Origin of the sequence: Alcaligenes sp. SDU_A2 (genome assembly GCF_038237375.1) — a bacterium.
GTDB lineage: Bacteria > Pseudomonadota > Gammaproteobacteria > Burkholderiales > Burkholderiaceae_B > Alcaligenes.
Window position 1 is genome coordinate 1080729 of record NZ_CP151273.1, and the last position, 57671, is coordinate 1138399.

A 57671-nucleotide genomic window follows, 5' to 3' on the forward strand; every position below is an offset into this window, starting at 1 on the left:
CGGGTCTGTTCGTTCTTGGCGGCGGCGGCGGTAAAGCTGGCAACCCGGCGCGCCTGCATTTGCACGCCATAGACAAAGTTGCGCTGACCTTCGGCCTCAATGCACAACTGAGCCTGATCATCCTGACTTGTGTCCAGCGAGACGTTCAGATTGCGCTTGCCCAGTTCCTCAGCCACGGCTTGCAAGGCCGGTGTGGCCACTTCATCCAGAAAGCGCTTGGCATCGCGACGGGTCGGACTGTGCAAAATAGTGGACAGGCGGCGTCGCCAGGAGACTTCCGTTCCTGGTGCCGGTCCAGTGGCAGGGCCGCTGGTGCGGCGTAGACGCGACATATCGGCTTTCATGCCTTTGAACAGCCCCAGAATCAACAGGAACATGATCAGGGCAAAAGGCAGGGCGCTGACCAGGGTAACGGTTTGCAGCGCCGTCAGCCCGCCGGCCAGCAATAGCAGGGCGGCGGCGGTGCCTTCCAGCGCGCACCAGTAAATGCGCTGCCAGACCGGCGCATCTTCCACGCCGCCGGCGGCCAGCGTGTCGATGACCAGCGAACCCGAGTCGGCCGAAGTCACAAAGAAGATGGACACCAGCAGCACGGCCAGGGCGGAGGTCAGACCCGACCAGGGCAGGTACTCCAGGAACTCGAACAAAGCCACCGACGCATTGGCGGCGGCGTCTCGGGCCAGTTGGCCACCGGCGACAGTCATGTCCAGGAAAATAGCGGTGTTGCCGAACACCGTCATCCAGAAGAAGGTAAAGACCGTGGGCACTAAGAGCACGCCCAGAACAAATTCGCGCACGGTGCGTCCGCGCGAGATGCGGGCGATGAACATGCCGACGAAGGGGGACCACGCAATCCACCACGCCCAGTAGAACAAGGTCCAGGCTTTCATCCAGTCCTGTTCGCGAAAGGCTTGGGTGCTAAAGGAGCGGGCAAAGAAATTATCCAGATAACCGCCGATGTTCTGCACGAAGGCATTCATCAAGAAAGAGGTCGGGCCCACAAAAAGCACGAACAGCATCAGGGATACGGCCACCAGCAGGTTCAGCTCGGATAGCCGCCGTATGCCCACATCCAGTCCGCTGACCACAGACAGGGTGGCCAGCGAAGTGACCACGACGATCAGCGCGATCTGTACCCAGGTTTCCTGCGGCCAGCCGAACAGGTGTTCCAGCCCGGCATTGATCTGCAGCACGCCCAGGCCCATAGAGGTGGCGATGCCGAACAAGGTGCCGCAGACAGCGAAAATATCCACGCTGTCGCCGATCCAGCCCTCGATGCGTTTGCCGAACAGGGGATACAGGCCCGAACGTATGGTCAGCGGCAGGTTGTAGCGAAAGCAGAAGTAGGCCAGGGACAGACCCACCACGGCATAGACGGCCCAGGCGTGTACGCCCCAGTGAAACAAGGTGATGACTTGGGACTGGCGCGCTGCCTCGACTGTGCCGGCTACCCCCGAAGGCGGCGCGGAAAAGTGTTGCAGCGGTTCGGCCACGGCAAAGAACATCAGACCGATACCCATGCCTGCGGCGAACAGCATGGCCATCCAGGTCAGGTAGGGGTAGTCGGGTTCCGAGTCATCGGGCCCCAGCTTGAGGTTGCCGTAGCGGCTCAGTGCCAGGTAGACGATGGCAAAGAAAAACAAGGCCACGGCCAAGATGTAGAACCATCCAAAACTGCGGATGACCCAGTCCTGGAGTTGTTCAAAGATAAGGGCGGCGTCCTGCGGAAAGATGATGCCAATCAGCAGGAAAACCATGACGATCAGTGTAGATCCCCAGAAAACCCTCGGATGTAGGGTGCTTTTGAAAGGCAGGCCCATTGCATGCTCCGGTTGTTGCTTGGTGGAGCAAGCTTAACGAGAATGAATCCGAAGTTAAAGGGTCGATAGTTCAAGAACTGTATATTTCAGGGTCGGAATGGATCATTGGGCAGCAGCAACTCCTGGCTGTCCGCCTGGCGGGTCAGCTCCAACTGGTGCAGGACACTGGCGCTGGCCGTATGGCTGGCCGAATGCAGATCGGTGCCGTGCAGCAGCCGGGCCAGCAGCGTGGCGGCGAATAGGTCGCCTGTTCCTTTGGCGGCGCAATCCACGCGAGGATGGTTCAGCAGGACGGCCGAATGCGGATTGCGACGCACCTGCAGCAGACCGATCTGACCGGCGTGCCAGGACAGGGGGGCGGCGCTGGTGGCAATCAGCCATTGCGCGCGTCCTTTCAGCAGCGAACGTGCGGCGTGGGCGGCTTCTTCCTGGGTGTTTGTGGGCAGACCCGTCAGCAAGGATAATTCGTACCCATTGGGTGTTAAGCCTGTCGCCAGCGGCAGCAGCGTCTGGGGATAGGCCCGCACCAAGTCCGGGTCGACATAAGTGCCTACATCAAGATCGCCGATGACCGGGTCTACGATCACCAGAATATCGGGATGTTGTTGCAGCAGCCGGCGCAGCCAGCGCGCAATGACAAAAGCCTGTCCGGCGTTGCCCAGATAGCCGATGAGCACGGCGCGGATCGCCTTCAGGGCACCGCGCCTGTCCAGGTCGGCCAGAAAGCCGTCCAGCCAATCGGCGGGCAAAGCGCCGCCGTGTACCGTCGGGTACTGCGGGTTGTTGCTGAGCAGGACGGTGGGCACGGCGGCCACGGTCAGGCCGTGTTGGCGCAGGGTGGGAACGGCAACATTGTTCCCGACCCGGCCATAGATGACTTGAGACTGGATGGAAACTACATCCACCTGACATGGATGTAGTTCCCGGGCTTGCGCCAAGGCGGCAGGGTTCATGCTGGGCAAGCGACAGCAGCAGGCTGCTTGACTTGACTGAGCCAGTTCTCCAGCACGCGGCGCGATGCAGCGTGCAACTGTTTGCCGATCAGGGCGGCATCGGCGCGCAGGGCGGCCGGATCGATATCGGCCTGGCCCAGTTCGTTGGCGTGGCCGACCAGCCAGCGCTCCAGCTTGCTGGTGTCGGCTTCCAGGTGAAACTGCAGGCCCAGTACCTGAGTACCGAAGGAAAACGCCTGATTGGCACCCACATTGGTTGCAGCCAGGTGAACTGCGCCGTCCGGAATATCGAACTGATCGCCGTGCCAGTGCAGGACCGGAATGCCCTCAATGGCAGCCAGGGCGGAATCGGCACCGAAATTGGTCAGCGTCAGCGGCGCAAAGCCGATTTCCTTTGTGCCCAGCGGGTAGACATTGGCACCCAAGGCGCGTGCAATCAGTTGCGCGCCCAGGCAGATGCCCAGCAGGGGCTTGCCGGCCAGCAGCCACTTCTGGATCAGCGCCAGTTCGTCGGCAAGGAAAGGGTAGATCTTGTCGTCGTAAGCCCCGATGGGGCCGCCCAGCACGACGAGCAGGTCTGCATCGCGTTCGCTTAGGTGATCCAGCGGTTGGACGGACGGGTCCACATACTGGATCTGGTAACCCTGTTCGAGCAGAACGGGTTCCAGCGTGCCCAGGTCTTCGAAGTGGATGTGGCGCAGTGCAAGGACTTTTTTCATGGCGGTCTCTGTAAATCCAGTAAAGAGGACGTTAGCTGGTGGTGCCGATGTCCACATTGAGGGTTCCGGACAAGGGGAAGGTGCAGCAGGCCAAGGCGTGACCTTGGGCCTTGTCTTGGTCGCTCAGGCAGAAATCGGGCTCGAAGCGGCAATCGCCATCGCTATTGGCGATGCTGACCCGGCAAGCCCCGCAGATGCCGGCCCGGCATTGACTGCGTATGGGTACCTGACCGGCTTCCAGCATCTCCAGCAAGCTGCTGCCGGGCTCGGGGGACAGGGTCAACCCCGAGGCGGGAACATGAATCTGCAGCGGCGCACTGCCGGGAACAGGTTCGATATCCACCGCAGGGGCCGCCGGTGGGGAAAAGGCTTCGATCAGCATGCGCGAAACAGGGTGGGCCTGGACGGTGTATTCGCGCAGCGCCTGGGCAAAGCTGTAGCTGCCGCAAATAACCACCGCTTCCGGGTCCTGCAGGTGTTGCAGCGTTTCGGATGAAGGACGTCCGACTTTGAACTGGGCACTGCTGCGGATATTGTCCCGCGTCACGAAAACGCTCAGCGAAAACCAGGAGGCGGATAGATCCAGCGCCAGCAGTTCGTGCAGAAAAGGGATGTCCGAGACGTGTGGAATGCTGAGTAGCAATTGCACGTAAGGGACAGCTTGGCCTTTGTTCGCCCGGTGTGCCAGTTCGCGCAGCAGGGCGATGGGAAGGGTAATGCCGATGCCGCCTGCGATCATGGCGATGCGCTGGTAACCCAGGATGGAATCCACCGAAATATCGCCGGCCACATATTGCAGCGGCACGGTCATGCCTTCGCGTAACGTAGCGTGCAGATGGTCGGATACGCTGTTGCGTCCCGACCCTTTGACGGCGATCTCGAACAGATCGTCGTCGGGTTTACGGGTAATGGAGTACAGGCGCTGCTGGACGATGCCGCCGGTATCCGGATAGCTGAGCGCGACGTGCTTGCCGGCCTGCAACGATTGCAGAAAGTCGAAATGTCCACCCTGCACGCGCAGGGTGAATACCTTGACATTGCCTGCTTCGGGCCGGACGGTTTCGCAGCGTGCTTGAATGAGTGGGGTCATTGCAAGGCCTCTTGATGTTCGGATTCGGCTTGTTGGGCCGCGCCGGATTTGCCATTCAGGCCGATACGGCCGATCAGGCTTTCGACCGAATCGGTATAGACGCCGATTTCGTTGCTGTCGCCGATGTCGTGCAGGATGTCGCGGGCATTAGGGAACTTCAGCATGGAAAAGACTTTTTCCCACGCGCCCAATTCGTTGTTGGCGAACATTTCCACCGTGCGCAAGATGACAGCGCGCATGTGTTCGCGCTCTTTCTGGCTCAACCCCTGCACGATGTCCGACGCCACGAAACTGAACACGCTGGAGTGGCTCCATTCGTCCATGGCATGCGTGCGGGTGACTTCGTGGCAGATAGACTGGATGCCCTTGTCTTCGGCCATGGTCTTCAGGTAGTCGGTGATCAGGGTTTCGGAAGCGCAGGCGATGGCAAAGCGCGTCAGGCGTCGCTCCGACTCGGAGCCGCATTGACTGAGCAGATTGTTGCGCCAATGAACCAGGTTGAAGTCCGAGAAGTCCAGAGGCTGCAGCTTGCGCTTATCGTAGATATAGTTGCAAGCCATGATGGACATGCGGGTATGCAGTGCTTCGTCCAACAGGGCCTGGGACATGACATCTTGCAGCAGGCCGCGGTTGGCGCTGGGCGGTGGAGTCTTGATGATGTCTTCGCAGGTCGGAGTGACGACATTGCATTCGATGTAGATAGTCTTGAGGTTGTAAATCCCCCAGGCGTAGGACAGGCACTGCGATTTCAGATCTTGCGGGGCTTCCAGCCAAGCTTGATGATTGCGAAATGGCAACAGGCTTTCGCTGAAGTCATCTTTGTCCGGATCAAAAGCCAGACTCCAGTAGTCGGGAAGTTCCTGGTTCACGGCAGCCCGATTCTTCCAGAGTACGGACAGTTTGTGCAGCATATTGCGTACGGCGTCATCGGTTTCGTAGTTTTTGATCGTCATTTCAAATTTCCTTGCTGTTGATTGCGATCTTGTCGAAACGCAGAGATCGCGTCCAATGGCTTCCGTCCGTATTCCGGTTTCGGAATTCGCCGGTTGCCTGTAATTGATTTATTCGCCATTTTTAATAATGGTGTAATAAATTCGTATCAGGTTCTGCTGGTGTCTGCGTATTAATGCTGCGTTGCCAGTTCCTGCTGTTTCTTTGGCTCTCCTTTAATCTTTCCTATATGAAAAGATGTCGGATTTGCAGTAAAGAGGGCATAATCAAAACCGTGCATCGCATGTGCTGTGCTGTTTCAAGAGCCAGCAGGCTGAATTCTAATGACGGTCTGACAGTAAATGACAGACCGTTTTTTTTGTATTTAACAGACCACTTGATCATAAATATTTTGTGCGCTGCAAAAATGGCAGTCGTGATCCGTTAAATTCCTGTGAAATCAGCGTGTTCTCTTTATTTTTTAATTCTTTCTATTTTTCTGTGATCTAAGAATATGACAAAAAAAGTGGTCTGGTCATTTATTTTTAAATGGACTGCTTTTAATGTCGTCATAGCGCATAGCATATTTATTTTTGGGCATTTCCGGTTTGTTCAAGGGTGGACATACGCTCTTGCCAGCGTTGGGCTTTCAGGTACGGATCGGGAAAGCTGCCCTTATCGACACAGGAATGCGCATGAAGAGTCTCGCCGGTGGCGAAGCCCACCAACTGCCTCTGGTAGGTTCGCAACCCCTGCAGCAGATCGACCGCAGCCTTTGGGACATTCTCGAGGCCGAGCGTCGTCGTCAGCAGCACACGGTCGAACTGATTGCCTCCGAAAATTACGCCAGCCGCGCGGTATTGGATGCGCAGGGCTCCTTGCTCAGCAACAAGCAGGCGCAGGGCTATCCTGGACAGCGTATTTACGGCGGATGCGATCAGGCCGATCAGGCTGAAGAACTGGCTATTGAACGGGCCAGGCAATTGTTCGACTGCCGGCATGCCAATGTTCAGGCGCATTCGGGCAGCCAGGCCAATCTGGCGGTGTATCTGGCGTTGTTATCGCCCGGTGATACGATTCTGGCCTTGGACCAGCGCGCAGGCGGCCATGTCAGTCACGGCTCTGTCGTCAATGTATCCGGGCGTTGGTTTCAGACCCGGGCTTATGGCGTGGATCGAAGCACGCAATGGGTGGACATGGACGAAGTGCGCCGTCAGGCGCGCAGTGAACGTCCGCGCCTGATCATTGCCGGTGGTTCGGCTTATTCGCGTACGCCCGATTTTGTCGGTTTTCGCGCAATCGCTGACGAGGTCGGAGCGTATTTCATGGCGGATATGGCGCACAGCGCCGGTCTGGTGGCGGCGGGGGCCATAGAATCTCCGGTGTCTCAAGCGCATGTCACGACCTTGTCCACGCATGGAACCTTGCGCGGGCCGCGTGGCGGCATGATTCTTTGTAACGATGCCAGGCTGGCCGGCAAGTTCGATGTCGCCGTCTATCCGGGGCTTCAGGGCGGGCCGCTGGTCAATATGCTGGCCGCCAAGGCCGTGGCCTTTGGCGAAGCGCTGCGGCCCTCGTTCGCCGTGTATGCTCAGGCCGTCATGGACAATGCGCGTGTCCTGTGTCGTCGCTTGGCCGAGGGGGGGCTCACTGTCGTTTCGGGTGGAACCGACTGCCATTTCGGCGTGGTGGACTTGCGTCCGTGGGGGCTGGACGGCCCCTTGGTGGAACAGGCATTGATGCAGGTTGGCATCAGCCTGAGCAAACACGCCGTGCCTTACGACGATGGCGATGGCTCCTATTCGGGCATACGCGTGGGCAGCGCCGCATGTACGTCCCGGGGCTTGAGCGAGGACGACTTCAAGGAAATCGGCGATATGATTCTGGCCTTGTTGGGGGGCGTGCGCAGCGGCACCCGCAGTGCGCGTACTGAAACTGCTATCCGCGAAGGCGTGGCCGGCCTTAACCGGCGCTTTCCTTTGCCTTACTGAACGCCGCGTCGTGTCAGCCCTTGCCTTGGCGCAAGGCATTGGACAGGCGCAGCATGGCCGATTCGATTTCGTAGGCTGTCAAAGACGCATAGCCCAGCATCCACCCTTGTTGCTTGTTCTCGCCCAGATATAGCTTGCTTAAGCCGGGCAGCAGGACACCGGCGCTCAGACCGCGCCGCAAGGTGTATTCCTCCGACCAGCCTGGTTCCAGAAAACAGGGGATTTGCAGACCGCCTTCTGGGCGTGTGGCATGCGCAATGCCTTGCAAGTGTTCGCCTATGGCTTCAAACATGATTTCGCGTCGGCCAGCATACAGTTTGCGCATGGCACGAACGTGCGAGTTGTAGTGCCCGTCCTCCATGAAGCGGGCCAGTGTCAGTTGCAATATTTGCGGCGTGTGCCCATCCATGATGCTGCGTGCCTGTGTAAATGGCTTGACCAGCTCCGGAGGCAAGGCCATGTATCCCATGCGCAGGCCCGGGTACAGCGTTTTGCTGAACGTGCCCAGATAAATGGTGCGCTGGTATTTGTCCAGACCTTGCACGCACGCCGTCGGCAGACCGTCGTAGTGAAATTCGCTGTCGTAATCGTCCTCCAGAATCCACTTGCCGTTCTCGGCCGCCCAGCGTATCAGTTCCAGACGACGTTCCAGCGACAAGGTGGCACCTGTGGGGTACTGGTGCGAGGGCGTTACGTAAATGCAGTTGGCCCCGCTGCGCTCTTCGTGCAGCAAGTCAGTGCGCAAACCTTGATCGTCCACCGCAATCGGTACGATTCGCGCTTCGGCCGCCTCGAAGGCTTTGCGTGCGCCGAAGTAGCCGGGGTCTTCCATCAGAATGGGCTTGCCGGCATCGACCAGAAGCTGGGCGCACAGAAACAAAGCTTGCCGCGTGCTGCTCAGGATCAGTATCTGGTCAGCCGATACTTTGGCCCCGCGTTCCAGGTTCAGGTAGACGGAAATGGCCTTGCGCAAAGGCTCGGTGCCCTGGGGGTCGCCATGCAGCAGAATGTTGCCGCGATAGTCTTTCATGGCCTGGCGTTGTAGCCGTTCCCAGACATCGGTGGGGAAGTTGCGGGTCTCGGGCAGGCCGGTTGCAAAGGCTTTGATGGTTTGCTGGTCCGATATGCCGCCGCTCTCGAAAATGGCTCGGCCACGGCGGCTGAGTCCGGCACCGGGCTCCGTAATGCCGCGTTTGAGATCTTGCGCCTTGATGCGTCTGTAGGCACTGCCGCGCAGCTCGGTGCCCACGGATTCGGAGACATAGCTGCCCGATCCTTCCCGACGCACGATAAAGCCGTCGCGATGCAGTTGCACATAGGCGTTCTCCACGGTGTCCCGCGCCATGCCCAAGGACTTGGCCAGCGAACGTGTGGCCGGCAGTTTGACACCTGGGCCCAAGGCGCCGTCCAGTATCAGGGCCCGCAGGGCCCGTTGGATGCGCTGGTGCAGGTCCAGGCATTGCAGGTCTACGTCGTTCAGACGCATTTTTAAAGTGTCGAGTTCAAAAGAGCGGGTCATGCGGTCTGCTCCAGATAATGTCAATGGTCTGCCGAGTCAGACCATTGTGCTCGTAGACTGTCAGCTTGTCCTTGGAGCTCCGATTTTGCATCTGGACTCCGGTTTTCAGGCTTGTACAGGGTCTTGTCACGTATGTTCCGGTCTTTGAATTTCAGTGCGGGTCCCAGCGCACTGCCTATGGATGTTCTGCTGCAGATCCGCGACGAATTCTTTGATTTTGCCGGCACAGGCATGTCTGTGCTGGAGGTCAGCCATCGGTCCAGGCCTTTCATGGACTTTGCCCAACGAACCGAGCAGGGTCTGCGCCATGCTTTGGGCATTCCGCCCGCCTATCAGGTCTTGTTGCTGCAAGGCGGTTCGTATATGCAGTTTTCTCAAGTTCCCTTGAATTTGCTGCAGCAAAAAAAAACGGCGGATTATATTCATACGGGATTGTGGTCGGGTCAAGCGGCTCAAGCGGCGCGTCAGTACGGGGAAGTCAGAATCATCGCCAGTTCAAAAGAAACCGGATTTGATCGAGTTCCTTATTTTGACGAAACTTATATTAATCCGGAAGCGGCTTACTTGCATTACACGGAAAACGAAACAGCGCATGGTGTGCAGTTTTCTGTTGCGCCGCCCACTCGTGTGCCTTTGGTGTGCGATGCCTGTTCCAGTCTGCTCTCCAAGCCTTTGGATATTGGCGCGCATGGCTTGATATATGCCTCTGCGCAGAAAAACATGGGAGCCGCCGGCGTGACCGTGGTGGTGTTCGATCCCGACCTTCTGGCGCAACCCTTGCCGGGTACGCCGGATCTTCTTGATTATGCCGTGCAAGCAAGAAAAAACTCTTTGCTCAATACGCCAGCTACGTTTTCATGGTATGTGCTGGGCTTGACGGTCGATTGGTTAAATAAGTCTGGCGGTGTATCGGTAATCTACGAAATCAATAAAAAAAAGGCTGTATTGCTCTATGAAATTATTGATGAAAGTAAAGGTTTTTATATAAATCGTGTTTTACCTGATTATCGATCTATAAATAATATTCCTTTCACTCTGGCCGACCCTGAGCTGGAATCTTTGTTTTTGGAGCAGGCCGAAAATAATGGCCTGCATGGCTTAAAGGGACACAGTGCTACCGGGGGATTGCGGATCAGCCTTTATAACGCTGTTTCTTTGGCTGCTGTTCAGACGCTGGGGGAGTTCATGCGCCAATTCCAGCGTACACACGGCTAGATGCAGCGCTGCGGAGCGGCCGGGCCGCCCGCCGTTGTTTTTTACTTTACCCAAGGACTTTTCATGTACGACACCTCTTTGACATTGACTGAATTCGACAGCGAACTGGCCCTTGCCATGCAGGGCGAGGAGCGTCGCCAGGAAGATCATGTCGAGCTTATTGCTTCCGAGAACTATGCCAGCCCCTTGGTCATGGCTGTGCAGAATTCGGTTTTTACCAATAAATACGCCGAAGGATATCCGGGCAAGCGATATTACGCGGGTTGCGAGTTTGTGGACGTGGCCGAGCGTCTGGCGATCGAGCGTCTTCAGGCCTTGTTCGATTGCGATTACGCCAATGTGCAGCCGCATGCAGGGGCACAGGCCAATACGGCGGTTTTTCTGGCCTTGGTCAAACCGGGCGATACCGTCATGGGCATGAATCTGGCCCAGGGCGGGCACCTGACGCATGGCAATCCGGTCAATTTTTCCGGGCGGCTCTATAACATTGTGCCTTACGGTCTGGACCCGGAAACCGGGCTGATCGATTACGATGAAATGGAACGCATCGCCTTAAAGACACGGCCCAAGATGCTGATCGGCGGCTTTTCCGCCTATTCCCGTGTCAAGGATTGGGCCCGCATGCGCGCCATTGCCGACAAGGTCGGTGCCTGGTTCTGGGTGGACATGGCGCACGTGGCTGGTCTGGTGGCGGCAGGCGAATATCCCAACCCCTTGCCGCACGCCCATGTGGTCACCAGCACGACGCATAAGACGTTGCGTGGACCGCGCGGGGGCATCATTCTGGCTAAAGGGCAAAGCGAAGACCTCTGCAAGCGCTTGAATACGGCCGTGTTTCCTGGTGTGCAGGGCGGGCCATTGATGCACTTGATCGCCGCCAAGGCTGTGGCATTCAAGGAAGCGTTGCAGCCCGAGTTCCGCAAGTATCAGCAGGAAGTGGTGCGCAATGCGCGTGCCATGGCGGCTGTGTTGCAGCAGCGCGGGCAAACCATTGTGTCGGGGGGGACGGACAATCACATGATGTTGATCAACCTGGCAGCCAAGCCGTACACAGGGCAAGAGGCCAGCGCAGCGCTGGCGGGTGCGTATATTACGGCCAACAAAAATTCGGTGCCCAACGATCCGCGCTCTCCGATGGTGACATCAGGCGTGCGCATCGGTACGCCTGCCGTCACTACGCGTGGCTTTGGCGTGGCCGAGTGTGAGCAACTGGCTCATTGGCTGTGTGACGTGCTCGATGCTCTGGAAAACGGGTCCCTGGAACAGATCAGTGCTCAGATACGCGAAAAGGTCGTGGCTTTGTGCCGCCGCTATCCGGTGTACCAGAAATACGGCCAAACGGTCTGATGCTATCCGCAGGATAGGGCCTGTGTATGCGGGCCGCCGCGTTGCCAAAATACATCGCCCGGACTCTGAAAAAGTCCGGGCGATTGTGTGTGGGCTGGATTATTTACGGCCGCTCAAGGGGCAGGAGCTCATACCCAACAGGCTATACAGTGGGCATGTTCCGAATAGCCCTGTAGCCAGAGGGATGATGCCTAGCCAGCCCCACCAGCCAACGGTGCCTGTGGCCGCCAGGCCTATCAGCACCAAGCCAATCAGAATGCGCAGTATGCGATCGATACCACCAACATTGCTTTTCATTTCTCTTCCTTCGGGCGTGGATGACGCGTGCCGGGTAGGCCGGCAACAGGACGCTGAATGGCTCAGCGGGGTGATTGTTTAGTTAGGTAACCAAACAATAATATATTTTTTTATAATATATCAAAAAGTATTATAAAGACAATAAAAATGCGCCCAGGGATATGCCCCCTGACATCAGCGGGAAGATGAAAACGGGTGGGTAACAGGGTAGCTGGCAGGGTGCCGGCAAGACCGCAATCAGTCCTGTGGCGATAGCCAGCGTTGATGACCCGAAGCCCGCAGTTGGCAGGCGGGGCACTGCCCGCAACCATAGCCCCAGTCGTGCAGCGTGTCGCGCTGGTTCAGATAACAGGTATGGGTATCGTTGCGGATCAGCTCGACCAAGGTGTCGCCGCCCAGTTGATGGGCCAGCTCCCAGGTGTCGGCCTTGTCCAGCCACATCAAGGGCGTTTCCAGTGTTAATGGCCGGTCTATGCCCAAGCCAAGAGCTACTTGCAAGGCTTTCAGGGTATTGTCCCGGCAGTCCGGATAGCCGGAATAATCGGTTTGCGACATGCCGCCTACCAGCACATCCAGATTGCGCCGATAAGCCAGTGCGGCGGCCAGTGTAAAAAACAACAGATTACGGCCGGGCACAAAGGTATTGGGCAAGCCGTCGGCCTGCAGGGCAATGGCCCGGTCCTCGGTCATGGCGGTCGCCCCTAGCTGTTTAAGCACTCCGGCATCGAGCATGTGGTCCTGTCCCAGGCGTGTCGCCCAAAGCGGACTATACGAGGCTAGCTTGCGGCGTATGATTTGGCGGCAATCCAGCTCTACTCTATGCCGTTGTCCATAGTCAAAGCCCAGGGTTTCGACATGTCCGTAGCGTTGCAGGGCCCAGGCCAGGCAGGTAGCCGAATCCTGGCCGCCCGAGAACAGAACCAGGGCGCGTCGTTGTGTTTGTGCTGTCATGACCTACGCCTTGGCGGCGACAGGCTGGCCGCGTTTCATGGTGGCGATGATGGCATTCAGTGCCACCCCGTACATGGGGACAAATAAGAGCAGGCTGACGGCCAGCTTGATGACGTAGTCCACCAGCGCGATCTCACCCCAATGTTCGGCCATGAAGGGATTGCTGCTGCGCCAGAAGGCAATGCCGAAAAAGGCGATGGTATCGAGGGCTTGGCCAAAGACGGAAGCGGCAGCTGGTGCAACCCACCATTGCGTGTAGCCGCGGCGCATGCGGTCAAACACCTGCACATCCAGCAGTTGGCCCAAGACGTAGGCAGCAAAGCTGGCCAGCGCGATGCGAAAGACAAAGCTATTGAATTCGCCCAGGGCTTGCAAGCCGTTGAAATGCCCTTCATGAAACAGGACCGACACCACATAAGAGGCGATCAGGGCCGGGAACATGGCGCGGGTGATGACTTGTCGCGCTTGGGCTTTGCCGATCAAGCGTACGGTCAGATCGGTGGCTAGAAAGACAAAGGGAAAACTGAAGGCTCCCCAGGTGCTGTGAAAGCCGAACAGCTCGATGGGTAATTGCACCAGATAGTTGCTGGCGATCACGATGAAGATGTGAAAAGCGACCAGCAGGGCAAGGTAGAACGGCACCCGCGATGGCGGGACGGAAGGCATCGTCATGAATAGACCTTTTTGGTGGATGGGGTGAGGGAACCCATGAATACGGAACTGCAACCGCCTATTGTACGTGTGCTTGCGCGCAGAGGGAATACCGGCGGCCAGTGTATCGGTTTCTGGTCGGCGCGCAGATCACCGCAGATGAATGTTCCTTATCAGGCGTCGTGCTGCCAGCGCAGATACGCCGATCGCGTTACCTCGGAGACCGATTCCAGCACTTTTTGCTGCGTGACCTTGTGCCGCACTTGCAGGCGTGCATCGGCCACCGTGCGCGACTTGCAGAACCAATGGCAGCTATGCTGCAGCAAATACAGTTCGGCCGACAGGTGATAGGCCCGGCTGCGTGGGTCCAGTCCCTCGTTATTGTCCACCACATGGCGCAGACCTGCTGCGTGAATCTGCAGCAAGGTCCGGAAATCCCGCGTTGCCGAAGGAAGAATGCGTTCAATGTAAGGCAGGCAAAAAGGCAGCATGCTGACACGGGTCGCCTCAGGCGCTTCATTTTGTAGCTGGTCGGCCAGGGACTGGGTCTGTGCCGCTACGGCGCGTTCGGTCTGCGCAAACATGTCCAGGACCTGTAACTGGCGTGACGGCTCTTGCTCCCGGATGGCACGAGTATAGCCTTCGGTCAGCGTCTCCATATGGCGCTCCAGCTGGAAACTGCCCAGATGACGTCCCAGCAGCGCTATGCGCCCGCGCTGGTAACGCACGCGCAGCACGTTCCAGACCAGAGCGGCCATTAGCAAAACAACGACGATGTCCATATTCAGAACTCTTCCAGAAAGCGCATGCGAAAACGGCGGCCCTTGATGCTGCTGTTGGAGATGCGCTCGAACGCGTGCTTGGCGATGCGACGGTCCAGGGCGACGTAAGCACTGGAGTCGGTAATGTGGATCTTGCCGACTTGCTCGAAGGTCAGGCCGCCGTCGCCGGTCAGGGCACCCAGCAGGTCGCCGGGGCGCAGCTTGTCCTTTTTACCGCCTTGAATGCACAAGGTGACCATAGGTGCTGTCAGGGCGCGTTCGGACTTGCGGCGCAGCGTTTTCAGATTGCCCCAGGTCAGTGGGCTGCCCTGGTATTGCTCGATCAGGTTGGCCCAGCGCATCTCGTCGCGCGACACCAGGTTCAGGGCCAGTCCTTTCTGGTCGCCCCGGCCGCTGCGGCCTACTCGGTGCACATGCACTTCGGTGTCTTTGGTGACATCTACGTTGATCACCGCTTCTAGGTTCTGGATATCCAGACCGCGCGAAGCCACGTCGGTGGCGACCAGCACGGCGCAGCTTTGATTGGCGAACTGGATCAGGATTTCGTCGCGATCACGTTGTTCCAGATCGCCGTTCAGGGCTTGCGCGCGTATGCCTTCCGATCGCAGGTGCTCGATCAGCTCCTGTCCGCGTATTTTTGTATTGCAGAAAACCAGGGTAGAGGCCGGGCGAAAGTGTTCCAGCAGTGTGACCACCGCATCCAGGCGCCTGTCGGGGTGGACTTCGTAGAAAATCTGTTCGATACGGCTGGCATCGTGTTGCGTTTCCACCTTGACTTCGGCCGGATTGCGCAGGAAACGCGCGCTGAGCTTGCGGATGTTCTCTGGGTACGTGGCCGAGAACAGCAAGGTTTGGCGTTTAGGCGGGCAGTGCGATGCGATGGCCACGATGTCGTCATGAAAACCCATGTCCACCATACGATCCGCTTCGTCCAATACCAGCGTCTTCAAGTTGGACAGATCCAGGTTGCCGCGTTCCAGATGATCCTGGATGCGTCCTGGCGTCCCCACCACCACATGTGCGCCACGGCGCAGCGATTCAGTCTGTGGGCGCGAAGGCACACCGCCGCATAGCGTCAGCATGCGTACATTGGGAATCTGCCGGGCCAGGCGGCGCAGCTCGTTGGCGACCTGATCGGCCAGTTCGCGGGTAGGGCAGATCACCAGCGCCTGCGGCGACAGACGGCTGGGATTCAAGGTTTGAAGCAGCCCCAGGCCGAAGGCGGCCGTCTTGCCGCTGCCGGTCTTGGCCTGTGCAATCAGGTCGCGGCCTTGCAAAATCAAAGGCAGGCTTTGTTCCTGAATAGAGGTCATCTGCTCAAAGCCCAGGCTTTGCACCGTTTCGAGCAGGGCAGGCAGCAGGGGCAGGGTGGAGAAGGAAGTATTGGGCACAGTAAGGGAGTCGTAAAAACGGCGAAAGAGAGAGTAGTTCGACAGTGTAAGCGCTGCGGGGGATTCTGGTGTCAGCCACGGCTTCAGATCACAGCGGATAGCATGGTGCCGGTCAAAAAAATCGTCCAAGGGGACAACTACCAATCATGACCAGGACGGGCTCGATGTGTGATTGAAAGCGTGATCGGGCCAGCGATCGCCAGCTCGCTGTCTTATCGCTTTGTTCGCGTGTTGCTCGTATCACGCTGCCCCAGCCAGATACTGCCGATAACGAGCACCATGCCGATCATCTGGTACGGAGTCAGCGATTGTTGCAGGAACCACCATCCGAGCAGCACGGCAACTAAAGGGCTGAGAAACCCCAGCGATGCCACCACCGCTGAATCTAGCCTGGCGACGCCGCGAAACCAAAGAATATAGGTCAACGCTGCTCCGATGAGCCCTAACCATGCCAGCCCTATTATGTTCTTCAGGGTTGGCACAGGAATGGTCGGTTCGACAAATAATGCCAGCGGCACAAGCAGCAACCCACCGGCTGTCAATTGCCAAGCGGTAAATGTGAGCAATGAGACCGGTGGTTGCCATTTTCGGGACAAGACTGTGCCACAAGCCATCGAAACCGCTCCGGCGAAGGCGGCTGCGATACCAATGGGATCGAGCATCGCATCCGGCGTCAAAACCAGAGTCGCCACGCCGCCAAGACCGATGACGGAGGCAAGAATCGACAGCAGACGGATCTTGTTGCCAAGCCAGAAATGCGCAAGAAAGATAACAATCAAGGGTTGGATCGCCCCGATTGTAGCGGCCACTCCACCAGGCAACCGGTAAGCTGATACGAACAGCAGACTCCAGAAGATCGTGAAGTTGAGCGCTCCAAGCGCGAACGCCCGTCTCCACCATATGCCGGTCGGCAGTTTTTGCACGATCAGGAGCAGTAACAGGCCAGCCGGCAAGGCACGCAGCATAGCGACCGTTATCGGAGAAAAGTCCGGCAGAAATTGCGTTGTGACGATATAGGTACTGCCCCAGACGGCGGGTGCAATCGCTGTCAGGAGTAAATCGGAATTGCGTCCACCCATTGTGTTATGTCCCTTTGTGCCCAGCCCGAAAACCGTGAGTTTTTACCTGCCAGGCCAGCATCAGGAGGACAAAGACTTGCGGCTGCAAAGCCGATGGCAACCATCCCGATCTGGCGTAGTATCCCCGTTGGACGCTACGCCTTGTCCTGTTTTCGGAGGGATTCAACGAATCATCCGTCAAACGAGGAAGGAAGCAGCGATGTCCTTATCGCCATGACCTGCTTGGGCCGCACGCTTGAAACGCGCAAGACCGGCTTCTGCCAGCTCCGCGTGGAGACCGACCTCGTTCAGGGCGTCCACAACCAGGAGCGCATCCTTCACTCCGTTATCGACCGAGAAGCTGGTGGAGAAATCTCCTTTAAGCATCGCTGCGCCTTTACCTTGGAAATAGCCGTTGTCGAGCGGGCTGCCAGTCACCGCCTCAATCACCAGTTCGGGGTTGACGCCCAGTGCGCGGGCGATGGTGAGAGTTTCTGCCGTGCCGTGGGTCAGCGCGAAAACATAAGCGTTGAGGGCCAGTTTCAGGCGACTGCTCGTGCCAGCCGTATCGGACACCCAAAGGGTACGTTGACCAATGGCGTCAAATACGGCCTGGGCAGTCTCTTGCTTGTCCTTTGGGCCGGAAGCAAGAATGACCAGTTTACCTTGCTCGGCCGGTTGGCGAGTTCCTTGAACGGGCGCATCATAGAAGACGAGACCGTGTTTGGCGGCCAGGCTGGCCAGTTGGTCAATTGCTTTGATGCCGACCGTGCTCAGTTGAAGCCATACGACGTCTTTGGAAAGGCCGGGTAGCGCCGAGGCGACCGCGTCGGTTACGGCCGGGCCGTCCTTTAGCGCGGTCACGACGATAGCAGCGCCGCGCACCGCGTCGGCGGGATGATCGAACGGCGTAACGCCATTGGCTGCAAGAGCATGCGCTTTTGCGGCCGAGCGATTCCAGGCATGGACCAGGTATCCTTTGCGTGCCAGGTTGCGGGCGACAGCCGCGCCGATGATACCTGTGCCTAGAACGGCTATCGGGAGAGCAGAGTTACTCATTGGCATAGAGACTTCCTTTCATCGATGACAAAGTAAATTTTTTAATGATCATTCCATAATTTTCCAAAAAAATTGCTCAAATCAAGGCGGTCAATGTTTGGTCGATGATGGCGATCAAGTTGTCGCGATCTTTTTCCGAAGCTACGGATGTCAGTACACGCAACCCTTGCACTGTGTTCAGAACATACAATGCAAGCACTTTGGCGTCAGTGCAGGATCGGATTTGCCCGGCATTCTGTCCGCGTCGAATCGTCTCTTCGATGCCGCGCGTTAAGATGCTGAGGTTTTGGCGCACAAGATCAACCACGCGGGGATCGCGATTAGCCATCTCGATAGCGCTGTTGGTGACGAGACACCCGCGTCTATCCGATGAGACCAATGCCGCATCGACAATGGTCTGCATAAGTTCGCGTAGCCGCTCGATGGCGGACCCTGGTTGACGGAGTTGTTCTACATGCTGTTGGGCCTGTTTTTGATACCGCACAAGGGCATGTTCAAACAGATTGCCCTTGCTGGAATAGGCGGCATACAAGCTACCTCGGCCTAGGCCGGTGGCATCGACCAGATCCTGAGCTGATGTACCCTCAAACCCGTTACGCCAAAAGGCATCCATGACAGCATCGAGCACGCGATCCTCGTCAAATTCTCTTGGACGAGCCATGTAATTCCAACACAATTATTTAATAACCGTACCATAATTGTAGTATCCCCGTTTTGTCAATCTCAACATTCCCCAGAATATCCCGAATGTCGTCTAGAAGGTTCCTGCTCTAAGGCAGTCCCTAGCGTGTCGCTTTCGGCATAGTGGGACTAGGCCCGTCCCGGAGAGAGGCAGAGAAGTGTTTATAACTGTCCGGCGAAAAACGGATGGCGAATAAGATCATCGCTAGCGAACCTATGGCCATGACAAGCCAGACCGGAGTGAGGTTTGCCATTACATCACGCACTGCGCCGGCGAATAGGGGGACAAAGCTGGCGAAGATGTAACCGCCCCCTTGGACAAACGAAGTAAAGTTTCCCGCCATGGTCGCGTCATCAATATGGTCAATGGCCACGATGATCGATAAGGGGAACAGTATTCCAATGCCTACCCCGAGAAGCGCCATTGCCGGCCAAGCGAGCGTCACCGGCCAGAGGTATAACGTGATGAAGCCCAATGCCGTAGTCAGTAGCGAAAAGACGAGTGGGCCCCGCCGGTCAGGGAAACGACCAATGAAAGCAGCAACGCCCAGGGCTGTAACTCCCTCGACAAGAGTGAGTGCGGAAAGCAATAGGCCTGCCGTGTCACGTGCTACACCGAGTTCGAGATAGAAAGGGGGAATCCATGCCATCACCAACATGAATGCGCCTGTGCCGACACCGAAAAAGATCATCAGTGTCCACGAACGGACACTGCGCCAGAACTCCGGAGCAATATGGCCAGGTGCTGCAATGGGCGCATGCCTTTCACTTGTTGCGGTGCGGGATGCAAGCGACCAGAGCAGTAAGGCCGCGACGGCCGGCATACTCCAGGCACCAAGCGTGGCTTTCCAACCAAGGGTATCGCTGACCCATGCGGCCGTACCGGCGGCAATGCATGCTCCTGCCACAATTCCTGTGGAGTACACACCAATCACCCTTCCGGTTGCGCCAGCAAAGTTGCGCTTGGCAAATCCAGGCATCAATGACTGAACGATGGCGATCCCGATGCCGGCCAGTATCGCCGTTGTGAGCAATCCAACGCCATCGGAGAACCAAAGACGCACTACGCAAGACAGTGCGATGATAGAAACACCGACTGCGATTCCACCTTTCTCGCCGAGCATGCTGCGCAGTTGTCGAACATACATCGCCCCAATACCCATAAGGAATACGGGGATCATGGTCAGCAATCCGACCACAGTCGAATTGATTCTGGTGTCGCCGATGATTTGGGACACGAGCGGTCCGATGGCGGCTACGGCAGGGCGAAGATTGATCGAGACCAAAAAAATAGCAAGCAGCAACAGTGTCGGGGACGTTTTTTGAGTTTGTTCAGACATGGGCGGAATCCTCATTTTGCACAGCGAGGTCGCTGTATGAGCGTTGCCAGGTTGGCGCATAGCGGTGGATAGCTTGGATGAGTTCACCAACGCCATTCTGTTTCAGAAGCTCGTAGTGGTCTGGAGCGAGGCCGACGATTCTTGCTGGTTGTATGAGTGTCGTGGTTGCTGCTTCGAGGAACGACAGGTTATCGCCACGAGCTTTGAGCAGGAGCGTCGGCGCGGCAATGCGCCGTTCTTCCATTTGCAGGCCGTATCCAGGGGCATAGGTCTGCGCGACGAGTCGGCTTATCCGGGCTATGACGCCAACATCTAGTTCGGGCTTTTCAGCGCAGACGTAACTAACAAAGCTTTGCTCGTCTTTCACAGATTTGATTAATGACACCACCCGTTCAGCTGCGATCGTCTGGGCAAAAACGGAATAGAGGATGGTAAGAAAAGATGGATCGCGGAACAATATATCAGCCTGCGCACGTATCGGATCGCCTCCAGGTAGCAGTGGTGAGCCGGGGGCGATAAGGATGAGCTCGTCGACTACTTCGCCGACCTGTTCGAGTTGCCATGCAGTTTCATAGGCGACCCGTGCCCCGAAGGAATAGCCCCAAAGTGTGTAGGGGCCTTCCGGCTGCACTTCGCGTATCAAGTGAACGTCACGTAGTGCCATGTCCTGGATAGATGTGCAGAAGTCCTCGCCGGCGTTCACTCCCAAAGCTTGCACGCCGGTGAATGGGCGTGGATTATCAAGAGCCATTGCTAGTGATCGCAGGCTCATCGGATAACCACCAAGTCCAGGCCAGCAGAAAATTGGCCTACCAGTGCCTTTCTTGAGCGGCACCGCGCGCGAGAGGGTATGCGCAGCGTTATCGATACGACGAGCTAGGTTGGCAATACTTGGATCTTCGAATAAAACTTGCAGCGGGAGATTGAGCCCGAGTGTTTTGTTCATGCTTAGAACCAGTTGTACGGCTTTCAGCGAGTCGCCGCCGATTTCGAAGAAATCATCGTGGACCGAAAGGTCTTGAATAACGAGTTTTTTCTGCCAGATGTCCAGCAAGCCTGATTCGGTGGGGGTGCGGGGCGGGATGATCTCTCGCTCCGCGTTGGTAATTTCAAATTCCGGAAGCGCTTTTAGTGCATTGATATCCACTTTTCCAGATGCGCTGTATGGCATTCGGGAGATCAGCGCCAATTTGCTGGGGATCATGTAGTCAGGCAGACGGGTCTTGAGATCTTTGCGGATCAGTTCTGCGGGCCCCTCCATATGAACAGTATCTTCATTCATCCCCTCGTGAACGAGTTGTGATTCGCTGATTTTGCCAAAAAGAGCACAATAGGATGCGTTGGCTACGACACTATGTTCGGATAAGACTTCACGCAATCGTAGGGCGGCGGCTAGATCGTTGCCGGACTTTGAGCTGTATCCCGACGACATGGTGCCAATGCATAAGCTATTGTGTTGTAGCCTTTGCAAGGTTCGTCCGAGATCGATGTAGGCGTGCCAGCTTTCCGGCTTACGACTGACCATAGAAATGATGCCGCTGGAACGCTGGTACACACGCTGATTGATCGCGATGACGTGACGCTGCTCGAGGATATGCCGCGAGAAAGAATCGAGAGTTCCGTTGCGATGGACGTATTGGCCTTGTGAGAGGCCCGCGACCCGGTCGCCATGCGCCTGTATATATAAATCCACCGAGAGATCAGTTTTGCGTGCCGCATGTTGTGTGACGTCGAAGGATGCTAGGTAGGCATGTCCATCGCTGCAAGCCAAATTTTCGATTTCTGAAGGGTCAAAATATCCGTGCCCGATTCCCAGGCCGAAGGCGGGCAGGACATGATCGAGAAGCCCGAGAATATGGCCGGTTTCCAATTCAAGCACTTCACGTATGTTGTTCTTATATACGGGTTCTATCGCAGAATACTTGCCCACGAAGTGCAATCGCAGGCGCGGCGACTCTGATGTTTTCTTTGCGCTGGTGAGCACAAGATGGTGACGGCTTGGGTGGTAGTAGTAGAACCCTGCCTGGATGTCGGCGACACCGGACAATTCAAGATAGATCTGTGTTGCGTAGAGGGCGCCTGGGGAGGCGTAGGCGAACTTAGACAGTAGGCGCTCATTGCTGGTGAACGGTCCGAGGTTGCGCAAGAGAAAGCCGAGTGTTTCAAGCGTTAGGTCCGTGAGTCCATTTGTTTGCGTGGCTTCTTGTTCGGGTTGCGCAAGTAAGGTGAGCAATTCAGCGACTGTCACCGTACCGCCTTCGAAGAATCGGTAGCTCTTTCGGGCAAAAGCCATGGCGCGTTGGGCGAAAGAACCGTCGGCCCCAGGCAGGGAAATGGATATACGAGAGTTAAGATCAGCGTCGGTCCGCAACCCTGCATTTGCAAGCTGCGCGCGGACCTGAAGGCGACTGTTTTTGCTCTGGTGGTGGGCTTGGGAGGTGCCTTGATCCATCAGTTGAGCTTCCCGAGAATTGAGTTCGATGCCGGCGGCTAAAATGGGTTGACCGGTGCGTGGATGTTCCTTCACGAAGACGCCAGCGGACTTTACCCAATCGTGGTTTTCGATGGCGACTCTGATTTCGTCGAGCTCGATCCTGTAGCCACGGAATTTCACTTGGTTGTCGGTGCGTCCCTGAAAGTGCAGCGTGCCATCCGAGTCGCGGCGTACGAGATCCCCCGTTTTGTAAACCCGATGACAGACTCCGGAAGTCCTATCGATCCAATTGACGAAACACTGAGTGGTAGGCCCTTTGCGGTTGTAGTATCCATCGGCCAGTTGTGTGCCTGCGATGTGTAGTTCGCCGGTCGCACCATCTTCCACGGGGTTCATCTGCTCGTCGAGAACGTAGCAGGTCGTGTTGGCTACTGGCCGACCAATTGGAATTACCTCTGGACAATGGTCGAGGATGCTTGGGGCGACGGTGTAGGATGTTGTATTAATAGTACATTCGGTCGGACCATACAGGTTGACCAGTCGGCAGCCTGGCTTGGCCTCCAAGATGCGCGCAGCAAGTTTTTTGGTCAATGCCTCTCCACCGCTGAACACGCTGGTGAGAGTGCTGCATTGTTCAAACTCTGGATGGTCGACGAGAGCTTGAAGAAGCGTCGGGACGCCTTGCAACATGGTCACTCTATGCTGACGTATCTGCTCGATCATTGCAGGAGGGTCACGGTAAACGCCAGGCCGCCCCATCACGACGTGGACACCGCAGCAAACGGCGAGCAGTTCCCATTGGGCGGCATCGAAGCTTGCGGGAGTTTTTTGGAGGATGACCTCGCCGATGTGCACCTTCTGTTCTGATTGCAGCCATGCAAGCTGGTTCACGATCGCCGCATGAGAGATGCAGACGCCTTTGGGCGCACCCGTTGTGCCCGAGGTGTAGATCATGTAGGCGAGACTTGAGCCAAGTAGAGTCGGGGCTTCGAAGTCGTATATGTCTTCTTCGTCCAGGGTGTCTGATAGCGTATCGAGAGCAATGATCTGAATGCCGGGAATAATGATCTCTGCAAGGCGCGAACTGAGGCTCTTCTGCGTGATTATTACCTTTATTCCGGCATCCCGGATCATGTAGGTGAGGCGTTCGATGGGATAGTCGGCACCCAGCGGCAAATAGGCTCCGCCAGAAAACAGAATGCCCCAGAGACCCACCATCATGTCGATCGAGGGTTCGACAAATAAACCGACTCGCGCGTCGGGGCCGACACCCGCCTGTTTTAATCGTGAGGCTAGGCGGGCGGCGCGATCAGCCAGAGCGCTGTAGCGAAGGGTGCCAGAGTCATCGCTCACAGCGATTTCGTCTGCGTGATAGCGCACCAGGAGGAGCAACATGTCAACGAGCGAAGTGCGGGCAAATGTTGTATGTACGAGGGCACGTAGTGCTTTGGGATGAGGAAGCGTAAGTTCGGCGGGATGCGCCTGTACGTCTTGTGAAACGAACATAAAACACTCCAGATTTTTATGGAACGATGATTACATAAATGGTTATGACTTCACGCGCTTGGTCTAGTGGAGCAAGCAGTCGTGCTTAGTTATGGGTTTATCTGAAGCCTTGGAGGGCGGATAAAGGTCTATCAGTCGAGCCTTAGCAGGTCTCGTAAAGTATTCCCCGGTTAGTAATAGGATCGGTCACGCCGCAAGTACGGAGTGCGTGCCAATACAGAACTGCGTTATTGGATAAGACCGGTTTTCCGATCCAGGTTTCAGCCATCTGTGCGAATGCGGCCATCGGTACGTTGGTGCCAACCTGAACAATAGCTTGGGCGTCTGGATGGTTTACGTTAAGAACGGCTTCTTTCAGATGGGCAGGGGTCACGGCTGATATATTTGAAGGAGTACGCCCGCCAAGACCGTACGTTGCGACGACATCAATACCTGTATCGGTGAAGAAGCGCGAGACCGGTTCATCGCCGAGCTGGAGATAAGGCGAGATCAGTCCGATGCGTTTTAATCCGCCGAGTGTATCGAGTGCAGATCTGATAGCGTCTGTGCTAAAGATGATTTTTGCACCGCTGGCAGCAATCGTGAGTTGGCGGGATAGCTCTTCATGCGCTTTGTGCCCTTGCCAGTAACCGTCAGGAGAGACCGCAGCGATAATTGCGCCCAAGTTGCAATGACACAGCGATCTAATGGCGTCAGGTGTGGAGCGGCGAATATTCTCGATGACTTGGCTAAAGCCGGACATATGAGTCAACGAATCGTCGTCAATAATAATCCGGGCGATATGATTGGTTACACCGAACGGGCGCATATCGTCCATTTCGGGTTGTGCAGACGTATTTGTCGAAGGAATCGCAATACCAATCCGTAAACGGCTTCCCAAAAAGTTGCTCATTCGTGCCTCTTGCAAACTTCAATGCTGATATCGTTGTATTGCTGCACCTGAAGCTCCGTGGAGGCCATGTACGCCCACGTTTATCCGCCGTGGTAGCGTGCCATGATGTTCTGTCGCTGGAATAACCTGAAACTATTTATCTAAGCAATTATGGAATGACTGTTAAAGAACAATCAAGAGAGTGCTATTATTTTTTTACAAAAAGTAACTAAATTTTTTGAGTTAAATGAAATTAAATCGTTGCTACAGGCTATGCATCCTTGCTTCACGGCGTGGTGCACGTGCTTAGGATTGAGTTTTGGATTGATTGCCTAGTAACGTGCGTGTGCTCGATCGCGTAGCTCTGAGGCTTCACGATGGCCCGCTTTTGGGGACGTTGTGTTTGTGTGTTTGCCCAGCAGTAGCCGGATGTGCTAAATGTGGCCGTCTTGAATAGGATATTGCTCACACCCAGCACCAGTATGGAATTATGCATTTACCCATATTGATTTGATGGGTTAAGCAGTCGTGGAGATAGGTGGATTCCAGTGGGTGTCGCTAAAATGAAAAAAGGGCCTTTCGGCCCTATTTTTCAAAGATTTACAGACGTCTGAAAGAAGTCTGTAGATCATAATTTGGAGCGGGAGACGAGTCTCGAACTCGCGACCTCAACCTTGGCAAGGTTGCGCTCTACCAACTGAGCTACTCCCGCGTTTTTACTGCTATGCCGACTTGTGTAACCAGAATTACTGGAGGCGCAAGCCGGAATCGAACCGACCTAGACGGATTTGCAATCCGCTGCATAACCACTCTGCCATTGCGCCGTGGTCGATTAAAAAGGGAAGCCTAGGCTTCCCTTAGGAATCTGGAGCGGGAGACGAGTCTCGAACTCGCGACCTCAACCTTGGCAAGGTTGCGCTCTACCAACTGAGCTACTCCCGCATCTCTGTTTTCACAGAAAACTCGCTTGCATTTGCTTGCGATGCTTACTTAAATTGTATTTTAAGTAAAGAAAGCTATTTTAAGTTTACCGATTTTGTTTGTCAAGCATTTTATGTTTTGCTTGAAAACTAAACCGCTGATTGCTTAAAACTGCTTTTTAATCACTGGCGCTGCAGCAAGAACGTAACTATAAGATGGCCGTTGTGTTGCTGTCAATACATCTTGCATATTATTTTGCGATTCCCGGTCGGGCCGCGCTATGCTTTATGGTTTCAGCTATCGCTAGGTGCAGGCCGTGAACAGGCAGTGTGATGTGGATCTGACGTCTTTCAACACTTTTGGGCTGTGCAGTCGCGCCCGGGATCTGGTGGTTTTTGACGACGTGGCCCAGTTGCCTGCTTTGCAGGCTGTCGTCCAACAGGCTGGCGAGGTGTTTGTGTTGGGGGGCGGCAGCAATGTGGTGCTGGCCGCTCAGGTCGAGCCTTTGGTTGTCAAAGTGCAAAGTCGTGGCATACACCTGCTGGAATCCCGGCCTGACGCCTATATTGTGCAAGCCCAGGCAGGCGAGGCCTGGCACGACTTTGTGCAGCATTGCCTGGAGCAAGGTTGGTCGGGACTGGAAAATCTGGCGCTGATACCCGGTACGGTCGGTGCGGCTCCTGTGCAAAATATTGGCGCGTACGGCGTGGAGCTGGAGCAGCGCGTGCATAGCGTGCTGGCCTGGAATTTTAAGCAAGCCCGCCTGATGGAGTTGCCGGCGGCTCAGTGCGGCTTTTCTTACAGAGACAGCCGTTTCAAGCATGATCCGGCCGGTACCTGGTTGATCGTGGCCGTGCGCTTTGCCTTGCCGCGTCCTTGGGCACCTGTGCTTGATTACCCCGATCTGCGTCAGCATAGTGTCTTGGGCGGTGCTGTGGATGCGCAAGCGGTGTTCGACGCCGTTTGCCAGATCCGGCGTCAGAAACTGCCCGACCCGGCTGTCTTGGGTAATGCAGGCAGTTTCTTCAAGAATCCGGTGGTCCCTCAAGCGCAGCGCGATGCTTTACGCGCACAGTGGCCGGGTCTGGTGTCCTACGATGTGGGGCAAGGACTGTATAAGCTGGCCGCCGGCTGGCTGATCGATCAGTGTGGTTGGAAAGGGCGGCGCGACGGCGCAGTCGGTGTACACGAGCGCCAAGCGTTGGTATTGGTCAATCATGGGGGCGGCACGGCACAGGACATCGAGCGCCTGGCGCAGGCAATTCGCGCCGATGTGCGCCGGCATTTCGGCGTGGAGTTGGAGCAGGAGCCGGTTCAGGTTCCTTGAATTGCAGTGTAGGCTTGGGGCCTTGCTGGGTAGCGGCGCGGTTGACCGGATACAGGCATGCTTTGGTCGATTGCTTGGCGATTGCCCGCATAGATGGATGAAAGAGGGGATAAAACAGCCCCTGAAAAAACAAAAAGCCGGCGCAGAGGCCGGCTTTGATGGGCGAGAATAGGGCTTAAATAATGCCCAGCACGTCCTGCATGGAGTACAGGCCGCTGGTTTTGTCGCCCAGAAAAAGGGCGGCCCGCATGCTGCCTTTGGCATAGCCGGCTCGGCTGGTGGAGCGATGCGAGATTTCGATGCGTTCGCCTTCGCCGCAGAAAAAGACGGTGTGGTCGCCAACGATATCGCCGCCGCGCAGTACCGAAAAGCCGATACGTCCGTCCTGGCGCGCGCCGGTGTGGCCGTGGCGGGCCCAATCGGCAATGTCGGGCAGGGATTGGCCCCAGGTTTTAGCGATGGCCTCGCCCATAGCCAGGGCCGTGCCCGAAGGGGCATCCACTTTGTTGCGGTGGTGGGCCTCGAACACTTCTGCGTCATAGCCTTGGTTCAATAAGGCAGCGGCCAGTTCGATGAGCTTGAGCGTGGCGTTGACGCCCACGCTCATGTTAGGGGCGAACACAATGGCGATTTCTTGGGCAGCGGTCTGGATCTGCTGCTTTTCTTCGTCGGAAAAGCCGGTCGTGCCGATGACCAGGCGAGTGCCGTGTTCGCGACATGCTTGCAGGTGGGCCAGCGTGCCCTCGGGGCGGGTGAAGTCGATCAGGCAGTCGGCTTGGGCCAAGGCCGCCAGATTATCGGTGATGGCGACGCCGGTGGTCTTGCCCAGAAAAGCACCGGCATCCTGACCGATGGAGGCGGCACCAGGGCGATCCAGCGCGACGGCGAGCGTCAGACCTTCTTGATTCAAAACGGCTTCGATCAGCATGCGGCCCATACGGCCGTCTGCGCCGGCAATGGCGATGCGCATATTTCCTGTCCTTTGCTTACTTACTGTGCGGGCTGGGCGGCGGGCGGAGCGGCTGTGTCGTTGCCGGCCGGGCTGGAGGAATGGCCGCCGATGGGGCGCACAAATTGCTGGGTGCCTTCCTTGGCGTCGGTCGGGCCTTCGCTGCGTTGTTTGCCGGTATCGGCGCGCTCAAAAGGCTGGCGGTCTGGCTGTTCGTCGCCTTGCCAACGCACCAGAGTATCGCCTTCAAACCAGACCGTGAACGTGCGTTGTTCGGCCTTGCCATAACCAGGCTGGTTCAGGTAGGGATAATCCCAGCGGTCGGAGTGGAAAATGTCCTGCAGCGTTGGCGAGCCGAGCAGGTAGCGCACCTGATCGCGGGTCATTCCGGCCTGCAGGCGGGACACTTGCTCGGCAGTGATCCAGTTCCCCTGTTGGACGTCGGCGCGATAGGGAAAGCCCCACTTGGAGGAGCCGCAGGCGGTCAAAGCCGCAGCCGCCAGGCTTGCCGCCAGTACGGCGCGGATGACAGGAGTGAATGAATTTGCCTTCTTCTGCACGAAATGCCCCTGTTAGAATAAAATCGTTATCATATAAGGGTTTAGGAAAAAGCGCATGAATTGCGCCATAAACCGCCTCGGGACGGCTTTGCCAAGCAGTTGGCACGGACCCGGGTCTATCCCCATCAAGATGCGATAATTTTAGCCATGAACGATCAAAATGAACTGAAAAACATGGGGCTGAAGGCGACTTTTCCGCGCCTGAAGATTCTGGACATCTTTCGCCGCTCTGACCAAGAGGGGCAACGTCACCTAAGCGCCGAGGACGTCTATCGTCTGCTGATCGCCGACGAAGTCGATATCGGTCTGGCTACGGTCTACCGAGTGCTGACCCAATTCGAGCAGGCCGGTATCCTGGTGCGCAGCCAGTTTGATGGCGGCAAGGCCGTGTTCGAGCTGAACGACGGCGATCATCACGACCATCTGATCTGCACTAATTGCGGCGTGGTTGAGGAATTTACCGACAGTCAGATCGAGGCGCGTCAGCACGAAATTGCCAAGGAACATGGTTTTGTGCTGGAAAGCCATACCATGCTGTTGTATGGCATTTGCCCTAAGTGCTCTCAGGCCGGCAAGCAGGCCAAGCCTGCTTTGCGCTCTTGATCCCGGTGCGTGTCTGATACGGCCCCGGGGGAGGTTCGGTATGGGGCGTTTGCTCCGGTGCAGAACCTAAGAGGGTCAGGCAGATACGCAGCAGGGAAGTCGTTAAAAAACCCCGCCGACATCGATGTCGGCGGGGTTTTTACTGTGTGGAGCCAGGCCGCAAGCCAATAGTACGGCTAGTGCTCGGTGACCGGGCTAGTGTTGTCGCTCCAGCATTTCGCGTGCATGTTCGCGGGTTGTGCTGGTGATTTTCAGCCCGCCCAGCATGCGTGCGATCTCGTCTATGCGTTCGGCCTGGTCCAGCGGGCGAATAGACGAAAATGTCTGGCCTTTGACGGATTTTTTTTCCACTTTCAGGTGGTGATTGCCGCAAGCGGCTACTTGGGGCAGGTGGGTGACGCACAATACTTGGTGGCGTGCTCCCAGCTCTTGCAGCAGACGGCCCACCACTTCAGCCACAGCCCCGCCTACACCCGTATCGACTTCGTCGAAAATCAGCGTAGGGACGCGCGCTGCCTGGCTGGCAATGACCGACAAGGCCAGCGATATGCGCGCCAGTTCGCCGCCTGAAGCCACTTTGCTCAGGGGGCGGGGCGTTACGCCTTGGTGGCCAGCCACCAAAAACTCCACCTGTTCCAGGCCGTGCGCATGCGGCGGACACGGCGTCAGTGCGGCCTCGAAACGGCCACCTTGCATGGCCAGCGATTGCATGGCCTGGGTGACTTGCTTGCTCAGTTGGGCGCTGGTCTTGCGCCGCGCCGCGCTAAGTTGTTCGGCCAGGGTTTCGTACTGCTGCTTGGCCTGGCTGGATTTTTCTTGCAGGGCCTGCAAATCGAAAGAGTGCTGCACGTGCTGCAGCTTTTCCTGCCATTGCGCCAGCAGCGCAGGCAGTTCTTCGGGTTCGGTCTTGAACTTGCGCGCTGTGGAGAAGATGGCCGAAACACGTTCTTCCGCCTGAGCCAGGCGTTCCGGGTCCAGTTCTGTGTCGCTTAAATAACTATTCAGATCGGAGACCGCTTCGGTAACGGCGATGCGCGCCGACTCCAGCGTGTCCACAATGCTTTGCAGCCCGGGGTCATGGCGCAGCAGAGCTGCCATTTCGTGCGCGGCGCTGCCCAGCAAGCGTTGCACGGAGGTGTCTTCGCCATCGAGTGCCTGCAAGGTCTGGGCGCTGCCGTCGATCAAGGCTTGGGCGTGAGACAGGCGAGTGTGTTCCTGTTGCAGCAACTCCCATTCGCCATCTTGCAGGTTCAGGGAAGAGAGTTCCCCGATCTGCCATTCGAGCTGTTCTTGTTCGCGCAGGCGTTGTTCGGCGTTTTGGCTGGCTTGCTCGACAGCTTTACGAGCTTGTCCCCAGGCCTGCCAGGCTTGCGCCACTTGACGGGCCAGAGACAGATGGCCTCCTTGGCTGTCGAGCAGTTCGTATTGACTGTGTGCCTGCATCAGGCTTTGATGGGCGTGCTGGCCGTGGATATCCACCAGCAGCTCGCCCAGTTCGCGCAGTTGAGTCAGGGTGGCAGCGCTACCGTTGATATAGCTGCGGTTGCGGCCCTGCTGGTCGAGCAGGCGGCGCAGCACCAGTTCGTCCGAAACATCGAAGTCGCGTTCGGTCAGCCAGTCGTGGATGCCGGGCGGGCAATCGAACTGGGCGCTGATCTCGGTGCGGGGACAGCCTTCGCGTATGGCTTTGGCGTCGCCGCGCGCGCCCAGAGCCAGAGAAAGGGCGTCGATCAGGATGGATTTGCCGGCACCGGTTTCGCCGGAAAAGACGGTAAAGCCGGTCTCGAAGTCGATAGTGGCTTGATCCACGATCACAAAGTCTCGAACGTGCAGGGTACGAAGCATAGGAGCGTTATTCGTTTTCTTCGGTAGGCAGGGGCATGCGGTTCCAATCCAGCTTGTGGCGCAAGGTGGAAAAAAAGCTGTAGCCCTTGGGGTGAATGAAGCGAATGGTGTTGCGTGCGCGGCGCACATCGATGCGGTCGCCCTGCTGGCAGTCCGACCAGGCTTGCATGTCAAAGTGTACGCTGCCGCCTGATTCTACGCGGCCCAGCGCAGTGATGGTCAGGTTCAGTGTGCCGCTGTCGGGCAGAACGATAGGCCGGTGCGACAAGGTTTGCGGTGCCACCGGTACCAGCAGGAATGCGTTGAGCGACGGATGCAGGATGGGGCCGTTGGCTGCCAGAGAATAGGCGGTCGAGCCGGTGGGCGTGGAGATGATCAGGCCGTCGGCGCGCTGGCGGTACATGAATACGCCGTCCAGCTCTACGCGCAGCTCTATCATGCCGCCGCGTCCGGCGCGGTTGATGACGACATCGTTCAGGGCCACACCCGAATACAGCACTTGTCCGTCGCGCACGACACGGCCTTCCAGCATGGACCGCTCTTCGATGTCGTACTGGCCTTGAAGCACGCTGAGCAGCGCATCGTTGGCATCGTTCAGCGCAACATCGGTAATAAAGCCCAGTCGGCCATGATTGATGCCGATCAGGGGGATCTGGCTGTGCGCCAGCTCGCGGGCAGCGCCTATCATGGTGCCGTCGCCGCCCATGACCACGGCCAGGTCTGCGCGCGCGCCGATTTCTGCGTAATCGCAAGTGGGAAACTCGGTGACGCCGGTGTTGTGCGCGGTGGCGGCCTCCACCAGCACCGCGCAGCCTGCATCAACCAGGGTCCGGGCCAGGGAGCGGACGGGTGCATCCAGGCCGCTGTCCTGATATCTGCCCACAATGGCGACCGTTTTGAAATGCATGGGGCGAAAACCTTATTGATTAATGAAATAATTGCGATAAATTGATTATAGAGTTGCCGCTATGGGCTTGGCTGCAAGAATCTCCTGCTTGTCCTGTCGGGCACACAGGTTTTTGTACTGCCGGGCCTGTGCAACACCGAACCGCCCACGGTCGCCAGCGGCCTTTGCCGGTCGTGGATCGGAAGGCGGCGTGGGCTTTATTTATGTGACATATGCGATATGGATGACAGAGCGAATGCATTGTTGAAAGTGCTGATCGAGCGTTATATCGCCGATGGCCAGCCGGTCGGGTCGCGTACCCTGTCTACGGTATTTGACTTCTCGCCGGCCACTATACGCAACGTAATGGCCGAATTGGAAGCCTTGGGCCTGATACACAGCCCGCATACCTCGGCAGGGCGGGTTCCGACGCCCAAGGGTTATCGTTTGTTTGTGGACCGGCTGCTGGCCTCGCAGCGCTTTGAGCGTCCCGATGCGCAAAACCTGAGCCAGTTCTTACCGTTTGACGAGCCCAACCGCGCAGTCAGCTCGGCCGCTTCTTTATTGTCCAACCTGTCTCAGTTCGCCGGCGTGGTGCTGGCCCCGAAAAAAGCCCAGACCTTCAGGCAGATCGAGTTCATCCGTCTGTCGGATAAGCGTGTTCTGCTCATTATCGTCACCCCCGACGGGGATGTGCAGAATCGTATTTTGTTTGTGCCGCGCGACTATCTGGAGCACGAGCTGATCGAGGCCAGCCATTTTTTCAACCAGCATTTTTCGGGGTTGTCATTTGAGCTGGTCAAGCAAACTCTGTCTCAGGAGCTCAGCTCCTTGCAGGTGGATATTTCGCGGCTGATGCAACAGGCCGTAGATGCCGGCAGCCATCAGCCCGACAACGAAGAAGCCGTGGTCATCGCCGGCGAAAGCAAATTGCTTAATGTCTCGGACATGGTGGCTGATATGGACAGGTTGCGGCGTCTGTTTTCTTTGTTCGAGAAGAAAACGGACTTGTTGCATTTGCTGGATGTCTCCAGTCAGGCCGAGGGCGTGCAGATCTATATTGGCGGCGATTCGCAACTGGTGCCATTGGATGATGTATCCGTCATTACCGCGCCGTATGGCGTGGATGGCAAAGTTGTGGGCACGCTGGGCGTTATCGGTCCCTCGCGCATGGCCTACGATAGAGTCATCCCCATCGTGGACATTACTGCCCGGCTGTTGTCAAATGCCCTGAGCCATCATTCGGCCGCTTAGTCGGTCTGTCGGTCGGCGCGCACTTTGCCTGCGCCGGCTGCCTTATGTTTACACATCATGCCCATGTTGTTTGCCTCTCCTTATCTGTCCGAACCGACCGATGCCGATATATTCAATGACGATGCGCCGGTGCGCCCGGTCGGGCCTATCGGCATTTTGTTGATCAATCTGGGTACGCCGGATCAGCCCGAGCCCAAGGCCATACGCCGCTATTTGGGCCAATTCCTGTCCGACCCGCGCGTCATCGAAATACCTCAGCCGTTGTGGCAGCTTATTTTGCGCTTGTTTATTTTGCCGCGCCGCCCCGTCAAGCTGGCCCCACGCTATCGGGATATCTGGTTAGCCGAAGGCGCGCCTTTGTTGGTGTGGAGTCAGGCGCAGGCCGATGGACTGCAGGAACTGTTGGCCGGGCAGGGACACGATGTGCGCGTGGAGCTGGGCATGCGCTATGGCAATCCGTCGATTGCTTTTGGCTTGGATAAACTAAAGGCTGCCGGCTGCGAACGGATTCTTAGCTTGCCGCTGTATCCGCAGTATGCCGCCAGCACCACGGCCACGGCGTTCGATTGCGTGGCGGCGCACTTGCGTCGGCAGCGGAATCAGCCCGAGCTGCGTTTCATCAAGCGTTACCATACGCATCCGGATTACATCGGTGCCTTGGCTGCTCAGGTGCGCCGTTACTGGGACGAGCATGGCAAGCCGCAGCGTCTGCTGCTCAGTTTTCATGGCCTGCCCAGGCGCTGCGCCGAGCTGGGCGACCCTTACTTGCGTGACTGCCGAGAGACAGCGGCTGCCTTGCGTGCGGCGTTGGACGAGCCGGCTGTGTCCGTGCATATGTCGTTCCAAAGTCGTTTTGGTGCCCAGCGCTGGCTCGAGCCCTATACCGAGCCCTTGTTGCGTCAATGGGGCAAGGAGGGGGTGGGTCGGGTAGATGCGTTGTGTCCTGGCTTTCTGGCCGATTGCCTGGAAACACTGGAAGAAATTCAAGTGGAATGCCGTGATGCCTTTCTGCAGGAAGGGGGGCGAGAGTTTCATTACATACCATGCCTGAATGCCGATCCCGAGTGGATCGAGGGACTGGGGCGGCTGGCGATACAGCATCTGGGGGGCTGGTTGCCGGCGCGGGTCGGGTCGGTATAAGCAGGCCGGGAAGGATATATGCGGCAATGCCGGACGGAGAAAAATCCGGACAGGTCTTGAACTGGGGGCGGATGCCCCCATTTTCTTGCGATCGACGATTTATGTAGTGGAGAACAAAAAATGGCGACACATGCCGATTCCAACAAGCCTCTGGATGGAGAGCTGACAGAGAACACGCCCGAGCAGGTTCAACCGGACGTTCTGGCCCAGCAGCCCGAAGAAAACCCCGCCGATCTGGCGGCTGAGTTGGCCCAGGCCCAGGAAAAAGTCTCGCAGTATTACGACCAGTTGCTGCGTGCCAAGGCCGAAGTCGAAAATATCCGCCGTCGTGCCGATGACGACGTTGCCAAGGCGCGCAAGTTCGGCACAGAGTCGTTCGCAGAAAGCCTGATACCGGTGCGTGACAGCCTGGAAGCGGCTCTGGCCCAGACCGAGCAAAGCGTTGAGACCTGGAGGGAAGGTGTCGAAACTACGCTGCGCCAATTGAACAAAGCCTTCGAACGCAACAGCTTGAAGGAAGTGGCCCCGGCACCTGGCGATAAGTTCGACCCGCACGTGCATCAAGCCATTTCCTCCGTACCCTCGGAGTTTGAAGAAGGGGCCGTGGTGCAATTGCTGCAAAAGGGCTACACCATTTCCGAGCGCGTGCTGCGTCCGGCCCTGGTCATGGTAGCGGCCGCCAAGTAAAGCGCATGGGTAGGACCCGGGGCGTGCGGCCCACTTCGTGGTATGCATGGCATTGCTGCCGCTCGGACCATGAATGGCCGTTGCCAACCGCAAAAAAAACCGCTTTGGGCTCTTGAAATGTACGTTGCGTTCCCCATATGCATTTCATCAAGCAATTTGCTTACGCAATCAATTTTTTAGTCAGGTAAGAAATCATGGGCAAAATCATTGGTATTGACCTTGGCACCACCAACAGCTGTGTGTCTGTTCTGGACGGCGACCAGGTTCGTATTATCGAAAATGCCGAAGGCGCTCGCACGACGCCTTCCATTGTGGCCTACATGCAGGATGGCGAAATCCTGGTTGGCGCGCCTGCCAAGCGCCAGGCCGTCACCAACCCTGCCAACACGATCTTCGCCGTCAAGCGTCTGATCGGTCGCAAGTTCACGGAAAAAGCCGTGCAGACCGACATCGATCACGTGCCGTACACCATCGTGGCTGCCGATAATGGCGATGCCTGGGTAGAAGCACAGGGCAAGAAAATGGCTCCTCAGCAGGTGTCGGCCGACATCCTGCGCAAAATGAAGAAAACCGCCGAAGACTATCTGGGCGAAGAAGTCACCGAAGCCGTTATTACGGTGCCGGCTTACTTTAACGACAGCCAGCGCCAAGCCACCAAGGATGCCGGCAAGATCGCTGGTCTGGACGTCAAGCGCATCATCAACGAGCCAACCGCCGCTGCTTTGGCATTTGGTCTGGACAAGGCTGAAAAGGGCGATCGCAAGATTGCCGTGTACGATTTGGGCGGTGGTACTTTCGACGTATCCATCATCGAAATTGCTGATGTGGACGGCGAAAAACAGTTTGAAGTGCTCTCGACCAACGGCGACACCTTCCTGGGTGGCGAAGACTTCGACAAGCGCATCATCGACTACATCATTGCCGAGTTCAAGAAAGAAAGCGGCGTGGATCTGTCCAAGGACGTGCTGGCTCTGCAGCGCCTGAAAGAATCGGCCGAGAAAGCCAAGATCGAGCTGTCTTCTACGCAGCAGACCGAAATCAACCTGCCTTACATTACGGCAGATGCATCCGGTCCTAAGCACCTGAACCTGAAGATTACCCGTTCCAAGCTGGAAGCACTGGTCGAGGACCTGATCGAGCGCACGATCGAGCCTTGCCGCGTGGCCATCAAGGATGCCGGCGTCAAAGTGTCCGAAATCCACGACGTCATTCTGGTCGGCGGCATGACCCGCATGCCCAAGGTCCAGGAGCGCGTGAAGGAATTCTTCGGCCGCGATCCACGCAAGGATATCAACCCCGACGAGGCCGTGGCCGCCGGTGCCGCCATTCAGGGCTCCGTGCTGTCTGGCGATCGTACCGACGTGTTGCTGCTTGACGTGACTCCTTTGTCCCTGGGTATCGAAACCTTGGGCGGCGTCATGACCAAGATGATCCAGAAGAACACGACGATCCCGACCCGTCATTCGCAGGTGTTTTCCACGGCGGACGATAACCAGCCTGCCGTCACCATCAAGGTGTTCCAGGGCGAGCGCGAAATCGCCGCCGGCAACAAGGGCCTGGGCGAATTTAATCTGGAAGGCATTCCGCCAGCAGCACGCGGTTTGCCGCAGATCGAAGTTACCTTCGACATTGACGCCAATGGTATCTTGCACGTGTCGGCCAAGGACAAGGGCACCGGCAAGGAAAACAAGATCACCATCAAGGCAAACTCCGGTTTGTCCGACGAGGAGATCGAACGCATGGTGAAAGACGCCGAGATCAATGCGGCGGAAGATCACCGCATCGCCGAGTTGGCTCTGGCTCGTAACCAGGCCGAAGCGCTGATCCACTCCACCCGCAAATCGCTGGGCGAGTATGGCGACAAGCTGGACGCCGCCGAGAAAGAAGGCATCGAGAAAGCCATCACCGAACTGGAGGAAACCCTCAAGGACGGCGACAAGGAAGCCATCGATGCCAAGGTTGAAGCGCTGGGTGTAGCCTCGCAGAAACTGGGTGAAAAAATGTATGCTGACATGCAGGCCCAGGCCGCTGCACAACAAGGTGCGGAAGGCGCTGCGCAGCAACAGCCAGCCGACGAGAACGTGGTCGATGCCGACTTCAAAGAAGTCAAGCGCGATCAATAATTGCGAGCCTGAATAAGGTCTTCGGCCCGATTTCCGGCTGTGCGCTGGAAATCGGGCATTATTATTTAATCAGCGGCGTCTTGGGCGTCGTTTATCAAAAATGGCAAAACGCGATTTATACGAAATTCTCGGTGTGGCCAAGAACGCGACGCAGGATGAACTGCGCAAAGCGTATCGCAAGCTGGCCATGAAGCACCATCCTGACCGCAACCCCGACAACAAGGATGCCGAGGAAAAGTTCAAGGAAGCCAAGGAAGCGTACGAAATCCTGTCCGACGAACAGAAGCGCGAAGCCTATGACCGTTATGGCCATGCGGGAGTCGATCCCAACGCTGGCATGGGCGGCATGGGCGGCGGCATGGGCGGGGCTGGGTTTGCGGATGCCTTTGGCGATATTTTCGGCGAAATCTTCGGCGGTGCGCGCCGTGGCGGTGGTGGCCCACAGGTATATCGTGGTGCCGATCTGCGGTATTCCCTGGATATCAGTCTGGAACAGGCAGCGTCGGGGTTCGACACCGAAATCCGTGTTCCCAGCTGGGAAAACTGCGATACCTGCTCGGGGACGGGGGCCAAACCCGGCACTTCGGCGCAGACCTGCCGTACGTGTCATGGCAGCGGTGCCGTGCGCATGCAGCAAGGTATTTTCAGCATGCAGCAGACCTGCCCAACCTGCCACGGCAGCGGCAAGGAAATCCCTGATCCTTGTGTGGTCTGCCATGGCGAGGGCAAGGTCAAGAAAACCAAGACCTTGCAGGTTAAAATTCCGGCTGGGATCGACGACGGCATGCGCATCCGCTCCGGCGGCAATGGCGAACCCGGTGTCAATGGCGGGCCTGCCGGTGATTTGTATGTGGAAATCCGCATCAAGCCGCACGGTATTTTCCAGCGCGACGGCGAAGATCTGCATTGTGAACTGACCATTCCGTTCACGACGGCGGCCTTGGGCGGGACGGTGGAGGTTCCCACTCTGACCGGCCGTGGCGAGATCACCATCCCCGAAGGCACTCAGGTCGGCAAGACTTTCCGCTTGCGCGGCAAAGGCATTAAGGGCATTCGCTCCAGCTACCCCGGCGATTTGTACTGCCATATCCAGATTGAGACGCCTGTGCGCCTGAACGAGGAGCAGAAAAAGCTGCTGCGTCAGTTCGAGCAAGCCTTGAGCGATGGCGGTGTCAAGCACTCGCCCAAGAGCGAATCCTGGACCGATAAGGTCAAAGGCTTTTTCTCTTGATCCTGGTTTGAACTCCAGACCAGAAAAACCCCGGCACCATCACGGTGCCGGGGTTTTTCTTTATGGGTTTCGTGCTTGGCACACGGGCGTGTACGGCCTGCGCCTGATCATAGGCTTTATTGGGCAGAAGCCGCAGCCTCGGTCTGGGGTTTTGTTGCGGGCGCGTCCGATTTTTGGCGTTCGTGATCGGCGGCAATGGCCACGACCAGATCCTGCGGTTTCAGGTACTTGCGCAAGGCGGCATTGACCTGGGCCGCATCCAGCTCTTGCATGGCTTTGTCCATCTGCTCAGACCAGTTGAAGGTTCGGCCCAGATCCAGGTAGTTCAGCCATGCGCTGCTCAGAACACTGTCTTTGCTGCGCGATAAGCGGCGGTAGTTCAATAAGGCGTGGACGCCTTCTTTCACTTCCTGCTCGGTGAAGCCGTCCTTGAGAGTTTGTTCTAGCACTTCTTTGACGGTACTGCTGATCCGGGCGCTGTTGTTGGGGGCGTGGATGGCGTAGACAGTCCAGGAGCCATTGGGCTCGTAGCTGGAGGCATCGACCTGGCTGCGTACATTGTAAGAAAGACCGTCCTGTACACGGATACGGTTCCACAGACGGGACGTTTCAGACAGACCCAGCAGATAGTTGGCCACGTACACAGCAGGGAAGTCGGCGTCACTGTCTTGCAGTTTCAAATTCAGATTGGCCAGATAAAACGCATTGGCCTTATCGGGCGTGTTGATGTCGAACTGTTTGGGCGCGACGGCATGGAATGGGTCGTCGGGGCGTTGATAGGTCGGGGCTTTGCGCCAGCCTTTCAGTCCTTCGGACAAGGCTTGGCGAACCTGCTCTTTATCGAAATCGCCTACGGCACTGAAGGCAAGGTCGCCGGCCCCGTAGAATTTCTGATGAAAGTCGCGCAATTGCTTGATGTTCAGGCCTTGCACTTGTTCGATGGCTTCCTCGAAGCTGGGGGTATAACGGATATCGCCCTTGGGCCAGGGGTTGCTGTAGCGTTCGATCGCCAATTGCGCCAGGGCCGTTGGATCGGTGCTGGATGATTTCAGATCCGTAACCATGTACTCCTGGTATTTCTGCAGTTCGGCTTCGGGTAACGTGGCATTGCGCAGAATATCCAGCCCAAGGGAGATGGCTTTAGGCAGGTTCTCGCGTGTGGATGACAGACTAAGCTGCAGGCGACCATTGGAACCATCGAAGCTGAATTGGGTTTGCAGGGCAGTGAACCGATCGGCGATCTGTTCGCGGTCCAGTTTGTTTGTACCCGTCGCCAGCAGACTGGCAACGGCCGCCGCCACGGCGCTTTGGTCCTTTAGTTGGTCGGCCGTGCCGAACTTCAAGGACAGGCGTGCTTCTACACGTTCGGCGCGAGTTGCTTTGGGCAGCAGCGCCATCTTGACCTCGCCCAGATGTTCGCCCAGAGACAAGGGCTGTCTGTCGGTGCGCGCGTCTATATTGGCGGGGCTGGGGTCAAAGGCTTCTACCGCCTTGCCGGTGTCCTTGCCTTTGTAGTCAGCCAACAGCTTTTGCACATCGGCCGGCGCAGCCTCGGGCGCACGCACGGGTTTGTCGGTCGGAATGTATAGGCCATTGGTGCGATTGCTGGCAACCAGCCAGGTTTGCAGGGCCTGTTGCACTTGATCCAGCTTGCTTGTTTCTACCCGGTCGCGTTGTAGAAAGAACAAGCGCCAGTCGCCGCTGGCGGCCGCTTCGGACAGAGCAGTGGCCAGGCTGGAAGGGTTGGCGTAGGTGCGGGTCCAGGCTGTCATCCATTGGCTGCGCACGCGTTCCAGATCAGCCGCGGCCAGCGGGGTCTTGGCCAGCCCTTCGAGCGTGTTGTTCATGGCCTGTAACGCTTTTTGCTGATCCATGCCGGGCTTGAGTTCCGCGCCAAACAGCGCATAGCCGGGATCATGGCTTTCGGAGTCGAAGCTAAATACGCTGGTGGCCAGTTTTTTATTAACCAGATTTTTGTAAAGCTGGCCGCTCGGGGTGTCTCCCAAGGCATTCACACCCAAGCTTAACGGGATATAGTCGGCGCTGGCGGCGCTGGGCATGTGATAGAGCGACATGATCAGGGGCGTACCGCCCTGGCGGCGCAGCGTTACGCTGCGGGTGCCGTCCTGAACAGGCTCTACCGTGTATTCAGGGCGTAGCGTGCGACTGGGCTTGGGGATGCTGCCAAAGGATTTGGCGATGATCTCCAGCGTTGCCTCGGTGTCGAACTGGCCGGTCACGAACAAGACCGCATTATCAGGCTGGTAGTAGTCGTGATAGAACTTGCGCAACTGTGCGATATCGACGTTTTCTACGTCCGAGCGTGCGCCTATGGTGCTTTTTCCGTAGCTGTGCCACTGAAAAGCGGCGGCTGTCACTTTCTGCATCAGGACACGGAACGGGTTGTTTTCGCCGTTCTCCATCTCGTTGCGCACGACGGGCATTTCGGCCTCCAGATCCTGCTTGTCGATCAACGCATTCACCATGACATCGGCCTGCCAGTTCAGATACCACTCCAGGGTTTCGGGTTGAGCCGCGAAACTGGCAAAGTAATTAGTGCGATCGGTGGAGGTCGTGCCGTTGGCTTCCAGGCCGCGCTTGGAAAATTCGCCCAATGCATTGCGCAGGGTTGGCGTACCCCGAAAGAGCATGTGTTCCAGCAGGTGAGCCATGCCGGTCTGGCCGTAGTTTTCGTGGCGTGAGCCGACCAGGTAGGTCATGTTGACAGTGGTGGTCGGCTTGGAGTCGTCGGGGGCCAGTACGATGCGTAGCCCATTGTCCAGGGTATATTGCGTTACGCCTTCGACCGCAGGGCCTTGAGCCAGGCCAGCGGGCAGGGCATAGGCTGCCAACGAGCAGGACAACAGGGCGGCACCGGTCAGGTGACGCAGGCGCAGAGCAACGGTCAGTACCGAGAGTTTCATGGACAGTTCCTTACTGGATTGTGCGACAAAGCAGCCGGCGATTGCGGCCAGTGTCTTTTGTAGCATGGGAGGGTTTGGCTGGGTAGGCGGTCTGGGTTGCTGATGGCAACCCTGTTGAACGGTAAAAAAGAGCACGGCTTTGGTTTGTTGTAGATCCTGATAACGTATGGTTCGTTCGCCATGCTTTGAGCATCGATAAAGAAAAAAAAAAGCCCGCCAGGGACGCTGGCGGGCAAAACAGCAAGAAAGTGCTGCGGCGTTATGGTGTTTTTTGTTTTAACCGTTGTAGTGCGCAGGCTCGCAAACCAATAATGCTGTTAAAGAGAAAGTCGTAGACAGCAATCAGTCGGGCTGGGTTGTGGCCAGCTGTGCTCAAGATAGTGTGGCTGCTCGGTTCAGCGATGCTGGCAAGAACAATGCCGCAGCGTTCCGGCTGAGCGGATAGCGCCACCATACGTTTGTCCAGCGGGTGGCGACTGCGTTGCACATAGCCCGCCCGTACCAGTCGGCTGATCAGGGCGCTGGTTCCGCTGGCACTCAAATCGAGCAATTGCGCCAGTTGTCCAGAAGATAGACGGTCAAACTCCAGAATAAACTCCAGCGCTTTGTACTCATTCAGGGACAATCCAACCCGCTCGGCTAAACTGTGTTTGCCTGCTTCGGCATAGATATCCAATTGACGTCCCATCATGCGGGCCAGATCCGTGCGCATGGATTCTGAAAGGACATCGTCCCCTGTGCGCAGGCCGGACAAAACAGGCGGGTCGGGACGTTTATCCGGCATGCGCAGTTTCCCTGTTTTAACGTGGTGCCCCGCCTAGTAAGCCACCGAGCAGCCCTGTTACGGGAGCCAGCAAACCCTCTGTGTTCGTCGATGGCGTGCCAGATGCTTGGGGCGACGAGCCGGTCAATCCGCCGACCAGATTGGTGACGGGAGCGAGCAATCCGCCGTTGGCATCGCCACCACCTAGCCCTGCGGTCAGCGATGCTACTGCGCCGGTGGCGTGGTTAAGTGTTGTGCCTAAAGGGTTGGGGTTGTCTTGTGTTGCGTGCAGTAGCCCTCCAGCGCTGGCGACGGTGTCGCCCAGCCCACTTAACAGCCCGCCCAGACCCAGTCCGGCGGTACTGTCTAGTGCCGTGCCGGTTTGGTTCAAGACCGAACCGACGCCGCCGAGCAACGCGTCGATGGGCTGGCCTACCCCCAGGCCGTCGCCTACCTGTTGAGTCACTTGGCTGACCGTGGCACCCAGGGGGGCAACAACGACATCCAAGCTTTCGCCGGTCTTACCAAGAATCGGGCTTAGTCCCAGGGGTATCAGATTGTCGACGGCCAAGCCTGCGTTGGCCAGGGCAGGTTCCAGAATGGGAGCAGCTTCGCCGCTGTTCAGCAGACCGCCTAGGCCTAGTGGTCCTGTTAGTGGATACAGTAGGCTACCTTTACCAAGTAGGGAGTCCGTTAGGGCGACGACCCCGCCACTGGCATTGCCCAGTACAGCGGTCAAGGGGGCTGGGTTGTTGGAATGGGCATGCAGCAAACCGCCGGCACTGCCGACGGCATTACCCAGGCCTGTCAACAGGCCGCCCACGCCTTGTCCTAGGTTTAGCGGAAGATTGGATTTGCCAAGCTGCTCGCCCAGGTTGGCGACAACGCCGCCGGTCTGGTTAAGCAAGCCATTGATGGGTTCGCCTAAACCGGTAGTGTTGCCAAGCTGTTGTGTTAATCCGGTGGCCGTATCGACGACGGGCTCCACCACTGTGTCCAGAGCTTGCCCCAGTTTTCCACCTGTTTCTTGCAAATCTAGTGGCAAGACATTATCGACGGCGTTACCAACATTCCCCAAGGTGGTTTTTAGAGGGCCGGACGTAGAAATGGGCGGCTGGCCGCCGCCATTATCGCCGCCGCCGTTATCCCCACCGCCATTATCGCCGCCGCCGTTGTCGCCGCCACCGTTATCCCCACCGCCATTATCGCCGCCGCCGTTGTCGCCGCCACCGTTATCCCCACCGCCATTATCGCCGCCGCCGTTGTCGCCGCCACCGTTATCCCCACCGCCATTATCGCCGCCGCCGTTGTCGCCGCCACCGTTATCCCCACCGCCGTTATCACCGCCTCCGTTGTCGCCGCCGCCGTTATCCCCACCGCCGTTATCACCGCCTCCGTTGTCGCCGCCGCCGTTATCCCCACCACCGTTGTCACCGCCACTGCTGCCGCCAGTGCCGTTGGTGTCGTTCGGGTCAGGCTGAGTAGGTACGGTGTCACCTGCGGTAAGTGCGTTTTCTCCACCGCCACGCAGACTGCCACAAGCGCTCAAGGTCAAGGAGCTGGCGATCAGCGCTGCTAGAAGAGTCAGGCGAAAAATAGATGTTCTGCTGTCTGTGTTGTTCATTACTTACTCCAATCCATGATCTGGGTATTCGGTTGGTTTTGAATAAGCAATTACCGTGCCAATGTTTTTCAGGCATAAGATCAGCAGAATCAAGGTGTTAGGGAGTGGTGCTTATTCAGAACGCAGCGCGTGTTACGGCTTGTGCCCATTTTTGGATTGCAGTGTTACGTAACAAAAAAGGACCGCTGTTGGAGGTAGCGGTCCTTGAGAGAGTGTCTAGTGATGACGTTCTTTAGTTTGTGCGTGGAACAAGTGCTTTGGCATCGAGCCATGCACGTGTGTTTTGGCGAAATGTACTCATGCTGTCGACCAGAAAGTCGTACATGGCAATCAGTTGAGCCGGGTTTTGATTCGCGGCTGTATTGATGGCCTGGTTGATGGCACGCTCTTTGATCGCCAGTACATCACGGCAGCGTTCTATAACCGGATGCAAAGCAATGATGCGTTTGTCTAAGGGATGGCGGCCGCGCGTGATGTACCCCTTCTTCTCCAGCCTGCCGATCAGCGCACTAATGCCGCTGGCGCTCAGGTCCATCAGTTGAGCCAACTGTCCGGTGGGCAAAGCGTCGAACTCCATGATGTATTCCAACGCTTTGAAATCGTTCAACGGCATGCCGGCTTCTTCAGCCAAGCTGGCTTTCAGGGCTTCGGCGTAGACGGTGAACTGGCGTCCAAGCATTTTGCTCAGGTCCAATAACATTTTTTCTGACAGCATGGCGCGATCTTCCGGGCCGGTCGTCCAGTTGCTTCGGGCCGCTGGACCTGCGTTGGTTTGGTAGCTGACAGGCCGGGAAACGGGATTCATGATCTTGTTCATCATTTCAAACCACCTCCGAGCAAGCCGCCCAGCAGGCCGCTGACCGGAGCAAGCAGACCGCCGCTGGCCGCAGTGGATTGGCCGTCACTTGTAGCCGCGTTCGCATTGACCGATGCTTGTACATTGACTCCGCCAATCAGGCCGCCCACCAGACCAGTTACAGGAGCCAGTAAACCGCCGTTTCCTGGTGCGCCTGCCTGCGTATTTCCTCCCAAAGCCAGCCCACCGGTCAGTCCACCGACCAGATTGGTGACGGGAGCGAGCAGTCCGCCGTTGGCATCGCCGCCCGCCAGCCCACCGGTCAGTCCACCGACCAGATTGGTGACGGGAGAGAGCAGCCCGCCGTTGGCATCGCCGCCCGCCAGCCCACCGGTCAGTCCACCGACCAGATTGGTGACGGGAGCGAGCAGTCCGCCGTTGGCATCGCCGCCCGCCAGCCCGCCGGTCAATCCGCCGACCAGACCGGTGGCCGGTGCCAATAAACCGCCTTCAGCGCCGCCTAGCCCGCCGGTAAGGGATGCGACGGCCTGCGTTGTACTGTTCAAGACATTGCCCAGTGGATTGCTGTTTTCCGGAGTAGCGTGTAGCAGGCCTCCGATGGATGCGACGGCGTCGCCCAGGTGGCCGACCGTACCTCCCAACCCTAGCGGCGCGGCCGAGTCCAGGGAGCCTCCTGCCTGATTGAGTACACTGCCGACCCCGCCCAGCAAGGCATGTATGGGTTGGCCGACTCCCAGGCCGTCGCCCACTTGCTGAGTGATTTGGGTGACCGTGGCCGCGACAGGCGCGACAGTATTATCCAAGGCAGCGCCTACATCGCCCAGAACGGGGTTCAAACCCAGAGGAATCAGGTTGTCGACGGCCTGGCCGGTGTTGCCCAACGCGGGTTGCAGTATGGGCGTGCCGGAGTCGGCCAGCAAGATGCCGCCCAGACCAAGCTGCGAGGTCAACGGGTGCAACAGGCTGCCTTCGCCCAGCAGGGCACCGGTCAGCACTTCGACGCCTTTAGTTGCGTGGGTCAGTGTATTGCCCAGTGGATTGGCATTGTTAGGGTCGTTCACCAGCAGTCCGCCAGCCGATCCGACCGCTTGGCCTAGATGGCTGAGCAGCCCGCCTGCGCCTACGCCCAGATTCAGGGGTAGGCCGCTTTGGCTCAGTTCGCCACCCAGACCCGTTACCACGCCACCGAGCTGTTGGGTCACGCTGTTGACGGGCGTGCCCAGTCCGGTAATGGTACCGACAGTGCGGGTCGTATCGGTCACGATGCCGGTGACGGGAGCCAGTGCATTATCCAGGGTCTGGCCTAGTTGAGAGCCGGTTTTTTCCAGATTCAGGGGGATGACATTGTCCACTGCCTGCCCCAGATTCCCTAGGGCATTCTGTGTCAGCGAATGGTTGCCACCTGTATCGCCGCCGCCGTTGTCGCCGCCGCCATTATCGTTCCCGCCGCCGCCATTGTTTCCACCACCGTTGCCGCCCCCGTTACCTGGGGTCAGGGGTAAGCTGGGGTCTGTAGCGGGTGTATTTGTTGCCATGTCAGTATTGCCGCGTACATCCCCGCGCGAGGAGCAACCAGCCAGAGCGGCGGCGCTGATGAGTAGCGTTGTGATCAGGGTGCGTTGAAAAGCGCGCTGGATGATAACTGTTCTTGCTGGATTCATTGCTTTCATGTCCGACTCCGTTTCGACGTGATAGGTGGCCTGTAGGGGCTCTTCCTTTCTATGAAGCAATAGTCGTGCCAACTAGATTTTGTTAGCCAATTGTTTTATTTTTCCTTGTGATATCAGTGAATTAATGAGTTTTGTTAGGCTCTCGAGTTGTACTCACAGGCATTGGCAAGCTGGTTTTTGTGTCTGAAAAGGCCTTATGCGGCCATGTGTTCCCTTGCCGTTACGTAACGTTTCTCGTAACAGCTTGGCAAAAAGTTGTGGGTGATGGGACGTAAAAAAGGCCATCTTGCGATGGCCGGTGAAAACCGCTGGCTGCGTTCAGAAGCCGTCGTAGAACAACAGGAAATTGGTATTGACACGCACTTTGCGCTTATCCGAATTGACGGGTAGATCCCCCAGGGGCCGGGCGACATTGATATCGAACAGATAGTGCTTGTTATTGGACAGCCGCACGCCCAAGGCAGCCGAACGTAGTTGACGGTTGTTGTAACTGTTGAGTCTGTCCAGGTTGTACCAGGCACGTGCCCAGTCGTAAGCAATATAGGGCTGGATGCTGTTGAGCCAGGTAGACGAATTGGTGAAGCGGCGATTCAGTTCCAGTGTCGCACCTAGGCCTTTATCGCCGGCCAGTTCGCCCTGGGGGTAGCCGTAGCCGTGACGCCAGGCACCAAATGAAATCTGCTCGGAATTGGGCAGTACATTGTTGCTGTACTGGCCGCTGGCCGACAGGCTCAGGCCGAATTTCCCTGGCAGGACGATGTTCTGCTTGAGCGAAGCGGTCCAGCGCGTAAAGTCCAGATCCAGATCGGACTGCAGGTCGCGCTGTAAATACGTGTTTAGTGTCTTTCGGGCACCCATGGCGTCCAGGCCTTTGTAGACGCCCAGATTTACTTCGCGCGATTGCCGTGCCGATGCATCCGTGTAGCGCAGCTCGGCTTTAAGCGCACGTACATCCGTGGTGTTCTCTATCCAGACCTGGTCCAGTTTTTCGTGGGTGTAGTCGTCCAACGAGCGGCTGGCGTAAAAGCCGACATTACCTTTCAGGCTACGCTGGTTGTTCAAGATAAAGGGGTAACTTAAGGCGGCTCCGATGCGCTCGTTGATGACTTTGCGTCGCCAACCCTGGCTCTCCAGCACTTCATCGCGTGGCTGGGAGCGATAGTGGTAGCCGTCGATATCCAGCGACAGCCCGTTGCCGCTCAGGGGAATGGACAGCGTACCGCTGATGTATTTGACATCCTCGGACGAGGTCGGGATGGCGGCGGTCAGTTTCAGCTCTTCGCCCAGAGGCGTCAGGCTGTTGGCGCTTAGCTGAACAATGCCTTGTTTGCTCGAGCCCATCTCGGCCACGCTGGCATTGACCGCAATGCTGTTGTGCGTGGCGGCAATCACCAGTTCCGAAGCGCCGTCGGTGCGCGAGGGCATATCCAGTTTGGGATCTATTTTCAGGCCAGGGATTGTGCGCAACAGATTCATGGTGCGCTCCAGCGTGCGTTGGGTTAACGGCTTTTCGTCCAGCATGGCCTGCGCCACACGGCGTATCCGCGCTTCGCTGCGCCCCGGGTCGCCGTCAATCCGTAGCCCTGCAACATGGCCTTCCACGACGGTTACTTTTACGTGGCCGTCGGTAAAGCTTTGTTCTTGCAGAATCGCGAAGGACAAGGGGTAGCCTTGTTCCTGGTATAGCGTCGTGATGCGATTGACTTGCTTGATCAGTTCCGCAATGGTGAGCCGTTTGCCTGCCAGCGGCTCCAGAATGGCGGTGATCTGTTCAAAGGGAATGCTGCGGCTGCCGCTGACATCAAAGCTGCGCACCAGCAAGGATTGTTGCAGGCGAGCCTGCAAGGCGGCGCTTTGTCTGGAGTTGGCAGGGATGGCCAGCGGCGCTGTTGGTGTCTGTGGTGCCGGCGCAGAAATGGGAGGCAGGGAGTCCACCGGATTGCCTCGCAACGGGGCATCCGCATGGCTGTCTGATGGCAGCGTGCCGGCAGTCAGTCCTGCCAACAAGGCCAAGCTCAGAGTGTGCTTATGGGGAAAGGAAAAGACTCCGGATGCCGGGGCCGGTCGTTGTGGGTTCATGATTGTTACTGAGTTTTTTTGCATGAGAACGTCGCGTGTCTTTACTCTGCCGCAGATCGTTGCGGTTGTCATTTTTCCTTGCGAAGCAGTAACTGATCACGTTATGCCGGAGTTTTATGCTGCAACTATTACATGTTGAAACATTAGAGTGAAAATGGAATTTCTTTCTTGGTGTTTGGTGGATTTTATGAAAAATTATTTTCGTTTTTATCCTCTTAAAAATACCTGTTTCTTTGTTTTTTCTGTTCAAAAAAAGAGTCTTGATTCAAGGAATTAAAAGATCCATTTGTAGTCGATCGTTGATAGAAACAAAGGTCCTATTTTCAGGATGTGAATATGATAAAAATAGTAACAGCGCCATTTTTTGTCATAAATATTGTAAGAATATAATTCAAAAGCTAGCATTTTTGCTGTTTTTTTACGCAAAAAACGATGCTTTGAAACCACAGATATGCATTTTTTGTATCTTTGAACTAGAATTTCACGATCAATATAACTGTTGTTACACGTAAACCCTAATAAAAACAATGCTGTCTATCGCTTTAATATGTGTATCAACTCTAATTGAAAAAAATGATAGTTTTGTGTCGCATCCGTGACAGATTTGTGCGGCGCTGAAGTGCCCAAAAGGGCGTCCTGCCACCGGTCTCGGGGCAATTTTTGTTCAAAGGGGAAGTCATGAAGGCTCAACTTCAACAATTCTGGAATGACGAAGATGGCGCGACAGCCATCGAGTACGGCTTGATTGCGGGTTTGATCGCAGTAGCGATTATTGGTGTGTTGGGAACTTTGTCGGGCAAGCTGGAGGCAATGTTCAAATTTATCGGGGACAACATGCCAACAGCGGCTAATCAAAGTGGCAGTGACCAGCCGTAATTAGTGCTGCTGCTTAGCGTTGGCCAGTCCCAGACTGGCCATCCTTGCCGTCTTGAATAGGCTGATGCAGATGTGGGTCTGGCTACAAGGCATATTCGCTTTTGTACTGGTGTTTTTTTCCATCCAGATTGCATATCGGGACCTGCGCTTGCGCACGATACCTAATTCGATTTTGGTTCTGTATTTTTTGTCGGTGTTGGTGCTCAAGGTCTGTGCGTCTTGGCTGGTCTCTGCGCCTGCCCAGATGGGAGCTGGCTGGACGGATGCCCTGATCGGTTTTGTTGGCGCACTGGCGCTTTTTTTTCCGGTCTGGCAATGGCGTTACATGGGGGCTGCCGATGTCAAGTTGATCGCGGTGCTGGGTTTTGCACTGGGTTGGCATGGCGGCGGCGAAGTGGTGCTGATGGGGACGGTGCTGGCTGGCGCGCATGCGCTGTTTTTGGTGATGGTGCCGTCTCTGGAACAGAAGTATGGGTTTTCCCTGCCGGGGGTCCGGGTCAAGGCGCGCAGTGTTCCTTTGGGAGCCTGGCTGTCTGTTGCAACAGTGGGGTGGTTATGGATGCAGCGCTGACCGAACGAGCGCAAGGCTTGCCCAAAGGGCAGCGTTGCAATGGACGTAGTTGGTCTCAGCGCGGCGCGTATGCGCTTGAGTTTGCCTTGGTCTTTCCGCTTCTGTTCATTTTGATTTACGCCTTGTTGACCTTCGGCTTGATCATGACCGCGCAGCAATCACTGAATTTTGCCGCCGAATCCGGCGTGCGCGCCGCGCTGGTGGCTCCCGGCCCCGATCTGGATTTGCGGGATTTATCACCCGCCGGTCGCGAACAGGCTTTGCGCGCACGGCTGGACAGCCGGGTTGCGCAGGCGCGCAGCGAAGCCAGCGCTCAGGTGCGGTGGTTAAGCGATTGGGTCGGTAGTGAGCATGTGCGGGTATCGGCTGCCTCGATCCGAAACGAGGTGCGCATCGATATTGTGTACGACTATGGACACGCCCCTTTGGTGCCTATGCTCGGCCCTAAGGGCTTGTTTGCTCTGGTGGTGCCGGCCAGGCTGCAAGGCCAGGCGCAGGCGAACTTGCAGGCGGCAGGCGAACTGGGGGCTTTGTTATGAAACGAGCGGCCTCCTTATCTACCTTGTCTGTGCAGCGCCAGCGCGGTGTGGCCGCCATAGAGTTCGCGTTGGTGCTTAGCCTGATGCTGCTGGTATTGGGTGCTGTCATCAGCTTCAGTTCCCTGTTTTTGGCTCAGCAGAAAATCACTCATCTGGTCGGGGATGCTGCGCGCCAGAGTGCCACCCGCGCTTTGGATGCCGAGCAGACAGCGGCATTTTTTCAGGATTATGTGGCGGCCCGGGCGGCTGACGATGCCTTGTTGGCGTGGCTGGGAGGCTTGACACCTGGTTTCGCCCAGGCGGCCTGCGCTCTGGAGCCGACCCGTCAATGTGGTCGCTTTTCATTGGAGCTGAATGTGCAGCCCTGGCTTTTGGCTAATTTGCTCGATCTATTGTCGCCTGTACTGCATGAGCCGCAGGAGCGTGTTGCGCCTGCTAGCTTGCATGCAGCGGCTTTGGTTGTTCTAGGGAGAGGAAATTAATGAACGGCATCATGAAGGGGGCGGCAGTCATTTTGTTGCTGGTCGCGGCAGTCCTGGCGGGTTTGGCGGTGTATCTGGGAACGCGGCCTAAACCGACCACAGCGGTACCGGCTGTGGCGGCTGTGGAGCACAGTCGCGCTCAACAGCCCCTGCAGCCGGTGGTACTGCTCAAACGCAGCCTGAAGGCCGGTGAAGTGCTGTCGGCGGATGCTTTGCAGGTTGAGCAGTGGCCGCTTGCCCCTAGTCAGTCCTTTCAGTCGCTGGAGCCTGTGCTGGGCAAGACCGTGCGCTTTGATCTGGACGCCGGCCAGCCCCTGTTAGGCAGTTTCATTGCCAAGAGTCTGTCCAGCTATCTGGAAGCGGGCGAACGTGCCGTGACGATCCCCGTGGACGCCATCTCCGGCGCAGACAACCGGATCGAGCCGGGCGATCTGGTGGATGTGTTCTTTACGTTTGGCAGCGGCACCGAGATATCTGACACCCAGGCCCGTCTCTTGATGCCTCGTACGCGTGTGCTTGCCTATGGCAAGGATTCGCTGGCCGGACCGCAGGCGGCGGATGCTGCGTCGGGGCGTCAGGATGCGCAGGCGCGCCAGGCCATGCTGGCGGTGCCCTTGGAGTCGGTCAATGAATTGCTTCTTGCCAGCCGCAGCGGCAGCTTGCAGTTGGTCTTGCGAGCACCGTCGGATGCAGGCATGCCCGATACCGATTTGTTTCCCGAGTTTGCTGCTTTGTTGCCGGCGCGGGCCAGTCTGGCTCCGGAGCAGAGAGCGGCGTTGAGCCTGCCGGATAACCGGGCGATGGCGGGTTTGGGGTTGCGGGAGTTTTCGGCTAGCAAGCAGGAGCTGGGTCAGGAGCGGACACCGGAGCCGGAGCCGCGGCCCGTCGCCGCTGCCTCGCAGCGCCGGACCGAAGTCATACGCGGTGGGCGGCTGGAAGTGGTTCAGCATTAAGCAGCAAACGCGGGTGTGCATCTGTGTCTTGCCCCGATCTTGGATGGGGTAGGGCGACGCTAGGCAGCATGGGTTGAAAACATGAAAAAAGCAATCAAAGCAGCAGGTTTGGGGTGGGTGTGGGCAGCAGTGGCTATCGTGGGAGTAGTGCCGGTAACGGCGGCGCTGGCCCAGACTACCCAGGTAGCCGCAGGTCAGAAGGTGTTGCAGCTGGTCGCTCATGACCAAGATATCCTGCGCTTGCCGCAGATGCCGCAACGCTTGGCCATCAGCGATGAGACCGTCGCCGATGTGCAGATCTTGTCCCCTGTCGCAGGTGGGCGTGGTGAGGTCTTGCTGGTGGGTAAACGTCCCGGTACGGCGGACCTGCGGATCTGGATGCCGGGTCGTCATACCCCAGAGCGTTGGACGATTCAGGTGCGTAGTCAGGTACAGCAGCAATTGGAACAGGCCGGGCACACTCTGTCGGCGCAAGTGGCCACGGCCGGCTCGCAAGGCTTGTTGACGGGAAGCAGCCCTTCTTTGCTGGAGCATCAGCAGGCTCTGGCGGCAGCGCGATCCGGCAACCCAGATGGGCAGGTACTGGATCTGTCCGACGTGACTACATCCGGCATGGTCCAGGTGGAAGTGAAAGTCGTGGAGGTGTCGCGCGAAGTCATGAAAGACATAGGGCTAAGCGCTGATGTCATCGGCGGCAAGCCGTGGTCGGGCGGTGTCAATCTTTTGCCACAGGCTTTCAGCGGTGGTTTGCGCCTGGCGTACAAATCCACCAATTTTCAGGCGGCCTTGAATTTGCTCGAACAAAATGGCCTGGCCCGCGTGCTGGCCGAACCGACGCTGGTGGCCATGTCAGGTCATAGCGCCAGTTTCTTGTCCGGCGGGGAGATTCCCATTCCCTCTTCGGCCGGCCTGGGCAGCACGACGGTGGAGTACAAGCCTTTTGGCATTGGCCTGACGGTGACGCCGACCGTGCTCTCGCGCGAACGCATCGCCTTGAAGGTGGCTCCCGAAGCCAGCGACCTGGACTACTCCCGAGTGGTGGAAATGCCGGGTGGCGGCATCATGCCGTCGCTGCGCACGCGCCGGGCCGATACCACGATCGAGCTGGGTGATGGCGAAAGCTACATCATCAGTGGGCTGGTGTCGCGCCAGACTGCCGCTGCCGTCAAGAAGATTCCTTTCCTGGGCGACTTGCCCATTCTTGGCAGTTTTTTCCGCAATGTGCAGTACAGCCAGAAAGAGCTGGAGCTGGTGATTGTGGTCACTCCGCGCCTGGTCAAACCTATTCAGAAAGGGGCCACGATTGCGCTGCCTGGCGGCCGTCAGGAAAAAGTGGACGATGCGCCCAATGCCTGGGGCTATTTCTTGCTGGGCCGCCATGGCTACGAGCAGATGCCGGGGTTCTCGCGTTAAGCGGCAGGAGTGGCGAACGTGCAGAGATACAGGCAATACCTGCTGTGTACTGACAGGCCGGGATTGGCCGAGGCGGTCAATGCCGCCGCAGCCGGCTTGCTCAAGGTGCGCGCCATCGTTCCCAAGCAGGAGGACTTGCGCCGGGAGCTGGCGTCCCAGGCTGAGCCTATGGTGTTTTTTGACTTTGCTCATGTACAGGCCGATGGCAGCCAGTCCGGCATGGCCGCCCTGGTTCGCAGTCTGGCCCGCCTGGATGCCAGTGTGCAACGGGTCGCGGTGGGGCGCGTGTCCTACCCCCAGGGGGCGGTCCAGGCCTTGCGTGCCGGTGCCAATGAGTTTTTGAACCTGGATGGCGGCGAAGACGTGCGCGAACAGTTGCAGCGCATCATCGAGCAAAGTGGTCAGAGCCCGTCCAGCATACCGGTCAAGAAAATATTTGGATCTGTTTTGCTGTTGAGCGCACGAACGGGAGTAGGGTGCAGCACCTTGGCGGCCAGTCTGGCTTGGAGTGTTCAACAGTCGATGAATCGCCAAGGCAAGCAATCCCGTGGCTTGCCTGCGAACAAACCTTTGCCGACGGAGCTGGTGCCATTGGGCGAACGGGTCGGTTTGCTGGACCTAGGCTGGCCGGCGGGGGACTGTGCTTTATATACAGACACGGGCTCCGAGTTTGACTTTATTCAGGCCGCCTCCCAGCGCCATAGGCTGGATGACACCATGTTGCATTCGGCGCTGGCCCAGCATAACAGCGGCCTGAATGTGCTGGCCTTGCCTACCGATGTGAACAGTCTGAATCAAATCAGTCTGGAGGACTCGCTGGCGTTATGCAGCTATTTGCGCGAACGCATGGGTTGTTTAGTGATCGATGGCGGCGGTTTTCCCAATCCGCGTTTTTTGGTGGAGCTGGAATCGCAGGTTGATCAGGTGCTGATCGTGACCGATCAAAGCATGGGGGCGCTGGTCTCGCTGGCCGAAACGCTGGCGATCCGCTCCGGTCTGGATGGTCTGGCCACTGTGCGGCTGATCGTGAATCAGTTCGATGAACGCTATGGATTGTCGGCGCAGGCTATTGCCGAGCGTTTTGGGCTGGAGTTGGCCGCCGTGCTGCCCGACCGCCGGCTGGGACACATGCGCAGCGCCAGCCTGGGCAAATTGCTGGTGCAGATGGACGAAAAAGATGCTTATGCGCGTGCCGTCCGGGAATTGGCCACCGGTATGGCAGAGCGCAAAGAAACGGGATTCGCGGCTGAATCGGTATCGGTCTGGAATCGCTTGAAATCCAGGTTAGCGGGCTGAGCAGGCCCATGCATGGAAGATTAACGCATGAATAGTATGTCTTTGCTCGGAGGGCGGCCGGATCTGATTCAGGTCAAAGAGCAGGCCCATGAACATCTGCTGGCTCGCATCGAAGAGCTGGGAGCGGAGTTTGGCCGCTGGACGCGTCAGGCTATACAGGATTTTGTCGGCATCGAGGTGGCCGGGTTTGTGCGTCTAAAGCGTATTCCGGTCAACGAGGCCGAGATCCGCGATGTGGTGCAGGCGCTGACCAAGGAACTGGCCGGCCTGGGCCCCTTAGAGGATTTGCTGGAAGATCCGGCGGTCGAGGATATTTTGATCAATGGCTACGACAAGGTCTTTGTGTCGCGCAGCGGGGTGCTGGGCAGGGAGACGACCCGCTTTACCGACAATCAGCATGTCTTGCGCATTGTGCGCCGCATTCTGGCTCCTTTAGGCCGACGCCTGGACGAGTCTGTGCCTATGGTGGATGCGCGCTTGCCCGATGGGGGCCGTTTGAATGTTGTTATTCATCCCTTGGCGGTCGACGGCCCTATGGTGTCCATCCGCAAATTCCGTAAAGATCCGCTCCGGCCCGACGATTTGATGGCCTTGGGGGCGTTTGATGAATCCATTAATCGCCTGTTGCAGGCTGCTGTCGGCTCGCGCTGCAATATTCTGATTTCGGGCGGCACCAGTTCGGGCAAGACCTCTTTGCTCAATGCTCTGGCTTTTTACATTCCCAAGACCGAGCGTGTCGTCACGGTGGAAGATACCGCCGAACTGGCCTTGAATCACCCGCACGTGGTGCGGCTGGAGGCGCGACAGGCCGGGTATGACGGCAGCGGCGAAATCACGATCCGCGACCTGATCCGCAACAGTCTGCGGATGCGGCCGGATCGTGTCGTCGTTGGCGAGGTGCGCGGTGCCGAAGTGATCGATATGTTGCAGGCCATGAACACGGGACACGAAGGGTCCATGGCGACCATTCATGCCAATTCGCCACGCGAGTGCCTGTACCGTATCGAGATGCTGGCCGGCTTTGCCGGTTTTCAAGGCAGCGAGGACAGTCTGCGGCGGCAAATCGCCAGCGCGCTGGATTTTGTCATTCAGATAGGCCGCCTGCCCAACGGTAAACGGCGCATTCTGTCCATTACCGAAGTCACAGGCATGGGAGATGGCGTCATCGCCATGCAGGAGCTGTACCGCCACGAATCCTATATTGCCGCTGACGATACCGAGCAGGACCGTTGGGTCAGCCTGGGGATTCATCCGCATACCCGCAAGTTGAATCAATATCGCGACCAGATGGCCAATGAACACGCTCAGGCCAGCGAACCGGCCCCCAAAGAAGGCGGCGGCTTTTGGGACTGGAGACGGTAAATGATGGCTGTGCTGATCGCCCTGACGGCGGTGCTGCTGATCCTGGCCGCCTTACTGCTCTGGTCGCAGGCCGGCCGACGCCAACAAAGGCAGCGTACGACCCGTGTGCTGGAGCAGCAGTTGGCGTTGCGCCCCGGCTTGGCGGTGGCTGCGCAGGATGTGCGTCCGGGCATGGATGCCTGGCAAGGAGCCCCCAGAGGGTGGCGCGAATTTATGTTGCGCACGGGAATACAAGCTTCCCGGCGTTTTTATCTGATGTTGCTGGTCTGGGTGGTGGGGCCCGTTGTGTTGGCGCTGCTGCTGGCAGGACCTGTGGCCGCCGCGTGCATCTTGCCGCTTAGCGTTGCGCTGGCCTACGCGTTTCTGTGGTTCAAGGCTGATCGCCGTCATCGCAAGGTCGTCGCGCAGATCCCGGATTTCCTGGACTTGATGGTGCGCCTGATCACGATAGGCAATAGCATGGGGGCGGCCTTTTTGAATGCCGCTGACAGTTCCCCCATGCCTTTGGGACAAGTGCTGCTGGAGGTTAAGGCTTTGCACCGCTCGGGGCAGGAGCTGGATGCAGCCTTGCGGGTCGTGTCGCGTCAGTATGGTCTGCATGAGCTGTATCTGGTGGCGGCGGTGATCGGTGTGGCTCTGCGGTTCGGCGGCCGCAGTGATCAGACGATGGAGCGTATGGCAGGCTTTATGCGTGACCGGGAAAATGCCCGCAATGAACTGGTGGCCCTGTCGGCCGAGGTACGTCTATCGGCCTGGATTCTGGCTTTGTTGCCGGCCTTGATCGCCGTCTACATCTTGTTGTTTAACAATGCGCTATTCATGACGATGTGGCAGGACCCCACAGGGTTTCGCATGCTGGTTTTTGCCGCAGTTCTGCAAGTGGCAGGCTGCTATTGGCTTTACCGCCTGGCGCGCAATGTCTAGGAGCAAACACAGATGACGGGTCAGGTGTGGACATTATGGGCGGGTGCGGCGGCAGCATGTGGTTTAGCCGCGCTGACGCTGTTGGCTCTTTGGCTGATGGGGGGCTGGAGACGCAGACAGCAGCAGCAGCGATTGGCGCAGGCAGTCCAAACGCGTTTGCACAGCGTGCCGGCTACCGGTCCTTTGGCGGAAAACGCCATGCCCAGCCCACCGCGACAGGCTGTCGAGGAACTAAAAAATCGTGCGGGTCTGATGGGCGCGCGCTGGCTGCAGGGCCGGTTCGGCAACAGCTTGCTGGGTGAGCAAGATCGGCAATTGATCAACAGTGCCGGATTCGAAAACGCTGAATCTGCCCGGCAGTATTTCGCATTGTGCCGGGTCGGTCTGAGTGTGGCCTTGATCCTGATATTCAGTTTCTTGCCCTTGACTCGCAGCCTGAACACACTGGTTCCTTTTTTGACGGTGTTTCTGGGCTTTGCTCTGGGCTGGATGTTGCCTAAATGGGTGCTGTTGCGCCGGGCTGCCCGGCGTCGTGCGCAGATGGCCGCAGAGCTGCCTTTGTTTGTGGATTTATTGCGTCTGCTGCAAGGGGTGGGACTGTCTATGGATCAGACGCTCTACACCATCGAGCGCGATTTCAAGGATGCATTGCCCGTCATGAGTTCGGAGCTATCCGTGGCTATCGAGCAGCATGCTCGCGGGCGTACGCGTGAACAATCACTGGAACGCATTGCCACGGGTTTCGACAACGAGGACCTGGCGGTAATTTGCCGACTGATCGTACAGGTGGATCAGCATGGCGGGGCGATGCAGGAGCCCTTGCAGCGCTTTGGCACGCGATTGCGCGATCAACGTCGCCTGGAAATGAAGGAAACCGTGGGCAAGCTGACCGTAAAGATGACGGGCGTGATGGTGCTGACTTTGCTGCCCGCCTTGTTGATTGTTACCGCAGGGTCCGGTTTTCTGGCCCTGTTTCGAGGTTTGAGCCGGGTGGCCGGAGGATGACAAACATGAAATTCCATGCATGCATGCGCAGGATGGCTGCTTTGACGTTCGTCGTTGGCGGCAGCCTTTTGTTATCAGCTTGTTCTAGCACCGACTCGGCCTACGAGCTGATGCGCCAACAGCAGGAGCAGGAGGCCTTTTTGCAAAGCAAGGAAATAGAACATTGGGAAAAGCGCAAACCCGACGATAAGGCCATGGCTGTCCAGATGTTGCAGGAAACCCAGAAGCAGGGTCGCTATTTT

49 protein-coding genes and 3 tRNA genes (2 of these 52 cut by a window edge) are annotated in these 57671 nt (G+C 57.4%); 21 read left to right on the forward strand and 31 right to left on the reverse strand.

Annotated features, from left to right (window positions below):
• The 5 genes from AADW57_RS05020 to AADW57_RS05040 form a co-directional block, all read right to left on the reverse strand.
• Positions 1 to 1820: the 5' portion of a BCCT family transporter gene (locus AADW57_RS05020; protein WP_341668962.1), read on the reverse strand. 175 nt of this gene lie to the left of the window's left edge; only the first 1820 of its 1995 coding nucleotides appear in the window; it begins with the start codon at positions 1818 to 1820; its stop codon lies off the left edge, out of view.
• Positions 1821 to 1906: 86 nt separating this feature from the next.
• Entirely contained in the window at positions 1907 to 2773 is an 867-nt protein-coding gene (gene pdxK, locus AADW57_RS05025) for a pyridoxine/pyridoxal/pyridoxamine kinase (RefSeq protein ID WP_341668963.1), read from the reverse strand.
• Complete coding sequence (locus tag AADW57_RS05030) at positions 2770 to 3492, reverse strand: glutamine amidotransferase (protein WP_341668964.1); 723 nt, start codon at positions 3490 to 3492, stop codon at positions 2770 to 2772. The genes pdxK and AADW57_RS05030 overlap by 4 nt, the downstream gene beginning before the upstream one ends.
• Positions 3493 to 3523: 31 nt before the next feature.
• The gene (locus tag AADW57_RS05035; RefSeq protein WP_341668965.1) at positions 3524 to 4582 is read right to left on the reverse strand and encodes a 2Fe-2S iron-sulfur cluster-binding protein; all 1059 of its coding nucleotides are present in this window, start codon (positions 4580 to 4582) and stop codon (positions 3524 to 3526) included.
• Complete coding sequence (locus AADW57_RS05040) at positions 4579 to 5535, reverse strand: AurF N-oxygenase family protein (RefSeq protein WP_341668966.1); 957 nt, start codon at positions 5533 to 5535, stop codon at positions 4579 to 4581. Before AADW57_RS05040 ends, AADW57_RS05035 begins: the two co-directional genes overlap by 4 nt.
• A 672-nt stretch (positions 5536 to 6207) precedes the next feature.
• On the opposite strand from AADW57_RS05040, the gene glyA (AADW57_RS05045) reads away from it, so the two are divergent.
• Positions 6208 to 7503, forward strand: coding sequence for a serine hydroxymethyltransferase (gene glyA / locus AADW57_RS05045; RefSeq protein ID WP_341668967.1), 1296 nt, complete (start codon positions 6208 to 6210; stop codon positions 7501 to 7503).
• A gap of 13 nt (positions 7504 to 7516) precedes the next feature.
• Here glyA (AADW57_RS05045) and pdxR read toward each other — a convergent pair whose 3' ends face one another.
• Positions 7517 to 9022, reverse strand: coding sequence for a MocR-like pyridoxine biosynthesis transcription factor PdxR (pdxR, locus tag AADW57_RS05050; RefSeq protein WP_341668968.1), 1506 nt, complete (start codon positions 9020 to 9022; stop codon positions 7517 to 7519).
• 132 nt (positions 9023 to 9154) lie between these two features.
• On the opposite strand from pdxR, the gene serC reads away from it, so the two are divergent.
• Together serC and glyA (AADW57_RS05060) are read left to right on the forward strand one after the other, a co-directional pair.
• Positions 9155 to 10237, forward strand: a complete 1083-nt coding sequence (gene serC, locus AADW57_RS05055; protein WP_341668969.1) for a 3-phosphoserine/phosphohydroxythreonine transaminase — start codon at positions 9155 to 9157, stop codon at positions 10235 to 10237.
• Positions 10238 to 10300: 63 nt separating this feature from the next.
• A complete protein-coding gene (glyA, locus tag AADW57_RS05060) occupies positions 10301 to 11584 on the forward strand; it encodes a serine hydroxymethyltransferase (RefSeq protein ID WP_341668970.1) in 1284 nt (427 codons plus the stop codon).
• Between the two features lie 99 nt (positions 11585 to 11683).
• Here the strand turns inward: glyA (AADW57_RS05060) and AADW57_RS05065 are convergent, their stop codons facing one another.
• The 14 genes from AADW57_RS05065 to AADW57_RS05130 all read right to left on the reverse strand — a co-directional run bounded on the left by AADW57_RS05065 (position 11684) and on the right by AADW57_RS05130 (position 25547).
• Positions 11684 to 11881 carry a YgaP family membrane protein gene (locus AADW57_RS05065; protein WP_341668971.1) on the reverse strand — a complete coding sequence of 66 codons (198 nt, stop codon included), beginning with the start codon at positions 11879 to 11881 and terminating at the stop codon, positions 11684 to 11686.
• 237 nt (positions 11882 to 12118) lie between these two features.
• Positions 12119 to 12832 carry a 7-cyano-7-deazaguanine synthase QueC gene (queC, locus tag AADW57_RS05070; protein WP_341668972.1) on the reverse strand — a complete coding sequence of 238 codons (714 nt, stop codon included), beginning with the start codon at positions 12830 to 12832 and terminating at the stop codon, positions 12119 to 12121.
• Positions 12833 to 12835: 3 nt separating this feature from the next.
• Positions 12836 to 13504 carry a 7-cyano-7-deazaguanine/7-aminomethyl-7-deazaguanine transporter gene (locus tag AADW57_RS05075; protein WP_341668973.1) on the reverse strand — a complete coding sequence of 223 codons (669 nt, stop codon included), beginning with the start codon at positions 13502 to 13504 and terminating at the stop codon, positions 12836 to 12838.
• A gap of 152 nt (positions 13505 to 13656) precedes the next feature.
• Positions 13657 to 14265 (reverse strand): hypothetical protein, encoded by a 609-nt coding sequence (locus AADW57_RS05080; protein WP_341668974.1) that lies wholly within the window; start codon positions 14263 to 14265, stop codon positions 13657 to 13659.
• Between the two features lie 2 nt (positions 14266 to 14267).
• On the reverse strand, positions 14268 to 15656 hold the full coding sequence (gene dbpA / locus AADW57_RS05085) for an ATP-dependent RNA helicase DbpA (protein ID WP_341668975.1): 1389 nt from the start codon (positions 15654 to 15656) through the stop codon (positions 14268 to 14270).
• 212 nt (positions 15657 to 15868) lie between these two features.
• Entirely contained in the window at positions 15869 to 16735 is an 867-nt protein-coding gene (locus AADW57_RS05090; RefSeq protein ID WP_341668976.1) for a DMT family transporter, read from the reverse strand.
• Positions 16736 to 16912: 177 nt separating this feature from the next.
• On the reverse strand, positions 16913 to 17773 hold the full coding sequence (locus AADW57_RS05095) for an NAD(P)-dependent oxidoreductase (protein WP_341668977.1): 861 nt from the start codon (positions 17771 to 17773) through the stop codon (positions 16913 to 16915).
• A 76-nt stretch (positions 17774 to 17849) separates the two neighbouring features.
• Positions 17850 to 18434 carry a TetR/AcrR family transcriptional regulator gene (locus AADW57_RS05100; RefSeq protein WP_341668978.1) on the reverse strand — a complete coding sequence of 195 codons (585 nt, stop codon included), beginning with the start codon at positions 18432 to 18434 and terminating at the stop codon, positions 17850 to 17852.
• A 121-nt stretch (positions 18435 to 18555) separates the two neighbouring features.
• The gene (locus AADW57_RS05105; protein ID WP_341668979.1) at positions 18556 to 19794 is read right to left on the reverse strand and encodes an MFS transporter; all 1239 of its coding nucleotides are present in this window, start codon (positions 19792 to 19794) and stop codon (positions 18556 to 18558) included.
• Positions 19787 to 23734, reverse strand: a complete 3948-nt coding sequence (locus AADW57_RS05110; RefSeq protein ID WP_341668980.1) for an amino acid adenylation domain-containing protein — start codon at positions 23732 to 23734, stop codon at positions 19787 to 19789. Before AADW57_RS05110 ends, AADW57_RS05105 begins: the two co-directional genes overlap by 8 nt.
• 142 nt (positions 23735 to 23876) lie before the next feature.
• Positions 23877 to 24626, reverse strand: a complete 750-nt coding sequence (locus AADW57_RS05115; RefSeq protein WP_341668981.1) for a maleate cis-trans isomerase family protein — start codon at positions 24624 to 24626, stop codon at positions 23877 to 23879.
• 615 nt (positions 24627 to 25241) lie between these two features.
• Positions 25242 to 25317 (reverse strand) — tRNA-Gly (locus AADW57_RS05120).
• A 38-nt stretch (positions 25318 to 25355) separates the two neighbouring features.
• A tRNA-Cys gene (locus AADW57_RS05125) sits at positions 25356 to 25429 on the reverse strand.
• Between the two features lie 42 nt (positions 25430 to 25471).
• Positions 25472 to 25547, reverse strand: a tRNA-Gly gene (locus AADW57_RS05130).
• Between the two features lie 295 nt (positions 25548 to 25842).
• Here AADW57_RS05130 and murB point away from each other — a divergent pair.
• Positions 25843 to 26853: a UDP-N-acetylmuramate dehydrogenase gene (gene murB / locus AADW57_RS05135; RefSeq protein ID WP_341668982.1), complete on the forward strand. Its 1011-nt coding sequence runs from the start codon at positions 25843 to 25845 to the stop codon at positions 26851 to 26853.
• A gap of 175 nt (positions 26854 to 27028) precedes the next feature.
• Here the strand turns inward: murB and dapB are convergent, their stop codons facing one another.
• On the reverse strand, positions 27029 to 27823 hold the full coding sequence (dapB, locus tag AADW57_RS05140; RefSeq protein WP_341668983.1) for a 4-hydroxy-tetrahydrodipicolinate reductase: 795 nt from the start codon (positions 27821 to 27823) through the stop codon (positions 27029 to 27031).
• A 20-nt stretch (positions 27824 to 27843) separates the two neighbouring features.
• A complete protein-coding gene (locus AADW57_RS05145) occupies positions 27844 to 28362 on the reverse strand; it encodes an outer membrane protein assembly factor BamE (protein WP_445819182.1) in 519 nt (172 codons plus the stop codon).
• Positions 28363 to 28509: 147 nt separating this feature from the next.
• Between AADW57_RS05145 and fur the strand changes: the two genes are divergently transcribed.
• Positions 28510 to 28965, forward strand: a complete 456-nt coding sequence (gene fur, locus AADW57_RS05150; RefSeq protein WP_341668984.1) for a ferric iron uptake transcriptional regulator — start codon at positions 28510 to 28512, stop codon at positions 28963 to 28965.
• Positions 28966 to 29160: 195 nt separating this feature from the next.
• On the opposite strand, the gene recN is transcribed toward fur, so the two are convergent.
• Positions 29161 to 30810: a DNA repair protein RecN gene (gene recN, locus AADW57_RS05155; RefSeq protein WP_341668985.1), complete on the reverse strand. Its 1650-nt coding sequence runs from the start codon at positions 30808 to 30810 to the stop codon at positions 29161 to 29163.
• Between the two features lie 7 nt (positions 30811 to 30817).
• The gene (locus tag AADW57_RS05160; protein ID WP_341668986.1) at positions 30818 to 31717 is read right to left on the reverse strand and encodes an NAD kinase; all 900 of its coding nucleotides are present in this window, start codon (positions 31715 to 31717) and stop codon (positions 30818 to 30820) included.
• A 219-nt stretch (positions 31718 to 31936) separates the two neighbouring features.
• Here AADW57_RS05160 and hrcA point away from each other — a divergent pair, with 219 nt between their 5' ends.
• From hrcA to dnaJ, 5 genes are all read left to right on the forward strand, one after another.
• Complete coding sequence (gene hrcA, locus AADW57_RS05165) at positions 31937 to 32950, forward strand: heat-inducible transcriptional repressor HrcA (protein WP_341668987.1); 1014 nt, start codon at positions 31937 to 31939, stop codon at positions 32948 to 32950.
• A 57-nt stretch (positions 32951 to 33007) separates the two neighbouring features.
• Positions 33008 to 34090: a ferrochelatase gene (hemH, locus tag AADW57_RS05170; protein ID WP_341668988.1), complete on the forward strand. Its 1083-nt coding sequence runs from the start codon at positions 33008 to 33010 to the stop codon at positions 34088 to 34090.
• 120 nt (positions 34091 to 34210) lie between these two features.
• On the forward strand, positions 34211 to 34777 hold the full coding sequence (gene grpE, locus AADW57_RS05175) for a nucleotide exchange factor GrpE (RefSeq protein WP_341668989.1): 567 nt from the start codon (positions 34211 to 34213) through the stop codon (positions 34775 to 34777).
• A gap of 194 nt (positions 34778 to 34971) precedes the next feature.
• Positions 34972 to 36900, forward strand: a complete 1929-nt coding sequence (gene dnaK, locus AADW57_RS05180; RefSeq protein WP_341668990.1) for a molecular chaperone DnaK — start codon at positions 34972 to 34974, stop codon at positions 36898 to 36900.
• Positions 36901 to 37000: 100 nt separating this feature from the next.
• Positions 37001 to 38131, forward strand: coding sequence for a molecular chaperone DnaJ (gene dnaJ, locus AADW57_RS05185; RefSeq protein WP_341668991.1), 1131 nt, complete (start codon positions 37001 to 37003; stop codon positions 38129 to 38131).
• A gap of 116 nt (positions 38132 to 38247) precedes the next feature.
• Here dnaJ and AADW57_RS05190 read toward each other — a convergent pair whose 3' ends face one another.
• From AADW57_RS05190 to AADW57_RS05215, 6 genes are all read right to left on the reverse strand, one after another.
• On the reverse strand, positions 38248 to 41055 hold the full coding sequence (locus AADW57_RS05190) for a M16 family metallopeptidase (RefSeq protein ID WP_341668992.1): 2808 nt from the start codon (positions 41053 to 41055) through the stop codon (positions 38248 to 38250).
• 259 nt (positions 41056 to 41314) lie between these two features.
• The gene (locus tag AADW57_RS05195) at positions 41315 to 41839 is read right to left on the reverse strand and encodes a MarR family winged helix-turn-helix transcriptional regulator (protein WP_341668993.1); all 525 of its coding nucleotides are present in this window, start codon (positions 41837 to 41839) and stop codon (positions 41315 to 41317) included.
• Between the two features lie 16 nt (positions 41840 to 41855).
• Positions 41856 to 43442 carry a collagen-like triple helix repeat-containing protein gene (locus tag AADW57_RS05200; protein WP_341668994.1) on the reverse strand — a complete coding sequence of 529 codons (1587 nt, stop codon included), beginning with the start codon at positions 43440 to 43442 and terminating at the stop codon, positions 41856 to 41858.
• Between the two features lie 232 nt (positions 43443 to 43674).
• Positions 43675 to 44262, reverse strand: a complete 588-nt coding sequence (locus tag AADW57_RS05205) for a MarR family winged helix-turn-helix transcriptional regulator (RefSeq protein ID WP_341668995.1) — start codon at positions 44260 to 44262, stop codon at positions 43675 to 43677.
• Positions 44259 to 45929 (reverse strand): collagen-like triple helix repeat-containing protein, encoded by a 1671-nt coding sequence (locus AADW57_RS05210; protein ID WP_341668996.1) that lies wholly within the window; start codon positions 45927 to 45929, stop codon positions 44259 to 44261. The genes AADW57_RS05205 and AADW57_RS05210 overlap by 4 nt, the downstream gene beginning before the upstream one ends.
• 318 nt (positions 45930 to 46247) lie before the next feature.
• Positions 46248 to 48008: a ShlB/FhaC/HecB family hemolysin secretion/activation protein gene (locus AADW57_RS05215; protein ID WP_341668997.1), complete on the reverse strand. Its 1761-nt coding sequence runs from the start codon at positions 48006 to 48008 to the stop codon at positions 46248 to 46250.
• A gap of 678 nt (positions 48009 to 48686) precedes the next feature.
• Here AADW57_RS05215 and AADW57_RS05220 point away from each other — a divergent pair.
• The 5 genes from AADW57_RS05220 to cpaB all read left to right on the forward strand — a co-directional run bounded on the left by AADW57_RS05220 (position 48687) and on the right by cpaB (position 51429).
• Positions 48687 to 48884, forward strand: a complete 198-nt coding sequence (locus AADW57_RS05220) for a Flp family type IVb pilin (RefSeq protein ID WP_341668998.1) — start codon at positions 48687 to 48689, stop codon at positions 48882 to 48884.
• 64 nt (positions 48885 to 48948) lie between these two features.
• The gene (locus tag AADW57_RS05225) at positions 48949 to 49455 is read left to right on the forward strand and encodes an A24 family peptidase (RefSeq protein ID WP_341668999.1); all 507 of its coding nucleotides are present in this window, start codon (positions 48949 to 48951) and stop codon (positions 49453 to 49455) included.
• Positions 49440 to 49994, forward strand: a complete 555-nt coding sequence (locus AADW57_RS05230) for a TadE/TadG family type IV pilus assembly protein (protein WP_341669000.1) — start codon at positions 49440 to 49442, stop codon at positions 49992 to 49994. Before AADW57_RS05225 ends, AADW57_RS05230 begins: the two co-directional genes overlap by 16 nt.
• On the forward strand, positions 49991 to 50476 hold the full coding sequence (locus tag AADW57_RS05235; protein WP_341669001.1) for a TadE/TadG family type IV pilus assembly protein: 486 nt from the start codon (positions 49991 to 49993) through the stop codon (positions 50474 to 50476). Before AADW57_RS05230 ends, AADW57_RS05235 begins: the two co-directional genes overlap by 4 nt.
• On the forward strand, positions 50476 to 51429 hold the full coding sequence (gene cpaB / locus AADW57_RS05240) for a Flp pilus assembly protein CpaB (protein ID WP_341669002.1): 954 nt from the start codon (positions 50476 to 50478) through the stop codon (positions 51427 to 51429). Before AADW57_RS05235 ends, cpaB begins: the two co-directional genes overlap by 1 nt.
• Here cpaB and AADW57_RS16755 read toward each other — a convergent pair.
• On the reverse strand, positions 51392 to 51499 hold the full coding sequence (locus AADW57_RS16755; protein ID WP_445819183.1) for an LEPR-XLL domain-containing protein: 108 nt from the start codon (positions 51497 to 51499) through the stop codon (positions 51392 to 51394). The genes cpaB and AADW57_RS16755 overlap by 38 nt on opposite strands.
• 11 nt (positions 51500 to 51510) lie before the next feature.
• Here AADW57_RS16755 and AADW57_RS05245 point away from each other — a divergent pair, with 11 nt between their 5' ends.
• The 6 genes in view from AADW57_RS05245 to AADW57_RS05270 are tightly spaced (at most 27 nt apart) and all read left to right on the forward strand, a layout consistent with a single transcriptional unit that may run on beyond the window.
• On the forward strand, positions 51511 to 52842 hold the full coding sequence (locus AADW57_RS05245; RefSeq protein ID WP_341669003.1) for a type II and III secretion system protein family protein: 1332 nt from the start codon (positions 51511 to 51513) through the stop codon (positions 52840 to 52842).
• A gap of 18 nt (positions 52843 to 52860) precedes the next feature.
• Entirely contained in the window at positions 52861 to 54138 is a 1278-nt protein-coding gene (locus AADW57_RS05250) for a pilus assembly protein CpaF (RefSeq protein WP_341669004.1), read from the forward strand.
• A 27-nt stretch (positions 54139 to 54165) separates the two neighbouring features.
• A complete protein-coding gene (locus AADW57_RS05255; RefSeq protein ID WP_341669005.1) occupies positions 54166 to 55500 on the forward strand; it encodes a CpaF family protein in 1335 nt (444 codons plus the stop codon).
• Complete coding sequence (locus AADW57_RS05260) at positions 55501 to 56424, forward strand: type II secretion system F family protein (protein WP_341669006.1); 924 nt, start codon at positions 55501 to 55503, stop codon at positions 56422 to 56424. It abuts the gene before it with no gap.
• A 12-nt stretch (positions 56425 to 56436) separates the two neighbouring features.
• A complete protein-coding gene (locus tag AADW57_RS05265) occupies positions 56437 to 57429 on the forward strand; it encodes a type II secretion system F family protein (protein WP_341669007.1) in 993 nt (330 codons plus the stop codon).
• A 5-nt stretch (positions 57430 to 57434) separates the two neighbouring features.
• Positions 57435 to 57671, forward strand: the 5' portion of a protein-coding gene (locus AADW57_RS05270; protein WP_341669008.1) for a tetratricopeptide repeat protein. The gene runs 729 nt beyond the window's last position; only the first 237 of its 966 coding nucleotides appear in the window; its start codon is at positions 57435 to 57437; its stop codon lies beyond the right edge, outside the window.

Excerpts from the sequence above, each read along its gene's own strand:
- AADW57_RS05195 (WP_341668993.1), bottom strand. The coding sequence starts at position 41,839 with ATGCCGGATAAACGTCCCGACCCGCCTGTTTTGTCCGGCCTGCGCACA.
- queC (WP_341668972.1), bottom strand. The coding sequence starts at position 12,832 with ATGACAGCACAAACACAACGACGCGCCCTGGTTCTGTTCTCGGGCGGC.
- hrcA (WP_341668987.1), top strand. The coding sequence starts at position 31,937 with ATGGATGACAGAGCGAATGCATTGTTGAAAGTGCTGATCGAGCGTTAT.
- AADW57_RS05040 (WP_341668966.1), bottom strand. The coding sequence starts at position 5,535 with ATGACGATCAAAAACTACGAAACCGATGACGCCGTACGCAATATGCTG.
- AADW57_RS05210 (WP_341668996.1), bottom strand. The coding sequence starts at position 45,929 with ATGAAAGCAATGAATCCAGCAAGAACAGTTATCATCCAGCGCGCTTTT.
- dnaJ (WP_341668991.1), top strand. The coding sequence starts at position 37,001 with ATGGCAAAACGCGATTTATACGAAATTCTCGGTGTGGCCAAGAACGCG.
- AADW57_RS05220 (WP_341668998.1), top strand. The coding sequence starts at position 48,687 with ATGAAGGCTCAACTTCAACAATTCTGGAATGACGAAGATGGCGCGACA.
- fur (WP_341668984.1), top strand. The coding sequence starts at position 28,510 with ATGAACGATCAAAATGAACTGAAAAACATGGGGCTGAAGGCGACTTTT.
- AADW57_RS05225 (WP_341668999.1), top strand. The coding sequence starts at position 48,949 with ATGCAGATGTGGGTCTGGCTACAAGGCATATTCGCTTTTGTACTGGTG.
- recN (WP_341668985.1), bottom strand. The coding sequence starts at position 30,810 with ATGCTTCGTACCCTGCACGTTCGAGACTTTGTGATCGTGGATCAAGCC.
- AADW57_RS05090 (WP_341668976.1), bottom strand. The coding sequence starts at position 16,735 with ATGGGTGGACGCAATTCCGATTTACTCCTGACAGCGATTGCACCCGCC.
- grpE (WP_341668989.1), top strand. The coding sequence starts at position 34,211 with ATGGCGACACATGCCGATTCCAACAAGCCTCTGGATGGAGAGCTGACA.
- AADW57_RS05100 (WP_341668978.1), bottom strand. The coding sequence starts at position 18,434 with ATGGCTCGTCCAAGAGAATTTGACGAGGATCGCGTGCTCGATGCTGTC.
- serC (WP_341668969.1), top strand. The coding sequence starts at position 9,155 with ATGTTCCGGTCTTTGAATTTCAGTGCGGGTCCCAGCGCACTGCCTATG.
- AADW57_RS16755 (WP_445819183.1), bottom strand. The coding sequence starts at position 51,499 with ATGCTGCCTAGCGTCGCCCTACCCCATCCAAGATCGGGGCAAGACACA.
- AADW57_RS05110 (WP_341668980.1), bottom strand. The coding sequence starts at position 23,734 with ATGTTCGTTTCACAAGACGTACAGGCGCATCCCGCCGAACTTACGCTT.
- AADW57_RS05075 (WP_341668973.1), bottom strand. The coding sequence starts at position 13,504 with ATGACGATGCCTTCCGTCCCGCCATCGCGGGTGCCGTTCTACCTTGCC.
- AADW57_RS05255 (WP_341669005.1), top strand. The coding sequence starts at position 54,166 with ATGAATAGTATGTCTTTGCTCGGAGGGCGGCCGGATCTGATTCAGGTC.
- AADW57_RS05160 (WP_341668986.1), bottom strand. The coding sequence starts at position 31,717 with ATGCATTTCAAAACGGTCGCCATTGTGGGCAGATATCAGGACAGCGGC.
- dapB (WP_341668983.1), bottom strand. The coding sequence starts at position 27,823 with ATGCGCATCGCCATTGCCGGCGCAGACGGCCGTATGGGCCGCATGCTG.
- AADW57_RS05215 (WP_341668997.1), bottom strand. The coding sequence starts at position 48,008 with ATGAACCCACAACGACCGGCCCCGGCATCCGGAGTCTTTTCCTTTCCC.
- dnaK (WP_341668990.1), top strand. The coding sequence starts at position 34,972 with ATGGGCAAAATCATTGGTATTGACCTTGGCACCACCAACAGCTGTGTG.
- glyA (WP_341668970.1), top strand. The coding sequence starts at position 10,301 with ATGTACGACACCTCTTTGACATTGACTGAATTCGACAGCGAACTGGCC.
- AADW57_RS05030 (WP_341668964.1), bottom strand. The coding sequence starts at position 3,492 with ATGAAAAAAGTCCTTGCACTGCGCCACATCCACTTCGAAGACCTGGGC.
- AADW57_RS05080 (WP_341668974.1), bottom strand. The coding sequence starts at position 14,265 with ATGGACATCGTCGTTGTTTTGCTAATGGCCGCTCTGGTCTGGAACGTG.
- AADW57_RS05065 (WP_341668971.1), bottom strand. The coding sequence starts at position 11,881 with ATGAAAAGCAATGTTGGTGGTATCGATCGCATACTGCGCATTCTGATT.
- AADW57_RS05105 (WP_341668979.1), bottom strand. The coding sequence starts at position 19,794 with ATGTCTGAACAAACTCAAAAAACGTCCCCGACACTGTTGCTGCTTGCT.
- AADW57_RS05205 (WP_341668995.1), bottom strand. The coding sequence starts at position 44,262 with ATGATGAACAAGATCATGAATCCCGTTTCCCGGCCTGTCAGCTACCAA.
- AADW57_RS05035 (WP_341668965.1), bottom strand. The coding sequence starts at position 4,582 with ATGACCCCACTCATTCAAGCACGCTGCGAAACCGTCCGGCCCGAAGCA.
- AADW57_RS05230 (WP_341669000.1), top strand. The coding sequence starts at position 49,440 with ATGGATGCAGCGCTGACCGAACGAGCGCAAGGCTTGCCCAAAGGGCAG.
- AADW57_RS05095 (WP_341668977.1), bottom strand. The coding sequence starts at position 17,773 with ATGAGTAACTCTGCTCTCCCGATAGCCGTTCTAGGCACAGGTATCATC.
- AADW57_RS05115 (WP_341668981.1), bottom strand. The coding sequence starts at position 24,626 with ATGAGCAACTTTTTGGGAAGCCGTTTACGGATTGGTATTGCGATTCCT.
- AADW57_RS05245 (WP_341669003.1), top strand. The coding sequence starts at position 51,511 with ATGAAAAAAGCAATCAAAGCAGCAGGTTTGGGGTGGGTGTGGGCAGCA.
- pdxR (WP_341668968.1), bottom strand. The coding sequence starts at position 9,022 with ATGACCCGCTCTTTTGAACTCGACACTTTAAAAATGCGTCTGAACGAC.
- hemH (WP_341668988.1), top strand. The coding sequence starts at position 33,008 with ATGCCCATGTTGTTTGCCTCTCCTTATCTGTCCGAACCGACCGATGCC.
- pdxK (WP_341668963.1), bottom strand. The coding sequence starts at position 2,773 with ATGAACCCTGCCGCCTTGGCGCAAGCCCGGGAACTACATCCATGTCAG.
- AADW57_RS05190 (WP_341668992.1), bottom strand. The coding sequence starts at position 41,055 with ATGAAACTCTCGGTACTGACCGTTGCTCTGCGCCTGCGTCACCTGACC.
- AADW57_RS05200 (WP_341668994.1), bottom strand. The coding sequence starts at position 43,442 with ATGAACAACACAGACAGCAGAACATCTATTTTTCGCCTGACTCTTCTA.
- AADW57_RS05260 (WP_341669006.1), top strand. The coding sequence starts at position 55,501 with ATGATGGCTGTGCTGATCGCCCTGACGGCGGTGCTGCTGATCCTGGCC.
- AADW57_RS05235 (WP_341669001.1), top strand. The coding sequence starts at position 49,991 with ATGAAACGAGCGGCCTCCTTATCTACCTTGTCTGTGCAGCGCCAGCGC.
- AADW57_RS05265 (WP_341669007.1), top strand. The coding sequence starts at position 56,437 with ATGACGGGTCAGGTGTGGACATTATGGGCGGGTGCGGCGGCAGCATGT.
- cpaB (WP_341669002.1), top strand. The coding sequence starts at position 50,476 with ATGAACGGCATCATGAAGGGGGCGGCAGTCATTTTGTTGCTGGTCGCG.
- glyA (WP_341668967.1), top strand. The coding sequence starts at position 6,208 with ATGAAGAGTCTCGCCGGTGGCGAAGCCCACCAACTGCCTCTGGTAGGT.